The sequence below is a fragment of the Pseudomonas sp. DNDY-54 genome (genome assembly GCF_019880365.1).
Taxonomy (GTDB): Bacteria; Pseudomonadota; Gammaproteobacteria; order Pseudomonadales; family Pseudomonadaceae; genus Stutzerimonas; species Stutzerimonas stutzeri_P.
The window spans coordinates 2,393,985-2,451,655 of record NZ_CP082271.1; the positions used below are offsets into that span (position 1 = coordinate 2,393,985).

The 57,671-nt window shown below is 57.8% G+C and carries 50 protein-coding genes and 3 tRNA genes (1 of these 53 only partly in view); 17 read left to right on the forward strand and 36 right to left on the reverse strand.

Annotation, left to right across the window (positions count from 1 at the left end; all coding sequences use genetic code 11):
- From K4O48_RS11075 to K4O48_RS11125, 11 genes are all read right to left on the reverse strand, one after another.
- Positions 1 to 255, reverse strand: coding sequence for a hypothetical protein (locus tag K4O48_RS11075; RefSeq protein ID WP_260523613.1), 255 nt, complete (start codon positions 253 to 255; stop codon positions 1 to 3).
- A 718-nt stretch (positions 256 to 973) separates the two neighbouring features.
- Entirely contained in the window at positions 974 to 1,588 is a 615-nt protein-coding gene (locus K4O48_RS11080) for a hypothetical protein (protein WP_222908279.1), read from the reverse strand.
- 79 nt (positions 1,589 to 1,667) lie between these two features.
- Positions 1,668 to 2,009 (reverse strand): hypothetical protein, encoded by a 342-nt coding sequence (locus K4O48_RS11085; protein ID WP_222908280.1) that lies wholly within the window; start codon positions 2,007 to 2,009, stop codon positions 1,668 to 1,670.
- A 318-nt stretch (positions 2,010 to 2,327) separates the two neighbouring features.
- Positions 2,328 to 2,630: a hypothetical protein gene (locus K4O48_RS11090; RefSeq protein ID WP_222908281.1), complete on the reverse strand. Its 303-nt coding sequence runs from the start codon at positions 2,628 to 2,630 to the stop codon at positions 2,328 to 2,330.
- Positions 2,627 to 3,367, reverse strand: a complete 741-nt coding sequence (locus tag K4O48_RS11095) for an AzlC family ABC transporter permease (protein ID WP_222908282.1) — start codon at positions 3,365 to 3,367, stop codon at positions 2,627 to 2,629. The genes K4O48_RS11090 and K4O48_RS11095 overlap by 4 nt, the downstream gene beginning before the upstream one ends.
- Complete coding sequence (locus tag K4O48_RS11100; protein WP_222908283.1) at positions 3,364 to 4,104, reverse strand: 2OG-Fe dioxygenase family protein; 741 nt, start codon at positions 4,102 to 4,104, stop codon at positions 3,364 to 3,366. Before K4O48_RS11100 ends, K4O48_RS11095 begins: the two co-directional genes overlap by 4 nt.
- A 14-nt stretch (positions 4,105 to 4,118) precedes the next feature.
- Positions 4,119 to 5,615 carry a radical SAM/SPASM domain-containing protein gene (locus tag K4O48_RS11105; RefSeq protein WP_222908284.1) on the reverse strand — a complete coding sequence of 499 codons (1,497 nt, stop codon included), beginning with the start codon at positions 5,613 to 5,615 and terminating at the stop codon, positions 4,119 to 4,121.
- A 474-nt stretch (positions 5,616 to 6,089) separates the two neighbouring features.
- Positions 6,090 to 6,887 (reverse strand): AraC family transcriptional regulator, encoded by a 798-nt coding sequence (locus tag K4O48_RS11110; protein WP_222912073.1) that lies wholly within the window; start codon positions 6,885 to 6,887, stop codon positions 6,090 to 6,092.
- A gap of 480 nt (positions 6,888 to 7,367) precedes the next feature.
- A tRNA-Leu gene (locus K4O48_RS11115) sits at positions 7,368 to 7,452 on the reverse strand.
- A gap of 46 nt (positions 7,453 to 7,498) precedes the next feature.
- Positions 7,499 to 7,574: transfer RNA gene (locus K4O48_RS11120), tRNA-His, on the reverse strand.
- 31 nt (positions 7,575 to 7,605) lie between these two features.
- Positions 7,606 to 7,682 (reverse strand) — tRNA-Arg (locus K4O48_RS11125).
- A gap of 269 nt (positions 7,683 to 7,951) precedes the next feature.
- On the opposite strand from K4O48_RS11125, the gene folD reads away from it, so the two are divergent.
- Positions 7,952 to 8,806, forward strand: coding sequence for a bifunctional methylenetetrahydrofolate dehydrogenase/methenyltetrahydrofolate cyclohydrolase FolD (gene folD / locus K4O48_RS11130; protein WP_222908285.1), 855 nt, complete (start codon positions 7,952 to 7,954; stop codon positions 8,804 to 8,806).
- Between the two features lie 76 nt (positions 8,807 to 8,882).
- Here folD and K4O48_RS11135 read toward each other — a convergent pair whose 3' ends face one another.
- Genes K4O48_RS11135 through K4O48_RS11160 form a run of 6 tightly spaced genes read right to left on the reverse strand, consistent with a single transcriptional unit; the run spans position 8,883 to position 14,812 of the window.
- A complete protein-coding gene (locus K4O48_RS11135) occupies positions 8,883 to 10,622 on the reverse strand; it encodes an ABC transporter substrate-binding protein (RefSeq protein WP_222908286.1) in 1,740 nt (579 codons plus the stop codon).
- Between the two features lie 42 nt (positions 10,623 to 10,664).
- On the reverse strand, positions 10,665 to 10,937 hold the full coding sequence (locus K4O48_RS11140; protein ID WP_222908287.1) for a DUF2160 domain-containing protein: 273 nt from the start codon (positions 10,935 to 10,937) through the stop codon (positions 10,665 to 10,667).
- Positions 10,938 to 10,947: 10 nt separating this feature from the next.
- On the reverse strand, positions 10,948 to 11,748 hold the full coding sequence (locus K4O48_RS11145; protein ID WP_222912074.1) for a carbohydrate ABC transporter permease: 801 nt from the start codon (positions 11,746 to 11,748) through the stop codon (positions 10,948 to 10,950).
- 13 nt (positions 11,749 to 11,761) lie between these two features.
- Entirely contained in the window at positions 11,762 to 12,625 is an 864-nt protein-coding gene (locus K4O48_RS11150) for a carbohydrate ABC transporter permease (protein ID WP_222908288.1), read from the reverse strand.
- Complete coding sequence (locus K4O48_RS11155) at positions 12,622 to 13,719, reverse strand: ABC transporter ATP-binding protein (RefSeq protein WP_222908289.1); 1,098 nt, start codon at positions 13,717 to 13,719, stop codon at positions 12,622 to 12,624. Before K4O48_RS11155 ends, K4O48_RS11150 begins: the two co-directional genes overlap by 4 nt.
- Before the next feature lie 10 nt (positions 13,720 to 13,729).
- Positions 13,730 to 14,812, reverse strand: coding sequence for an ABC transporter ATP-binding protein (locus tag K4O48_RS11160; protein WP_222908290.1), 1,083 nt, complete (start codon positions 14,810 to 14,812; stop codon positions 13,730 to 13,732).
- 216 nt (positions 14,813 to 15,028) lie between these two features.
- Here K4O48_RS11160 and K4O48_RS11165 point away from each other — a divergent pair, with 216 nt between their 5' ends.
- Both K4O48_RS11165 and K4O48_RS11170 read left to right on the forward strand, forming a co-directional pair.
- Positions 15,029 to 16,888, forward strand: a complete 1,860-nt coding sequence (locus K4O48_RS11165) for a sigma-54-dependent Fis family transcriptional regulator (protein WP_222908291.1) — start codon at positions 15,029 to 15,031, stop codon at positions 16,886 to 16,888.
- A 121-nt stretch (positions 16,889 to 17,009) separates the two neighbouring features.
- Positions 17,010 to 18,302: a GGDEF domain-containing protein gene (locus K4O48_RS11170; protein ID WP_222908292.1), complete on the forward strand. Its 1,293-nt coding sequence runs from the start codon at positions 17,010 to 17,012 to the stop codon at positions 18,300 to 18,302.
- A gap of 56 nt (positions 18,303 to 18,358) precedes the next feature.
- Here K4O48_RS11170 and cysS read toward each other — a convergent pair whose 3' ends face one another.
- Together cysS and K4O48_RS11180 are read right to left on the reverse strand one after the other, a co-directional pair.
- Positions 18,359 to 19,744, reverse strand: coding sequence for a cysteine--tRNA ligase (gene cysS / locus K4O48_RS11175; protein ID WP_222908293.1), 1,386 nt, complete (start codon positions 19,742 to 19,744; stop codon positions 18,359 to 18,361).
- Positions 19,744 to 21,414, reverse strand: a complete 1,671-nt coding sequence (locus K4O48_RS11180) for a glutamine--tRNA ligase/YqeY domain fusion protein (protein ID WP_222908294.1) — start codon at positions 21,412 to 21,414, stop codon at positions 19,744 to 19,746. The genes cysS and K4O48_RS11180 overlap by 1 nt, the downstream gene beginning before the upstream one ends.
- A 187-nt stretch (positions 21,415 to 21,601) precedes the next feature.
- Here K4O48_RS11180 and K4O48_RS11185 point away from each other — a divergent pair, with 187 nt between their 5' ends.
- Complete coding sequence (locus tag K4O48_RS11185; RefSeq protein WP_222908295.1) at positions 21,602 to 22,096, forward strand: peptidylprolyl isomerase; 495 nt, start codon at positions 21,602 to 21,604, stop codon at positions 22,094 to 22,096.
- Between the two features lie 5 nt (positions 22,097 to 22,101).
- Complete coding sequence (locus K4O48_RS11190) at positions 22,102 to 22,824, forward strand: UDP-2,3-diacylglucosamine diphosphatase (protein ID WP_222908296.1); 723 nt, start codon at positions 22,102 to 22,104, stop codon at positions 22,822 to 22,824.
- Between the two features lie 5 nt (positions 22,825 to 22,829).
- Here K4O48_RS11190 and K4O48_RS11195 read toward each other — a convergent pair whose 3' ends face one another.
- Positions 22,830 to 23,435, reverse strand: a complete 606-nt coding sequence (locus tag K4O48_RS11195) for a tRNA-(ms[2]io[6]A)-hydroxylase (protein ID WP_222908297.1) — start codon at positions 23,433 to 23,435, stop codon at positions 22,830 to 22,832.
- A gap of 174 nt (positions 23,436 to 23,609) precedes the next feature.
- Between K4O48_RS11195 and K4O48_RS11200 the strand changes: the two genes are divergently transcribed.
- Positions 23,610 to 24,473, forward strand: a complete 864-nt coding sequence (locus tag K4O48_RS11200) for a universal stress protein (protein WP_222908298.1) — start codon at positions 23,610 to 23,612, stop codon at positions 24,471 to 24,473.
- 46 nt (positions 24,474 to 24,519) lie between these two features.
- Here the strand turns inward: K4O48_RS11200 and K4O48_RS11205 are convergent, their stop codons facing one another.
- Entirely contained in the window at positions 24,520 to 24,987 is a 468-nt protein-coding gene (locus K4O48_RS11205) for a DUF1289 domain-containing protein (RefSeq protein WP_222908299.1), read from the reverse strand.
- Between the two features lie 401 nt (positions 24,988 to 25,388).
- Between K4O48_RS11205 and acnB the strand changes: the two genes are divergently transcribed.
- Complete coding sequence (gene acnB / locus K4O48_RS11210; RefSeq protein ID WP_222908300.1) at positions 25,389 to 27,998, forward strand: bifunctional aconitate hydratase 2/2-methylisocitrate dehydratase; 2,610 nt, start codon at positions 25,389 to 25,391, stop codon at positions 27,996 to 27,998.
- Between the two features lie 188 nt (positions 27,999 to 28,186).
- Here acnB and K4O48_RS11215 read toward each other — a convergent pair whose 3' ends face one another.
- The 7 genes from K4O48_RS11215 to ppsA all read right to left on the reverse strand — a co-directional run bounded on the left by K4O48_RS11215 (position 28,187) and on the right by ppsA (position 35,194).
- Entirely contained in the window at positions 28,187 to 29,179 is a 993-nt protein-coding gene (locus tag K4O48_RS11215; RefSeq protein ID WP_222908301.1) for an OmpA family protein, read from the reverse strand.
- Positions 29,180 to 29,278: 99 nt separating this feature from the next.
- Complete coding sequence (sigX, locus tag K4O48_RS11220; RefSeq protein WP_222912075.1) at positions 29,279 to 29,845, reverse strand: RNA polymerase sigma factor SigX; 567 nt, start codon at positions 29,843 to 29,845, stop codon at positions 29,279 to 29,281.
- A gap of 107 nt (positions 29,846 to 29,952) precedes the next feature.
- The gene (locus tag K4O48_RS11225) at positions 29,953 to 30,783 is read right to left on the reverse strand and encodes a mechanosensitive ion channel family protein (RefSeq protein ID WP_222908302.1); all 831 of its coding nucleotides are present in this window, start codon (positions 30,781 to 30,783) and stop codon (positions 29,953 to 29,955) included.
- 2 nt (positions 30,784 to 30,785) lie between these two features.
- The gene (locus tag K4O48_RS11230; protein ID WP_222908303.1) at positions 30,786 to 31,031 is read right to left on the reverse strand and encodes a CrfX protein; all 246 of its coding nucleotides are present in this window, start codon (positions 31,029 to 31,031) and stop codon (positions 30,786 to 30,788) included.
- 55 nt (positions 31,032 to 31,086) lie between these two features.
- A complete protein-coding gene (locus tag K4O48_RS11235; RefSeq protein ID WP_222908304.1) occupies positions 31,087 to 32,082 on the reverse strand; it encodes a zinc transporter ZntB in 996 nt (331 codons plus the stop codon).
- Between the two features lie 62 nt (positions 32,083 to 32,144).
- Positions 32,145 to 32,633, reverse strand: coding sequence for a ribonuclease E activity regulator RraA (gene rraA, locus K4O48_RS11240; protein WP_222908305.1), 489 nt, complete (start codon positions 32,631 to 32,633; stop codon positions 32,145 to 32,147).
- 188 nt (positions 32,634 to 32,821) lie between these two features.
- The gene (gene ppsA / locus K4O48_RS11245; RefSeq protein WP_222908306.1) at positions 32,822 to 35,194 is read right to left on the reverse strand and encodes a phosphoenolpyruvate synthase; all 2,373 of its coding nucleotides are present in this window, start codon (positions 35,192 to 35,194) and stop codon (positions 32,822 to 32,824) included.
- A gap of 156 nt (positions 35,195 to 35,350) precedes the next feature.
- Between ppsA and K4O48_RS11250 the strand changes: the two genes are divergently transcribed.
- Positions 35,351 to 36,169 carry a pyruvate, water dikinase regulatory protein gene (locus K4O48_RS11250; protein WP_222908307.1) on the forward strand — a complete coding sequence of 273 codons (819 nt, stop codon included), beginning with the start codon at positions 35,351 to 35,353 and terminating at the stop codon, positions 36,167 to 36,169.
- A 112-nt stretch (positions 36,170 to 36,281) separates the two neighbouring features.
- Here K4O48_RS11250 and prpF read toward each other — a convergent pair whose 3' ends face one another.
- The 5 genes from prpF to K4O48_RS11275 all read right to left on the reverse strand — a co-directional run bounded on the left by prpF (position 36,282) and on the right by K4O48_RS11275 (position 43,076).
- A complete protein-coding gene (prpF, locus tag K4O48_RS11255; RefSeq protein WP_222908308.1) occupies positions 36,282 to 37,469 on the reverse strand; it encodes a 2-methylaconitate cis-trans isomerase PrpF in 1,188 nt (395 codons plus the stop codon).
- A 115-nt stretch (positions 37,470 to 37,584) separates the two neighbouring features.
- Entirely contained in the window at positions 37,585 to 40,188 is a 2,604-nt protein-coding gene (gene acnD, locus K4O48_RS11260) for a Fe/S-dependent 2-methylisocitrate dehydratase AcnD (protein WP_222908309.1), read from the reverse strand.
- 72 nt (positions 40,189 to 40,260) lie between these two features.
- Complete coding sequence (prpC, locus tag K4O48_RS11265) at positions 40,261 to 41,388, reverse strand: 2-methylcitrate synthase (RefSeq protein WP_222908310.1); 1,128 nt, start codon at positions 41,386 to 41,388, stop codon at positions 40,261 to 40,263.
- An 81-nt stretch (positions 41,389 to 41,469) separates the two neighbouring features.
- Positions 41,470 to 42,357, reverse strand: a complete 888-nt coding sequence (gene prpB / locus K4O48_RS11270; protein ID WP_222908311.1) for a methylisocitrate lyase — start codon at positions 42,355 to 42,357, stop codon at positions 41,470 to 41,472.
- Entirely contained in the window at positions 42,354 to 43,076 is a 723-nt protein-coding gene (locus K4O48_RS11275) for a GntR family transcriptional regulator (RefSeq protein ID WP_222908312.1), read from the reverse strand. Before K4O48_RS11275 ends, prpB begins: the two co-directional genes overlap by 4 nt.
- 276 nt (positions 43,077 to 43,352) lie before the next feature.
- Between K4O48_RS11275 and K4O48_RS11280 the strand changes: the two genes are divergently transcribed.
- From K4O48_RS11280 to K4O48_RS11315, 8 genes are all read left to right on the forward strand, one after another.
- The gene (locus K4O48_RS11280; RefSeq protein ID WP_222908313.1) at positions 43,353 to 43,889 is read left to right on the forward strand and encodes an ATP-dependent zinc protease; all 537 of its coding nucleotides are present in this window, start codon (positions 43,353 to 43,355) and stop codon (positions 43,887 to 43,889) included.
- 4 nt (positions 43,890 to 43,893) lie between these two features.
- Positions 43,894 to 45,420 (forward strand): inactive transglutaminase family protein, encoded by a 1,527-nt coding sequence (locus tag K4O48_RS11285; RefSeq protein ID WP_222908314.1) that lies wholly within the window; start codon positions 43,894 to 43,896, stop codon positions 45,418 to 45,420.
- 3 nt (positions 45,421 to 45,423) lie between these two features.
- Entirely contained in the window at positions 45,424 to 46,407 is a 984-nt protein-coding gene (locus tag K4O48_RS11290; protein WP_222908315.1) for an alpha-L-glutamate ligase-like protein, read from the forward strand.
- A 59-nt stretch (positions 46,408 to 46,466) separates the two neighbouring features.
- Entirely contained in the window at positions 46,467 to 47,825 is a 1,359-nt protein-coding gene (pabB, locus tag K4O48_RS11295) for an aminodeoxychorismate synthase component I (protein ID WP_222908316.1), read from the forward strand.
- Between the two features lie 66 nt (positions 47,826 to 47,891).
- Complete coding sequence (locus K4O48_RS11300) at positions 47,892 to 51,566, forward strand: ATP-binding protein (RefSeq protein ID WP_222908317.1); 3,675 nt, start codon at positions 47,892 to 47,894, stop codon at positions 51,564 to 51,566.
- A complete protein-coding gene (locus K4O48_RS11305) occupies positions 51,566 to 52,207 on the forward strand; it encodes a hypothetical protein (RefSeq protein ID WP_222908318.1) in 642 nt (213 codons plus the stop codon). The genes K4O48_RS11300 and K4O48_RS11305 overlap by 1 nt, the downstream gene beginning before the upstream one ends.
- Positions 52,204 to 53,424 carry a phosphoenolpyruvate carboxylase gene (locus tag K4O48_RS11310; protein WP_222908319.1) on the forward strand — a complete coding sequence of 407 codons (1,221 nt, stop codon included), beginning with the start codon at positions 52,204 to 52,206 and terminating at the stop codon, positions 53,422 to 53,424. The genes K4O48_RS11305 and K4O48_RS11310 overlap by 4 nt, the downstream gene beginning before the upstream one ends.
- Positions 53,412 to 54,233 carry a hypothetical protein gene (locus K4O48_RS11315; RefSeq protein WP_222908320.1) on the forward strand — a complete coding sequence of 274 codons (822 nt, stop codon included), beginning with the start codon at positions 53,412 to 53,414 and terminating at the stop codon, positions 54,231 to 54,233. Before K4O48_RS11310 ends, K4O48_RS11315 begins: the two co-directional genes overlap by 13 nt.
- A 45-nt stretch (positions 54,234 to 54,278) precedes the next feature.
- Here the strand turns inward: K4O48_RS11315 and thrH are convergent, their stop codons facing one another.
- A complete protein-coding gene (thrH, locus tag K4O48_RS11320; protein WP_222908321.1) occupies positions 54,279 to 54,896 on the reverse strand; it encodes a bifunctional phosphoserine phosphatase/homoserine phosphotransferase ThrH in 618 nt (205 codons plus the stop codon).
- Between the two features lie 186 nt (positions 54,897 to 55,082).
- Here thrH and K4O48_RS11325 point away from each other — a divergent pair, with 186 nt between their 5' ends.
- On the forward strand, positions 55,083 to 55,817 hold the full coding sequence (locus K4O48_RS11325; RefSeq protein WP_222908322.1) for a phosphoadenylyl-sulfate reductase: 735 nt from the start codon (positions 55,083 to 55,085) through the stop codon (positions 55,815 to 55,817).
- Positions 55,818 to 56,060: 243 nt separating this feature from the next.
- On the opposite strand, the gene cysB is transcribed toward K4O48_RS11325, so the two are convergent.
- Together cysB and K4O48_RS11335 are read right to left on the reverse strand one after the other, a co-directional pair.
- On the reverse strand, positions 56,061 to 57,035 hold the full coding sequence (gene cysB, locus K4O48_RS11330) for an HTH-type transcriptional regulator CysB (protein ID WP_222908323.1): 975 nt from the start codon (positions 57,033 to 57,035) through the stop codon (positions 56,061 to 56,063).
- A gap of 307 nt (positions 57,036 to 57,342) precedes the next feature.
- Positions 57,343 to 57,671, reverse strand: the end of a protein-coding gene (locus K4O48_RS11335; protein ID WP_222908324.1) for a putative 2-dehydropantoate 2-reductase. It continues 622 nt past the right edge of the window; 329 of the gene's 951 nt are visible here — the last part of the coding sequence; the start codon falls outside the window, past its right edge; its stop codon occupies positions 57,343 to 57,345.

The following is a 57,671-nucleotide window of genomic DNA, read 5'->3' on the forward strand; positions in this document are numbered from 1 at the left end:
TCAACCGCGGACGCAACAGAGCCGGTCGATGCTTCGGGCCGTCGAAACCTCCTCCCCGTCCTGCTCGACATCGTCGTGGTGGTAGCTCAGCCCGACACTCAGTTGCTGCCAGTGGTAGGCGCTCTGCAACAGCACACCCTGCGTCTGCAGCGTCCGCCCGTTCACATCGAGATTGGGACGGCCGCTCGGATCGTAGATCGCATCCCGAACGCGGTTGTCATTTCCCCGCCGGCGAGCGGCTTCCTCGCGCGACAAAATGTTCGGGGCTCACGCTTTCCTCGAAGGTCAACTTCGTCCCAATAGCAAGGGCAGCAAAACTGCCCGCGGACTATCGCACCTTGGCATCTGGCGGCTACGAGATTGGCGCAGCCTGAGGAAAACTCAGCCAGTCAGACCGCTCCTACCTGTCGGTCAGCATCGATGACCTGTCCTACCGGCAACTGTCTACGCCACGGCTGCCACTCGCCGATCTGGAGCCGAAAACCGAGTAATGGGGAACAGCGACCTGCCCCCGGAGGGTGCTTCGATACTGAAAGCCGCATGGCACCAATCAAGACGGATCGGGCCGAGGCTTACCAAAACGTTTGACGACGAGGCTACGATCCGGGTCAAGGTCTGCATGAGTACGGCGGAGCGGCGCAGCCCAACTGGACATAGGCAATCCCTTCGGCAATATCACGTCTTGCTTGGTCAATTCGATCGCGTTGCGCATCAGAGAAAACAACTCGATTCATTCAATCGAATGGCCGATACCGCCCCGAACGCGGTTCAATACGGCGCGACACCGTTTGGGGAAACACGAGGATGCGCTCGAACGCGCAGACAACATGAACACAGCGCTGGGGTTAGCGAGCCTGTCAGCAGAGGTTCCGGCTGCTCATTCAGCTCCAAATTAGTCCTGAGTTCACGGGTTGGAATGCGCTGCGAGCAGCCTCAAGCGCACCCCAACGGTTTCCGCAATTTGCGGAGTGGTTTAGTTCTGGAAAACGCTGGCTACGTTTCCATTACCGTTCTGAACGATGCTGGCAGTATTCCCCTCAAGCGATTGAGATTGTCTGAGCAAGACCTGATTGGCGTTACCGATTTGGCTGATCGCTGCCTGATGGGCATAAAGGTCTTGGTAGGCATCGATCTGGTTGTCTGAACCAACCTGAGCGATATCCAGGCTGTTATTGTTACCAGCCTGCGAGGTAACGACAGAGTTGTAGTTGCCTTGGGAATAGCCCGTTAGGCTGCTGTTCTGCCCGGTAATACCAGCGTCGAGCTGGTTTCCTATACCCTGCTGTTTGTACTCAAGGGTGCTGTAGCTGCTACCGGACCTGATCGCTGCGCTGTTGGCATCACCCACTTGAGTAAGAAACACGTCGCCGGCCGGGTATCGCCCCGAGTACTGGTAGATATCAGCCTGGTTGGCAATACCGGTCTGATCTACAACGGCGAATCCACCGCCGATTCCAGTGCTGATCTGCTCGAGCCGAACCAGGTTGGTCGTGCCAGTCTGCCGGACCTGTGCGGTGCTAAATCCGGACTGATCCACCTCAACGGTGTTGCCTTGACCAATCGAAACGACGTTGATCTCATTCCCCACCCATGTCTGCTTGGCATCAAGCCGGTTACCCGCTCCCTCCTGTCGGATGGTCGCTGTTACCGATAGCTCGTCTCGATACTCATGCTGCTTGAGCGTGACAACGTTGGATGCTCCGGTCTGGTATATCTCTGGCCATCCCAGGACGGTTCCCGTTCACCTGGTAGACCTCGGCGGAATTGAACGTCCCGACTTGTTCGATGCTCGCCTGCCCAGCCTCGCGGCTCGTGCCTGATTGATCAGTGATCGCATCGTTCGCTGTGCCGTTCTGCAAAATGAATGAGCTTTGCATGACGCCACTTTGCGTCTGTTCCGCGCGGTTCTCTGTCCCGATCTGCTCGACCTCGGCCATATGTTCATTGGCCAGTAAACTGCCGCTTACCGCGAGCAAAAGCGCTGCAGATAAAAGAGTGGTCTTGGACATTGCAATCTCCTATTCGCATTGGGTTGGGCTCCGAACAACCAGGCGAAGCTAACCAATGAGTGTTGTCGCTCAGTTCAGGTCGCGAAATAGGTAGGAAGAACTAAACGGCAGCCGATAGGGATTAGCTCTGCGACCCTTAGGGGCTGGCTCAGTGGATCGAGGAGGCCACTGGGATTGTGGAAAGATGTCTGCGGTTCGGGGCTCTACTACTAATCCGGAGCGTTCAATCTGACGACAATGCCGCCGCCGAAGCTCTCGGTCCCAAGCAGTACCTGTGTAATCTTCTGATGGAGTCTAGTGCGGGCGGCCCGGTTTATTTCAAGTCACAAGCACAAAATAAAGAGCGGTTCCAATCCCCGCGGCCGTGATCAATCCAAAGAGATTTAGCAAGGCTATGGCTGCGACCACGCCAAGCGAGACCAGAGCGGCAATTGGCTCTTGCAACGCTTCGGTATATACGATGTAGACGGCGAAATTGATAAACACCGCAACAGGAAGGACACGCTCTAGATAGCGCTGGCTTTCATAGCCCAATCTCACTGTGATGAATACAGGAAGAATACGTACTAGGCAGCTCGTAACAAACAAAGCAGCGATGGCAACTTCGGTCTGCTGACTCATAGTTTTGCCCAACCTAGGATGGCGGTAGCAACCAATATGCTAGGTATCCAGAAATAGTGAGCACCGATCAGATTGATCAATAGCAGGGCGACGCCTACGCACAATCCGGACGCTGCAAGTAAACCGGAACGATCGCGCGGATCGCTCTGCGAAAGCAACAACCTGGACCGGAGCTGACACACGGATAGATACATAAGAACAACACTTGCTGGGAAACCTAGATTTACACCCTCACCAAACCACTCTCCCGGAATGAACTGGCCGAGCAGCGCGCCAAGCAAGCCTGACGCCACCCACGCCCCGAAAATCACTGCTCGTATCAGAAAAGCTGATCGCCGACTGTCGGACTCCTCCTCTGTCGCATACGCTTCATCGCCTAGCATATGAGCAACAAATGCCCGTTTTGTAACGGATCGCGGCAGGCGGCTTGCTGAGGCATAAGCGATCGGAAGATACCGGCTGTTGATTGAGGCGGTGACGAGCAACATCGTTAAAAAGCCGGCGTTGGCGTCGACTAGCGGCAGCAGCGCAAACTGGCCGCTTCCGGAAAACCCCAGCGCACTTACCGCGAGAATTTCCAGCAAGGTCCAGTCAGCTCGTGCAGCAAGCACACCAAACAGCATGCTCACCGGAACGATTGCCAGAGCCGTTGGAGTAACTCGGTGAAGGGCAGTCACGCGCTCACCATCACGTTGCAAGCTTGCGGCCCTGCTGAAAAGACTCAGGACGTTTCTCATTTGACCTCTGACGCCATTGCCAGTTTTTCATGAACTCGACCGTATGCACGATTCTCCCAATGGTTGACTTCAATCACCCAGATGTCTCGAAAACCGGCTTCTCCCTCGACGGGCTCAATATTAGTCGCGTAATGGATGTATCGCTCATCATCAATGATGATGGCCTGATTCTCCTTTAATGTCTGTCGATGGACTACCTCATTCGATGTTGGATCAATGACTTGCGTCTCCCCCCCTTTGACGTTTGTTCGGCGAGCCACGGCAATTACGCTGTACTCATGTCCATCGCGATGTGGTCCTTCAGGTACGGTCACGCCGCGAAAGAGTTCGTTCGCCACCACCCGGATCTGATTGACGTTTATTTGAAACAGGTCCTTTTTACTTACCGGCAGAGTGTCAAGCACCCGACCAATAAGCGGTGAGGGATCTACCTCAAGCAACTCCCGATGTCTCGGTACTCCGCCAGCCTCAGCTAGCTTGATATAGCGCGCGGACTGGACATATTTTCTTTGAGGCAGCAAAGCGAATAGCCATTCACTCTCATCCCAGAACCCCATGTACTGAGAAAGGCGAATTTGTCGGAGCCGACTCGGGCTATGGCTGTCACGTGGGAGGTTCGCGAACGAGGCCTGGAAAATCTCAGACATGACCGGCATATCAATTATGCAAAAGCCGTTCGTTAAAAACTCGTTATCAGCTGGCGTATCTTGTTGTAGTTGAACCGTGGCGGTGATCATTTGCTTTCTCTCAATCAAGCTGGCTGAAGATCGAAGGTGGCAATTTCATAGGGGCGAAGCGACTCAATGTGCTTTCGAGTGATTCCCCGATAAAAGTCGCAGGCGGAAGGTTCGACCGAGTCAACTGATGCGAACTTTTTCTCCAGAGGGCCCAGGCATAGCCCGCCACAAAATCCCTCGATCTCACATCCGCGGCAAAACTCCGGGTTATCTCTACGGAGGCCGGCATGCTTGAGATAAGGCTGTGAGTTCAGGATTTCGGCGCCATCCCGGATATCACCCAGGAGCGTTGATCCTGCCTTACACGCGAACACAGAACCATTTGGCTCAATGCTGAATTGCGCCCCTTTAGCAGAGCAATTCTTAAAGCCACGATAGGACACGCTGTCGAAGCCCAACATAACTTGAAAGATTTGGTGCCAGTAACCAGTGAGCACCACGCCGCGTGTCCTCCCATACTCGACGACCTTCCAGAGGCGATCGACGATGTTCTGGGTCCCGAAATCTGAATAGAACGTAGGGTCAAAATCCACTACAACGCCAATCTCTCGTGCCCCTACGTCGACAGCAACATCCACGATCGAGTTATTGAAATCGCCCCAAGTTGAGGAAGTTAGCGCTGCATTGATAGCCACCCGGTTTCCAAACTTCTGGAGCGTTCGAAGCCCCTGCATCACGACGGGCGTGCTGTCATCACCGTTTTTAAGCGGTCTACTAGGGCTAGTCGGCGAGTCAAAGCTGACGCAAACAGCCACTTGGTACCTGGCGAATGCTTGAGCTACTTCGTCAGTGATTAGCGACCCGTTTGTAACGGTCGAGTAATTGATCTTGACGCCATCACTTTCCCCATTGCCAAACCGTTCAAGCACAGTATGAATAGTCCGCCAGTTGAGCAGGGGTTCACCTCCGAAAAACTGGAGCATTACCTCATGCACGCCCTCTGAACGAGCCACAGCGAGGGCGGACTCGACATAGGCGATACCATCTGCCGGCTTCATCGATCTGTTCTTCGGGTCGTACTGATGATCAAAGCGCTCCTTCGAGGCATATATCGAGTCTTCGATGTTTACCTTTATTCCTTCACGGGCGATGAGCCTGGAGCTGTCAACTTTGTTGTATTCATCTTCTGCAGACATTTCCTTGCCCTGGACGCCTTCGAAGCAATACGTACAGCCGAAGTTGCAGGCATTGGCCAAAATCAACTGGATGATGTTGACCTTTTTTTCCAGCGGCGCAGGCTCACTCGGCATCCGAAGAGAACTGGCCGGTACGAGGATATGCCGAGCGATGAGCTGCTGGGTCAGTTCCTCTTCTCTTGTCTGAGCCTCGTCGGTCAAAATCGTCGCCTGTATCGGCCGCTGCTTACGGTACGTTTCAAGCAGCTCTTGGCCGGCATCGTCGAGAAAGAACAGTCCACCCAGGAGGCGGTGATAGGTTGCGTATCGATCACCTACGCGGTTTTGAATGACGTCGTCGGAGACAACGTAGAACTCCGTATCGAGCTGGTTCACCTGGCTCCCTCCGTAATTGCGTTAACGATAGGTTCGAGATGGCGGCGCATAACACGGCGCCGCCAAGGCTCTTACTTCGTCAGGCGGCTGCTCAACTGCATTCCACCGACGGCAAATGTGCCGCCGACAGTTCCGCCAACTGTGCCACCAACAGTACCGCCCACGGTTCCGCCGACTGTTCCGCCCACCGTTCCACCAACGGTGCCACCGACAGTGCCGCCAACGGTTCCGCCGATTGTTGAGCTGATGTGATTTGTGTTCATTAGAAATCCTCTCATAGCCTTCAGGACCGATAGATTCGGGAGCCCTGGTCATTAGTCGGTATTAGCCCAGGTCGATAGAAGGAGCCGACCTGGGACGCAACGGAGCGCCGCGAAGCGATGCTTCGCGAGCAGAACACGCTGCGGGACCGAGTCTAGAGAGAGGCTATGTGGCGGTATTGAACGATCGTGCAACTTTTAGGAGGGGCAACAATTAGTAGCGTCGGAGCATCTCAAGCCACCGCGCCGGAGAGATTCCGTACGCTTTCTTGAAGTGTCGTGTCATATGGCTTTGGTCAGCGAACCCGACATTTAAAGCCACATCGATCAATGGTTGCCCAAGCAACAATTGCCGTTTCACTTGATCTAATCGCCGCATCGTCAGATATCGATAGGGACTCGTTCCATATAGCGCCCTGAAGTCACGCGACAGGCTCCAACGATCCCGGCCGCTGGCAGCTTCGAGTTCATCAAGCGAAATAGTGCTGTCCAGTGCGCTATGAATATATTCGCGGGCCAGTTCAGCTGCGCTGTAGTTAAGCGTCCGTCGACGTTTTCTTATGCCTGAAACTTGGGCAAGAGCGTCCGCTAAATCGTAGATCGCATCCTCCTCCTCAAGCGGCTCGATCTGGCAGTCCATGCCCTGCATCAGCGTCTGGGTGGCTGCGTACAGACGTGGATCCCGTGATATCCCGTCGGGTACAAACGGCAACGTGGTTCCGCCTAGGGCTTCCTGCAGCAGTGCGGGCTCGATATACAAGATCCGGTAGTGAAACCCATCCGTGCTACCTGCTTCACCGTCGTGCAATTCATCGGGATGGATGACGATTGTGCCGCCCGGCAGGCTGTGTTTCATGCCGTCTCGATAACGGAAACTATGAACCCCCGCAAGGGTGCGACCGACTGCGTAAGTGTCGTGTCGGTGGGGCTCGAAACCAAAGCCGCCGAAGTACGCTTCCATACGCTCAAGCTTTGTTTGCGGGGCTCGTACCGCCCAATCCTCACCGGCCATCATCGTTGCTCCTAGGTGCAGTGGTCGACGGAGACCCAGCGTCGCGTCAACCGCTAACGGGTCGCTAGCCCGACCCAACCAATAGAACCGCCAACTGTGTGGAAAAAAAGCGCGCAGCTTGAACTACGCGCCTCTTGTTACAGGCTGGCAAACCTTAGCACGGGCGATAAGGAGCCCCGTTGTAACAGAGCTCGCCTAGACACATCAGGAGGCTTCTGGCCTCGTATATGTCAATCCTAAGCATAACGACCAGAGATGGACAGCCGCGCAGTACACGAACGCGTGAAAGCTTTTTCCTACGGCCGGTGATATCTGTGGCCGTGCGCCGTGGGCCTTAGCCATGATTCATAGCTGGCTTGGTATAGGCGCTTGCGCTTGCGTTCGTGCGGCCGGCTGATAATCCTGAAGGCACAAAAAAGCCCCTATTACGGGGCTTTCAGGGATTTCCGAGTCCTCGTGAGAGGCCTTGAAATCATGTGATGGTGCGGACGGAGAGACTCGAACTCTCACACCTTGCGGCGCCAGAACCTAAATCTGGTGTGTCTACCAATTTCACCACGTCCGCAAACTTCTAAACGAAAACGCCAGGCTGTGCCTGGCGTTTCGGAATATGGGGTGGACGATGGGGTTCGAACCCACGACCGCAGGAGCCACAATCCTGTGCTCTACCAACTGAGCTACGCCCACCATATTGCCTTTGCTTGTGCCAGAACCGGAATGGCGCACCCGGCAGGACTCGAACCTGCGACCATCCGCTTAGAAGGCGGATGCTCTATCCAACTGAGCTACGGGCGCTTTTATCTGCATTCAATCTGAGCGCAGACTTCAAGCTCCGGCCAGTGAAGGCTGACCTTCAAAAGCCGTCTTACCCAGCAGCAAGCTGTGCTCGACAAGCGGGGCGAATCTTAATGGTCTGCCTACACCCCGTCAACAGCCAGGCCAAAAAAATTTCAGCCTGGTAAAGGGGTTACGGGAATCCGGCGTCTCATCGCCTTTGCCGAACGGTATCGTCGTGCGAGAATGCGCGTCCTTTTTCACTCCTTCTTGATGGTTAATCACGCGTCATGACCGCACAACTTATCGACGGTAAAAAGATCGCTGCCACTATTCGCCAGCAGATTGCCGGCAGAGTTGCCGAGCGCTCTCAGCAAGGCCTCCGGGTACCCGGCCTGGCAGTGATTCTTGTGGGCACTGACCCGGCCTCGCAGGTCTATGTCGCTCACAAGCGCAAGGACTGTGAAGAAGTGGGCTTCAAGTCCACCGCTCATGACCTGTCCGCGTCGACCACCCAGGAAGAGTTGCTGAAACTCATCGATCAGCTCAATGACGACCCGCTCGTTGATGGCATTCTCGTGCAGCTCCCGCTGCCCAAGCACCTCGACGCATCGCAACTGCTTGAACGCATCCGCCCCGACAAGGACGTTGATGGATTCCATCCTTATAACATTGGCCGCCTCGCTCAGCGCATGCCCCTGCTCCGCCCTTGCACGCCAAAAGGGATCATGGCGCTGCTCGAGAGCACAGGCGTCGACCTTCATGGCCTGAACGCCGTCGTCGTCGGCGCTTCCAATATCGTCGGTCGGCCGATGGCGCTGGAATTATTGCTGGCGGGCTGCACCACTACCGTCACCCACCGCTTTACCAATGATCTGGCCGACCATGTCAAACGCGCCGATCTGATCGTGGTAGCGACCGGCATTACTGGGCTGGTAAAAGGCGAGTGGATCAAGGAGGGGGCTATCGTTATTGATGTGGGCATCAATCGGCAGGCAGACGGCAAGTTGGTTGGGGATGTCGAGTTCGATGCTGCCGTGCAGCGCGCCGGCTGGATCACGCCAGTGCCAGGCGGCGTCGGGCCCATGACCCGCGCATGCCTGTTGGAGAACACGCTACATGCCGCGGAGCACTTGCACAGTTAATGCGGAAATCGGCTCCGGGCTAATAAAAACGGCACCCTAGGGTGCCGTTTCCTTTTACCGGATGCAGGCGAAAAACTTACCGCTCCTGCTCCCAGGACTTGATCAGTTCGTCATAACTGACCGTCTCGCCCTGAGGCTTTTCGTTTTCCAGCTTGGGCTTGGGCGAGCCAGGCTGGCTCAGCCAGTATTCCGGGTCACGTGGCTCATTCAGCTTCGGCCCGCACTTGGGTTGCACCTTGGCGCGCTCCAGACGCGCCATCATGGTGTCTTGCGCTTCGGCAAGGCCGTCCAGCGCTTCCTGAGGCGTCTTGTCACCGCTCGCTGCTTCGGCGATGTATTGCCACCAGAGTTGCGCGAGGCGCGGGTAATCCGGAACGTTGGTTCCGGTTGGTGTCCATTGCACTCGCGCAGGGCTGCGATAGAACTCCACCAGACCGCCCAGCTTTGGTGCTGCCTCGGTCATCGCATCCGAGTTGATATCCGACTCTCGGATAGGTGTCAGCCCCACCAGAGTCTTCTTCAGCGAAACAGTCTTGGAGACAGTGAACTGAGCGTATAGCCAGGCGGCCAAGCGGCGCTCGTCTGGGGTTGAATCGAGAAACGTCCAAGAGCCCGCGTCCTGATAGCCGAGCTTCATGCCCTCTTCCCAGTACGGCCCCTTAGGGGACGGTGCCATCCGCCACTTCGGCGTGCCGTCCTCATTGACGACCGGCAGGCCCGGCTTGGTCATGTCGGCAGTAAAGGCGGTGTACCAGAAGATCTGCTGTGCAATGTTGCCCTGAGCGGGAACCGGGCCTGACTCGGAGAACGTCATGCCCTGCGCCTCACGGGGTGCATATTCGCGCATCCAATCGACGTACTTCTGAGTGGCGTAAACCGCGGCAGGACCATTGGTGGCGCCACCGCGGGCGACGCTTGAACCCACCGGATGGCAGTCCTCGACACGGATGCCCCACTCGTCAACCGGCAAACCGTTTGGCAGCCCCTTGTCTCCCGCGCCGGCCATGGAAAACCAGGCATCGGTGAAACGCCAGCCGAGCGAAGGGTCCTTCTTGCCATAGTCCATGTGGCCGTAGACGCGTTGGCCATCTATTTCTTTCACGTGCTTGCTGAAGAACTCGGCGATGTCTTCATAAGCGGACCAGTTCACCGGCACGCCAAGCTCGTAGCCGTAACGCTCTTTGAATTGCTGTTTCAGCTCTGGGCGTTCAAACCAGTCGGCGCGAAACCAGTAGAGGTTGGCGAACTGCTGTACGGGCAGCTGATAGATCTTGCCGTCAGGCCCCGTGGTGAAGGAGATCCCGATGAAGTCATCCAGATCGAGTGTCGGCAGCGTGTAATCCTTGGCTTCGCCTTCGATCATGTCGCTGATCGCAACCGCTTTTCCATAACGAAAATGCGTGCCGATCAGATCCGAGTCATTGATGTAGCCGTCATAGATGTTCTTGCCGGATTGCATCTGCGTTTGCAGCTTCTCGACGACATCGCCTTCCTGCATCAGGTCATGCCGCAGCTTGATGCCGGTGATCTCACTGAACGCCCGAGCAAGCGTCTTCGATTCATACTCGTGGGTGGTGATGGTTTCGGATGCGACATTGATCTCCATCCCGCGGAACGGCTCAGCAGCCTTGATAAACCAGCGCAACTCCTCCATCTGCTGCTCCGGGGACAGCGTTGAGGGACTGAATTCCGACTCGATCCATTTCTTTGCGGCGTCTTCGTAGGCATCAGCCCATGCCGTTCCTGCCAAGCCGGACAACGTCAGCAAGGCTGTGAGCGCCATGCCATGTCGGGTGTTGTTTTTATTCTCGAACATACACACCTCCTTTGGGTTTTTCGTAAGGATCAGCCCTCAGGCTCAACCCCAGCGCATCACTGCAAACAACCAGACGAGAGATAGCGCGGTCGCTATCCAGATGCTCCAGTCGGTCAGGCCTATCAGCAGGAGATGCCAATAGGCGCTGCCCAGAAGTCCAATGAACAATCGATCGCCCCGAGTGGTGACGATGGGTAAAAGGCCTTTTCGAGGCGCGCAGGGACGTCTTAGCTCCCATGCGCTCATAAGTGCCAGCATCACGCCAATCACCGCAAAAAAAGCCGCCGTAGGGGTCGTCCAGGCCATCCAGTTCATGAGCGTTCCTCTATACCCGGCCCAGGGCGAAGCCCTTGGCGACGTGATTGCGGACGAACCAGATCACCAGCATGCCCGGAAGAATAGTCAGCACGCCGGCAGCCGCCAGGACGCCCCAGTCAATGCCGGAAGCGGACACGGTGCGCGTCATTACTGAAACGATGGGTTTTGCATCCACCGACGTCAGCGTGCGTGCCAGCAGGAGCTCGACCCAGGAAAACATGAAGCAGAAGAAGGCTGTCACGCCGATGCCCGAACCAATCAGCGGGATGAAAATCTTCACGAAGAACTTGGGAAAACTGTAGCCGTCGATGTACGCCGTCTCGTCGATTTCCTTGGGTACGCCGGACATGAAGCCTTCCAGAATCCATACCGCGAGCGGCACGTTGAACAGGCAATGCGCCAATGCCACCGCAATGTGCGTGTCGAAAAGTCCGATCGACGAATACAGCTGAAAAAACGGCAGCAGAAAAACGGCAGGCGGGGCCATCCGGTTGGTTAGCAGCCAGAAAAACAGGTGTTTGTCGCCGAGAAAACGGAAGCGGGAAAAGGCGTATGCGGCAGGCAATGCCACGGTCAGCGAGATGATGGTGTTCAAGCACACGTAGTACAGCGAGTTGATATAGCCGCTATACCAGCTGCGGTCGGTAAAGATCACCTTGTAATTGTCAAACGTGAGGTCCCGAGGCCATAGCGTCAGCCCTCCAAGAATTTCAGTATTGCTCTTGAACGACATATTGATGAGCCAGTAGATCGGCACCATCAGGAACGCGATGTAGAGGATCAGTACGACTCGCTTGCGCAGGTTCATTAGCAGGCCCTCTTCATTTCTGGTCGCCATGGGTCATGGCCGTGTAGAACAGCCATGACACCAGCAAAATGATCAGGAAGTAGATCAACGAGAACGCCGCCGCCGGGCCCAGATCGAACTGGCCTACCGCCATTTTCGTCAGCGTCTGGCTAAGGAAGGTGGTGGCATTGCCCGGCCCGCCGCCGGTGAGTACGAACGGCTCGGTGTAGATCATGAAGCTGTCCATGAAGCGCAACATCACGGCGATCAGAAGGACGCTCTTGAGCTTGGGCAGCTGGATGTAGCGGAACACCGCCCAGCTCGAAGCCCTGTCGATGCGGGCGGCCTGGTAATAGGCATCGGGAATGGCGCGCAGGCCCGAGTAACAGAGCAATGCGACCAGGGACGTCCAATGCCAGACGTCCATCACCAGCACCGTTACCCAGGCGTCCCGAGTGTTGGAGGCGTAGTTGTAGTCAACGCCAAGCTCTCGCAAGCTCCAGCCCAGCAGGCCGATGTCGGCGCGCCCGAAAATCTGCCAGATCGTCCCGACCACATTCCACGGGATCAATAAGGGAATCGCCATCACGATCAGGCACAACGAGGCCCAGCGCCCTCGAGTCGGCATCGTTAGCGCGACCGCGATCCCGAGCGGGATCTCGATCAGCAACACACTCCCCGAAAAGATGAACTGACGCAGAAGAGAGTCGTGCAGGCGGGGATCGTGAAGGATTTGCCGATACCAGTCAGCGCCCACGAAGAAGCGTGTCGAGGAATCGAAAATATCCTGCACCGAGTAGTTCACCACGGTCATCATCGGCAGGATGGCGCTGAAGGCGACCAGCAGGAACACGGGCAGTACGAGCCACCAGGCACGATTGTTCTGAACTTTAGTCATGGCCGGTCCTCCACCAGCCGATCATCGGCGTACAGCATCAGCCACTGAGCCGGGAACGTGACCCACGCCAGCTCCCTTGGCACCGCCTGATCCTCCGGCAGGCGCGCCTTCAGCAGGTGGCCTTGCAAGCGTAGCGTCAGGATCTTGAACGTCCCGAGGTCCTCCACCCGCACCACCTCGGCCTGCATTCCGCCGGCCGTGGCTTCGTTGGTTACCTGGACGAACTCTGGACGGATACCGACTTGCAAGCGGCTCGCTGTCAGGTCGGGCAACCGAGCCGCCTGCGCGCCTGAGAGCTGAAGGTGCAGATCGCCAAAGCCTACGCCGCCCTCCTCGGCCCGCACGTCGATGAGGTTCATTCCCGGGCTACCGACGAAAAAACCGACAAAGGTGTGCTGTGGTCGCTCGAACAGCTCGCGAGGCGTACCGAACTGGACGATCTGCCCACCATGCATCACGGCGATCTTATCGGCGAAGGTCGAGGCCTCCAGCTGATCGTGGGTGACGTAGATCATCGTGATGTTGAATTGTTCGTGGATCTGCTTGAGCTTGCGCCGCAACTTCCACTTCAGGTGTGGATCGATGACCGTGAGCGGCTCGTCGAAAAGGATGGCCGAGACGTCATCCCTTACCAGCCCGCGCCCCATGGAGACCTTCTGCTTCTCATCCGCGGTCAGATTACGGGCTTTGCGCTTGAGCAGCGGGTGCAGGTCGAGCACCTCGGCAATCTCGTGCACCTTGCTGGTGACTCGCGCTTCCGGCACGCCCTGGTTGCGCAAGGGAAAGGCCAAATTGTCGAAGACGGTCATGGTGTCGTACACGACCGGGAACTGGAAAACCTGCGCAATGTTGCGCTGCTCGGGCGTCAGCCGATTCACTTCGCGCGTATCGAACAGCACCTGACCTTCGGATGGGCTCAGCAAGCCTGAGATGATGTTGAGCAAGGTCGACTTACCGCAGCCGGACGGACCAAGCAGCGCATAAGCACCGCCCTGCTCCCACACATGATCCATCTCACGGATGGCATAGTCTGCCGCCCCACGTGGTTGCTCGCTGTAACTATGGGCCAGGTTCTGCAAGCGAATCTCTGCCATGACGCTCTCCTCAGACGCGTCGAGCCGGTGCCTGGGCCAACTGCCCGGTGGCATCGAACACAAACAGTTTGTGAGTCGGTACGTACACCCGTATCGGCGAATCCACGGCGTAGTCGTGCAGGCCCTGCAGGTGCAGCACCAGACTGAAGTGGTCGTTGCGCACGTGGAGGAAGGTTTCGGAGCCACTGATTTCCGCGAGTTCAACGATCCCAGACACCTCAAGATCGTCGTCATTGGATGGCACAAGGCCGATGTGGCTCGGACGAATGCCGAATTGATAGTCGCCTTCGCTCAGAGTCCGCAGATCCGCATTCAGCGGGAAATGCAGACTGTCCTGAAAGCTGACCTCGTTAGGGCCAATCCTGCCCGGTAGCAGATTGATCGGCGGCTCAGAGAACAGCTCGGCACTGAGCATTTGGCTAGGCTGGTGGTACACCTCCGACGTCGGCCCGCTTTGTATCACTCGACCTTCATGCAGCACCGTGGCGGTTCCGCCCAATGCAAGCGCCTCGTTGGGCTCAGTGGTCGCGTAGACGGCGATGCTGCGACGCGTCTTGAACAGCTCGCGCATTTCCTGCCGGAGCTCTTCACGCAGTTTGTAGTCGAGGTTGACCAGCGGCTCGTCGAACAGAACAAGATCTGCGTCTTTGACCAGCGCCCGCGCCATCGCAGTGCGCTGCTGCTGGCCGCCCGATAGCTCCAATGGATGCCGCTGAAGGAACCCTTCGATGTGCAGCATCTCGGCGGTTTCTCGGACCTTGCGCTCAATATCCGTCTTGCCCACGCCAGCCTGCCGCAGCGGCGAGGCAATATTTTCAAAGACCGTCAGCGTTGGGTAGTTGATGAACTGCTGATAGACCATTGACACGTTGCGCTTGCGCACCGGTACGCCGGTGACATCCGCGCCATTCATGAGAATTCGCCCCTTGGTCGGCCTGTCGAGGCCGGCCATGAGCCGCATCAGCGACGTCTTGCCGGACAGGGTCCGGCCGATCAGCACGTTGAATGAGCCTGGTTCGAAACTCAGGCTCGCATCAGCGATATGCAGTTGGCCGTCTACGGTCTTGGTGACGTGCTCTAGCGTGAGGGACATGCTGCACCCTTCTGATTGTTGTGAAGGGAGCAGAGCGAGATCCATGCCAGCAGATGGTCAGCGCTCTAGCACGCGGCCCACCGACGGACGAACTGTTGCCAACTGTTCAAAATGAACAATTATGAACATTGACAGTGAACAGAAATGAACAAGACTGTTCATGGCTCCGAACAGGCAAAACCACAAAAACAAGAAGCGCAGCGAGAGAGAGGCAACATGGCCGATCCAGCCCAGTCCATGTCACATCAGACGCTGGTCGAAGACTCCTGGAACCGTTGTGAACGCTACGGGCTAAATCCGCTGAGCATTCCCAGCTTCGGCCAGCCGACAGAACAAGACGTCATTAGCCTGCTAGAGCGTCAACACAGCCTGGTGCAGACCACACAGCGCGAGGTACTGCCCTACTACGAGAACATCCTTTCGAATTCCAGCTGCCTGATACTGCTGGCGGACAGTCGCGGTCAGCTACTCGAGTCCTGGGGTGATCGTCGCTTCGTCGAGCCCGGACAGCAGCGTGGTTTCAAACCAGGCGCCAGCTGGATGGAACGCGACACTGGTACCAATGCAATTGGCACCGCGCTGGCCAGTGGGCAGGCCGTGCATATCCAGCGCGACGAACACTTTCTCAAGGCTAATCGTTATCTATCCGGCGCGGCATCGCCCATCTTTGACGCGCAACGCCAGTTGATTGCGGTACTCGACGTCTCCAGCGACAGCTACCTGCCGCCTTCGCATACGCTCGGCATGGTCAAGATGATGAGTCAGTCTGTCGAAAACCGACTGATCCTCAACCTGTTCCGGGATGACTATTTTCAGCTGAGTTTCAACACCGGCCAGGACAACCTCGACAGCCAGTGGGCCGGATTGCTGATTTTCGATGAGTGCGGAATTATTGTCTCGGCCAACCGGCGAGCCGACACCCTGCTTGGCGAAACGCTTACGCGCACGCGTATCGACAGGTTGTTCGACATCCCGTTATTGCAGCTGATTAATCAGCCAGAAGAGCAGCCTCTGGCCCTGAGAGCGATGGGCCGCCATCGCTTTCAGGGCATCGTGCGGCGCCCCCACACCCCGCGCGTTCAACCACGCGACTTTCGCACGACGTTCCGATCAGAAAAACCCATCGATCTGGCCGCCATCGATCAGGGCGATCCGCAGGTTCAGAAGGCTATCCGACAGGCCCAGCTGATGCTGGAAAAAGACGTCCCGATTCTTGTGCACGGCGAAACAGGCGTTGGCAAGGAGGTGATGGTCAAGGCACTGCATGCGGCCAGTTCGCGGGCGAAGGCGCCGCTGATTGCGGTGAATTGCGCAGCAATTCCCCATGAGTTGATCGAGTCCGAACTGTTCGGCTATGAAAAAGGCGCCTTCACGGGCGCACATCAGAAAGGCAGCCTCGGTCTGATTCGCAAGTCGGACGGGGGTGTGTTGTTCCTCGATGAGATCGGCGACATGCCGCTGAGCCTACAAGCGCGTCTATTGCGCGTGCTGCAGGACCGCAGCGTTCAGCCGCTCGGGGGTGGAGAACCCTTCCCGGTCGACTTCCGGCTGGTATGCGCAACAAACCGCTCGCTGCGCCAAGAGGTAGAGACTGGGCGCTTCCGTCGAGATCTGTACTACCGAGTGAGCGCGCTTAACGTGGAGCTTCCGCCGTTGCGACTGCGCCGTGACAAAGCAATGTTGTTCAAGCGGGTATGGGAGCAATACCGCGAGCCCCATCAGTGGGCTGGGCTCAGTTGCGAGGTACAGGCGGCATTCGAGCGTCACCCATGGCCCGGCAACCTGCGGCAATTGAGCAACGTCATACAGGTTGCCCTGGCATTGGCAGACGACCAGCCGATAAGGCTGGAACATTTACCGAATGACTTCCTGGCGGAGCTGGAGCAACCGCCTTCTTTGCATCCAACAATCGCACCGCACCTGCCGGAGGGAAGACACTGCATGCAGGCCGACAACAGCCTCGAATCGCTATACCAGACATATAACGGCAACGTCTCTCTGCTTGCGCGTCAGTTGGGTATTAGTCGCAACACGCTCTATAAGCGGCTTCGAGAACAGGGCCTGTACCCCGCCTAGCGACTCAGCGACATTGCGACTGACATGCGCGATGCCCGCCAGGTAACTCAACCCTCAGTTTCATAACGTCGCTCACTGTGTTTCGTGATCGCTCAGCGCATCATCCAGTACCCCAATAGACGTGACGTGCGTCGTAGCACTTACGAAGCCCGGAGCCTATGCTCCGCCATGCAATAACAATGATGGCTTTATGCCTCCAAACGAAGACGAGCATGCATTAATGGGCGGTCGAACAACTGAAATGGAAGTCGGAACGAACGCTGGCGCACCACAACGCCGAGACGAGACACAGCAGAAGCTGCGCATGAAACGTCTAGGGATGGCCTCCGTTTCTTATATGGTCACGCTAAGCCTTGTAGCGTCGTTCTATTATCAGAGCCTGATCCCGCTGAGCCTGGTGTTCGTTTTCCTATCACTATCAATACTGTTGAACGCCAGCTTCTTCCTCGTGTTTCATCTGAACCTGAACCTCAGATACAAAGATCCAAGCCTGACGCTCGCTCAAATAGTCGCTTCGCTCGTACCGCCTCTTATCGTCATGTATTACCTCGACGCCGGCCAGGCGAGAGCCATTCTGCTGTTGATCGCTGTGGTGCCGGCGCTATACGGGATACTGGCGCTCAATACGCGGCAGTTTATTTACGCCGTGGTAATCATGGTCGGCTCCTACCTGATCGTGCTCGCCTGCCTATGGTCCAACAGACCTGAAGCCTTGGCCGGGACGCTGGAATACGTTCAGCTCTTTACGCTAATTGTCGTGCTCACGCAGGTGGCGCTGATTGGCGGCTATATCAATAGCTTGAGGAAAAGGATCCGGGACCGGAACCTCGCATTGAACACCGCGATGGAAGAATTGAACGAGGCGCTAGCCGTCATTCGGGACATGGCTAACCGTGATGACTTGACCGGACTGTTCAATCGTCGCCACTTATTCGACGTGCTCACAAAAGAGGTCAACCGTTATCAGCGCGTCCCAGGCCCCTTCAGCGTGTGCATGATGGACGTTGACCATTTCAAACTGGTCAATGACATCCATGGTCACCAGGCTGGCGACCAAGTATTGCGCGAAGTCGCGGCCAACGTTCAGAAGCAAATACGCAGCATTGACTGCATTGGTCGCTGGGGTGGCGAAGAGTTTCTGTTGGTTCTACCGCAGACGTCGATAGCCGGAGCGGTGATCAAGGCCGAGCGCATACGTAGCAGCATTGAGGCCCTGCGCTTCCCTCAGATAGGCGAAGACTTCCGCGTAACCGTCTCGCTAGGTGTTGCGGAATACTATGGCAATGCCGATATAGAACAAACGATGGCGCTCGCTGATGCGGCGCTATATCAAGCCAAGTCCGCCGGACGAAACCGTGTGGTGTCCATCGACCCGACTGAAACGGCCGGAGCGGCTAGCATGACGGCATCGTAGCGCCCCGTTATTAAAATGCTGACGTGAACCAACGTCAGCGAGCCCGTTGCTTTCCGTTACTCGGCCAAGCGCCAAGTCGTTCCGCCCTTTCCATCTTCAAGCACAACGCCCATTGCCGTGAGCTGATCGCGAATCCGGTCGGATTCCGCCCAGTTCTTCTCGGCCCGGGCTTGTAGGCGCGCAGAGATGAGCGCATCGACCTCGCCCGGATCCACACTGCCCTTCGCGCCACCTTGCAGAAACTCATTCGGCTCCAGCTGCAACACGCCAAGTGCTTCGGCCATCTTGACTAATTGCTTCGCTAACGCAGCCGCCCCTTGCAGGTCGCTCTCGCGCAGCCGATTGATCTCACGCGCCATGTCGAACAGCACGGCACAGGCTTCTGGCGAATTGAAGTCATCATCCATCGCCGCGCCGAAGCGCTCGACAAAAGCCTCGCCACCCGCCGCGGCCACCTCGGGCAAGCCCCTAAGCGCGGTATAGAATCGATCAAGCGCGCCCTTGGCTTCTTTAAGACTGTCTTCCGAATAGTTGATCGGGCTGCGGTAATGACTCGAGACGAGTAAATAGCGCACCACTTCCGGGTGATATTTCTCTAGCACTTCGCGAATGGTGAAAAAGTTGCCCAGCGACTTGGACATCTTTTCACCGTCGACGCGGACCGCGCCGGCGTGCATCCAGGCATTGGCGTACTGCTTGCCCGTCGCCGCTTCGCTCTGAGCGATCTCATTTTCGTGATGAGGAAACACCAGATCCGGCCCGCCACCGTGAATGTCAAACGTCTCGCCCAAACAGCAGGTAGACATGACCGAGCACTCGATATGCCAACCTGGACGACCGGCGCCCCAGGGCGACGCCCAGCTCGGCTCACCTGGCTTGGCCGCCTTCCAGAGCACGAAGTCCAGCGGATCTTCCTTGGCTTCGTCGACCTCAATGCGGGCGCCGATCTTAAGGTTCTCGATCTTGCGCCGCGAGAGCTTGCCGTAGCCGACGAACTTCCCGACACGGTAGTAAACGTCGCCGTTGCCCGGTGCGTAGGCAAAGCCCTTGTCGATCAAAGTCTGGATCATGGTGTGCATGCCAGCGATATGCTCAGTGGCGCGCGGTTCAAGGTCAGGACGCTGTACATTCAGACGGGTTTCGTCCTCATGCATCGCTGCAATCATTCGTCCGGTCAGCGCCTCAAAGCTCTCACCATTTTCCTGCGCGCGCCGGATGATCTTGTCGTCGATATCGGTGATGTTGCGCACATACGTTAGGTCGTAACCACGCTGACGCAGCCAGCGCGACACCACGTCGAACGCCACCATGACCCGGGCATGCCCAATGTGGCAGAAGTCATAGACCGTCATGCCGCACACGTACATGCGCACCTGATTGCCAATCAGCGGCTTGAGCGGTTCCTTGGTTTTGGTCAGCGTGTTGTAGATCGCCAGCGCCATTACTGGCCTCCCCAGGAATCACGCAGGGTCACGGTACGGTTGAACACTGGCGCGCCCGGTTGGCTGTCCTTGAGGTCTACCGCGAAATAGCCCTCGCGTTCGAACTGGAAACGCGCTTCGGCTTCGGCCGAGGCCAGCGACGGTTCTGCACGGCAGCCTTTGAGCACGACCAGCGACTCGGGATTGATGTTGTCCAGGAAGCTACCGCCGTCTTCGTCTTTTTCCGGGTTGGCAGAGCGGAACAGGCGATCGTACAGGCGCACTTCACATTCCACGCTCTCGGCAGCGGGCACCCAGTGAATGACGCCCTTGACCTTGCGGCCTTCCGGGTTCTTGCCCAGCGTGTTCTCGTCGTAGGAGCAGCGCAGTTCAACAATGTTGCCTTGCTCGTCCTTGACCGCTTCATCCGCACGGATGACGTAGCTGCCACGTAGACGCACTTCCCCACCCGGAATCAGGCGCTTGAACCCGGCCGGAGGTACTTCTTCGAAATCGGTGGCATCGATGTAAATCTCCCGCGAGAACGGCAGCTGCCGCACGCCCATGTCCTGCTTCGGATGGCGAGGCAGTTCGAGCGTCTCGGCCTTGTCTTCGGGGTAGTTGGTAATGACCACTTTCAACGGCTTTAGAACGCACATGGCACGCGGCGCGTTGGCGTCCAGGTCTTCGCGGATGGCGAATTCCAGCATGCCGATGTCGACGACGCCGCCTGCACGATTCACACCGATCATGTCGCAGAAGGTCCGAATCGACGCTGGCGTATACCCGCGACGACGGTAGCCGCTGAGGGTCGACATGCGTGGATCGTCCCAGCCGTTGACGTGCTTTTCGTCCACCAGCTGCTTGAGCTTGCGCTTGCTGGTGATGGTGTAGTTCAGGTTGAGACGCGCGAACTCGTACTGACGCGGGCGCGCCGGAACTGGCAGATTTTCCAGGAACCATTCATACAACGGACGATGGTCTTCGAACTCCAGGGTGCAGATCGAATGGGTGATGCCTTCGATTGCGTCCGACTGGCCATGGGTGAAGTCATAGCTCGGGTAGATGCACCAGTCGTTGCCCGTCTGGTGATGATGCGCATGCCGGATCCGATAGAGGATCGGGTCGCGCAGGTTCATGTTCGGCGAGGCCATGTCAATCTTGGCGCGCAGCGCCTTGGCGCCGTCCGGGAATTCGCCGGCCTTCATGCGTGCGAACAGGTCCAGGTTCTCTTCCACGGAACGGTCGCGGAACGGGCTGTTCTTGCCCGGCTCAGTCAGGCTGCCACGGTATTCCCGGGCTTGTTCGGGCGTCAGATCGCAGACGTAGGCCTTACCCGCCTTGATTAGTGCGACCGCCCAATCGTGCAGCTGGCCGAAATAGTTCGACGCGTAGCGCTCTTCACCAGCCCACTGGAAACCGAGCCACTGGACGTCGCTCTTGATCGCATCAATGTATTCCTGGTCTTCCTTCGCCGGATTGGTGTCGTCGAAACGAAGATTGCACTCGCCGCCAAATTCCTTGGCCAGGCCGAAGTTCAGGCAGATCGACTTGGCATGACCGATGTGCAGATAACCGTTGGGCTCGGGCGGGAAGCGCGTGATGATCTTGGCATGCTTACCCGAGTCCAGGTCGGCCTGGACGATCGGGCGGAGAAAATTGGTGGCTGCGGTAGTCTCAGGCTTGCTCATGGTGTCCTTAACGATCTGCGAGTGCGTGCCCCAGGGTAGGCCCGCCAAATCAAAGCGCTTATCATAGCGGACCCGTCAACCCCCTGACAGAGCAAAGCGCCCTGCCGCGCCGCACTCACGAGTCTTCGGGGCAATCACTGGTTGCGTTGTCGCGACACGTCCCCTCTCCCATCTAGGAAGACATCCAATGATCAAGTTGCATACCAATCACGGCGTCATCACCGTCAAGCTGTTCGAAGACAAAGCACCCGAAACCACCGCCAACTTCAAGGAATATGTAAAAAGCGGTCACTACGACGGCACCATCTTTCACCGCGTGATCAGCAACTTCATGATCCAGGGCGGCGGTTTTGAGTCGGGTATGAAGCAGAAAGCCACCCGTGGCCAGATCAAGAACGAAGCCAACAACGGCCTCTCCAACAAGGTCGGCACCTTGGCAATGGCACGTACGATGGAGCCACATTCGGCATCCGCGCAGTTCTTCATCAACGTAAAAGACAACGATTTCCTCGATCACACTGCACCGACCGTTCAAGGCTGGGGCTACGCCGTATTTGGCGAAGTCGTTGAGGGCATGGATGTCGTCGAGAAGATCAAAGGCGTGCCGACTACCATGAAGTCCGGTCACCAGGACGTTCCGGTAGAGGACGTAGTGATCGAAAAAGCCGAGATCATCGAGTAAACGCATTGATCCTGCTGATTTCTGATCTGCATCTCGAAGAGAAACGCCCGGACATCACCCGGGCGTTTCTTCGTTTCCTTGAATCCCGTGCCACCCATGCCGACGCCCTCTACATACTGGGTGACTTTTTCGAAGTTTGGGTGGGCGATGACGGCATGACGCCTTATCAACATGAGATAGCCGAGGCGCTGAACACGCTAAGCCAGCACGGGACTCGAATCTACCTGATGCATGGCAATCGCGACTTCATGATCGGCAAAGCGTTCTGTCGCGAGGCCGGCTGCACGCTATTGTCCGATCCGCATATCGCACAGTTTGGGGGAGAACGCGTGTTGCTGATGCACGGCGACAGCCTATGCACACGCGATGAAGGCTATATGCGACTAAGACGCTTGCTGCGCAATCCGATAAGCCTGTTCATTCTGCACCACCTCTCCCTAAGCAAACGTCAGAAGTTGGCACAGAAGCTCCGTTCGAGCAGCAAGACGGAAACGCGCATGAAAGCCAGTGACATTATTGATGTCACGCCCGCTGAAGTAGTCAGCATCATGCAACATCATGGCGTCCGGAAACTCATCCACGGCCATACACACCGGCCAGCGATTCACACCCTGGAACTAGCCGGTGACCAGGCGCAACGCATCGTGCTGGGTGATTGGGATCGCAAGGGTTGGGTGCTGCAAGTCGACCAGACCGGCTTTAACCAGACATCGTTCGACCTGAGCTGAGGTTGTCAGGCCGCGTTCGGAATGCCACTGTGAAAGCGAAACTCACTGTCAGGGCTTTCGATTAATTCGCGCTCGCGCTCACGAACGCGAATGACGGTGGCATCGATATCTGCTGCTTCCCCGTATAGGTACGCCAGTTTCAGATAATCCTGGAAATGCCTCGCTTCGGACTTGAGCAATCCGCTATAGAACTTGCCTAGCTCATCGTCCAAGTGCGGTACCAGCATGGCAAAACGCTCGCAGGAGCGCGCCTCGATAAAAGCGCCAACAACCAACGTGTCCGTGAGTCGGTACGGCTCATGGTTGCGCACCAGCTCGCGCAGACCGGCTGCATAGCGGGATGACCCGATGTTCCGCAGCCCTATCTCGCGCTTGCGGATAATCGACAGCACCTGCTCGAAATGACGAAGTTCCTCTCTGGCCAAGCGCGACATTTTGTTTTGCAGATCGGGCTTATCGACATAGCGAAACATCAGCTGAAAGGCTGCACCGGCCGCTTTTTTCTCACAATTACCGTGATCAACGAGCATCACGTCCTGATTTTGCAGCGCGGTCTCGACCCACGCGAAAGGAGTCGCGCAGCCGAGGAATTCATTCAATTCGGAAAGCATGAGGTCTTGGTATTCATCTGGAAAATGAAGCGGTGGAATGCCCCAACAGCGGACGGCCGTCGCGCATTATACGAGCCCTAGATCAGAGGGCTAGCGTTGGTTGACCTGGATCACTGGCCGTCGCGATGACCTTGTCTATAGTCACACCATGCGATCTTGGAAACGGAGCCGATCATGCAAGCCATACGCTGTATCCTCGTGGTAATCGACCCGAAACTAACCGAGAACCTTGCGCTTAAACGAGCGCGACTGATCGCCAGCGTTAGCCAATCCCAGCTGCACCTGCTGATCTGCGATGCCAAACAGGACCACGGCCGCTACCTGGACAGCCTGCGTTCAGAGCTTGAGGCTCAAGGACATGTGGTCTCGACACGCCAGGCCTGGCACGAGAATCTGCATCAAACAATCATTACCGTTCAACAGGCCGAGGGCTGCGGCCTGGTGATCAAGCAGCATGTTGCGGACAACCCGCTGAAACGGGCACTGCTTACCCCCGATGACTGGAAACTGTTGCGCTACTGCCCGTGCCCGGTGCTGATGGTCAAGACCGAAGCGCCCTGGACCGGAGGCAATATCCTGGCGGCAGTTGACGTGGGGAATGCGGACATCGAGCACCGCACACTACACTCCAGCATCATTAATCATGGGTATGAAATCGCCGCACTCGCCGAAGGTACGCTGCATGTCATCAGTGCCCATCCTTCTGCGATGCTATCCGCTGCGGATCCCGCGTTTCAGTTGAAGGAGACGATCGAAAAACGCTACCGAGATGCTTGCCGCCAATTCCAGTCCGAGTACGACATCCCGGACGGGCAGCTGCATATCGAAGAAGGTCCAGCAGACGCCCTGATCCCCCGCGTATGTCACCAGTTACAGGCTGTCGTTACGGTCATCGGCACGGTCGCTCGCACCGGCTTCTCTGGCGCACTGATGGGTAATACCGCAGAAGTCGTGCTCGATACACTTGAAAGCGACGTCCTGGTCCTCAAACCAATAGACATCATCGACCACTTGGAGGAGCTGGTTGCGCGTCGCTAAATTGCAATACATGCAAGGGCGGCCTTCCGCCCTTTTTCGTACCGTGCTATCCGCCGATCTCGTCGAAAGACCCTGGAGCGATGTACCGCTGATAATGAGCTTCGGATAGCAGAAAGAATTCTCGATCGATCGCATCCCGCAGCTCAGGCAAGGCCCAGTCACGGAACTCCGGCAGAAGGACCACGCCGTACGCGTCCAGCTGCTGAATTACGCGCGCGCCCCTCGCGATCAACTGATAAGCCCAGCAGTAAGGCGATTGCTCCACGACAAACCGAATCTGCCGGCTCTCCAGCTGACGACGCAACAGACTCGCGTCGAACACCTCCAGCTTCGCCGCCATTACCTGAGCGAGCAACACCTCCAACCGGTGCCAGACGGCACGCTTGCTCTCCTCGTTATATCCATTCCAGCGCACGACTTCATGGTGAAACCGTTTGCAGCCACGGCAGACGAGATCACCGTAAACGGTGGAACAGAGCCCCACACAAGGGGTTTTGATTCGCTGAATGGACATAACGGTTGGCGGGTCGAGGGACAGCGCGCATCTTAGACTTTTGTCCAAGCCAGGTCACGGTTGATCCCGCCTATGCGCCAACCCTGTATCTCTACAGCCCAGGCTGCGCGCGGTTGCGGCGAGCTTTCGGGGCAGTTGGCAGCATGCCGGTCAATTACTCCACCCGGGCGTTTCACTTAACTTTACGGGTCCGTTCCAGTAGAATCAGCGCGCCGTTTTAGGCGACACAATCCGTAAGAAGCTGTTTTCAAAGCGTCACGAGCACAGTTAACCGGTCAAGGTCGATGCGCAGATCCCTCTCTCCTGCGCATCCGACACATCCGCCGGCGTAAAACTTTGAAAACAGCTTCCGGATGCGCGTCCCGAGACACCCAAGGGACCAATGATGAGGGTATATAACTGTGCTTGAAGCCTATCGCAAACACGTAGAAGAGCGTGCCGCCCAGGGCGTCGTGCCCCAACCGCTCAACGCCGAACAGACCGCTGGCCTGGTCGACCTCTTGAAGAACCCGCCAGCCGGCGAAGAACAATTTCTCCTTGATCTGATCACCAACCGCGTTCCCGCGGGCGTGGACGAGGCCGCTTATGTCAAGGCTGGCTTCCTCGCCGCTATCGCCAAAGGCGAAGCCACCTCGCCGTTGATCAGCAAGCAGCATGCTGTCGAGCTGCTGGGTACCATGCAAGGCGGTTACAACATCGTCACGCTGGTCGATCTTCTTGATGATGCCGAACTCTCCGACACCACCGCAAAGCAGCTGAAGCACACCCTGCTGATGTTCGATGCGTTCCATGACGTCGCCGAGAAAGCCAAGGCTGGTAACGAGAACGCCAAGGCCGTCCTCCAGTCCTGGGCGGAAGGCGAGTGGTTCAAGAACCGCGCCCCGGTTGCCGAGAAAGTAACGCTGACCGTCTTTAAGGTCACTGGCGAAACCAACACCGACGACCTGTCTCCAGCGCCTGACGCCTGGTCGCGTCCGGACATCCCACTGCACGCCCTGGCCATGCTGAAAATGGCGCGCGACGGCATCAACCCAGACGTTCCAGGCTCGGTTGGCCCGCTCAAGCAGATGGAAGCGCTGACGACCAAAGGTTTCCCGATCGCCTATGTGGGCGATGTGGTCGGCACCGGCTCCTCGCGTAAATCCGCCACCAACTCGGTGCTGTGGTTCTTCGGTGACGATATCCCCAATGTGCCGAACAAGCGGGCCGGTGGTTTCTGCTTCGGCACCAAGATCGCACCGATTTTCTACAACACCATGGAAGACGCCGGCGCCCTGCCGATCGAGTTCGATTGCTCCGATCTGGCCATGGGCAACGTCATCGACGTCTATCCTTACAAGGGTGAAGTCCGTCGCCACGGCAGCGATGAATTGGTCACCACTTTCCAGCTGAAGACCGATGTCCTGCTCGACGAAGTTCGCGCTGGCGGTCGTATCCCGCTGATCATTGGTCGCGGCCTGACCGAAAAAGCGCGTGCCGAGCTGGGCATGGGCCCAACTGACCTGTTCAAGAAGCCCGAAGCCCCTGCCGAGAGCAACAAAGGCTTCACGCTCGCTCAGAAGATGGTCGGTCGCGCCTGCGGTCTGCCGGAAGGCAAAGGCGTCCGTCCGGGCACCTACTGCGAACCGAAGATGACCACCGTCGGCTCCCAGGACACCACTGGCCCAATGACGCGTGACGAGCTGAAGGACCTGGCTTGCCTGGGCTTCTCGGCCGATCTGGTCATGCAGTCCTTCTGCCATACCGCGGCTTATCCGAAGCCGATCGACGTCACTACGCATCACACCCTGCCGGACTTCATCATGACTCGCGGCGGTGTTTCCCTGCGTCCGGGTGACGGCATCATCCACAGCTGGCTGAACCGCATGCTGCTGCCGGATACCGTCGGTACCGGCGGTGACTCGCACACCCGCTTCCCGATGGGCATCTCCTTCCCGGCCGGTTCCGGCCTGGTCGCCTTCGCTGCAGCCACAGGTGTTATGCCGCTGGACATGCCGGAGTCGGTACTGGTTCGCTTCAAAGGTAAGATGCAGCCTGGCATCACCCTGCGCGACCTGGTTCATGCGATCCCCTATTACGCCATTCAGAAAGGCCTGCTGACCGTCGAGAAGAAGGGCAAGAAGAACATCTTCTCTGGCCGTATTCTCGAGATCGAAGGCCTGAACGATCTGACGGTCGAGCAAGCGTTCGAACTGTCCGACGCCTCTGCTGAGCGTTCAGCTGCAGGTTGCACCATCAAGCTCCCGGAAACAGCTATCGCTGAATACCTGCAGTCGAACATCACTCTGCTGCGCTGGATGATCAGCGAAGGCTACGGCGATGCCCGTACCCTTGAGCGTCGCGCTCAGGCCATGGAAGCCTGGTTGGCCAAGCCGGAACTGCTGACTGCCGATGCTGACGCCGAATACGCTGAAGTTATCGAAATCGATCTATCCGAAGTCACTGAGCCGGTTCTGTGCGCACCGAATGACCCGGACGATGCTCGTCTTCTCTCCAGCGTCCAGGGCGAAAAAATCGACGAAGTGTTCATCGGTTCATGCATGACTAACATCGGTCACTTCCGTGCGGCCGGTAAGCTGCTGGATAAAGTCGAAGGTTCGCTGCCGACACGCCTGTGGCTGTCACCGCCGACCAAGATGGACCAGCATCAGCTGACCGAGGAAGGCTACTACGGTATCTACGGTCGAGCTGGCGCGCGGCTGGAAATGCCAGGCTGCTCGCTGTGCATGGGCAACCAGGCTCGGGTAGAGACCGGCTCGACAGTGGTCTCCACCTCGACTCGTAACTTCCCGAACCGCCTGGGCGACGCCACTAACGTGTACCTGGCCTCTGCCGAGCTGGCCGCGGTCGCCTCGATTCTGGGTCGCCTGCCGACCGTTGAGGAGTACATGGTCTACGCGGCTCAGATCGACACAATGGCGGCTGATGTCTATCGCTACCTGAGCTTCGACCAGATTGCTGAGTTCCGCGAGTCTGCGGCCAAGGCCAAGATCGATGTCGTTGCTGTTTGATGCATTGATGTAGTGACGAAAAGGCCCGCTTCGGCGGGCTTTTTCATGCCCGGCTGTTAAAGCGATACTTAAAAGCGAAGCCGCCTCTGGTAACAGAAGCAAGCAGGAAGTGAGAGTCTAAGCCCCCCAGAAACACCAGACGTAAAAAAGCCCGGCATTGCCGGGCTTTTATTGAAGCAAGGGACGAGTTACTGAACCTGTGCTTCGACCTCTGCCTCTACACGGCGGTTGATCTGACGACCTTCCTCGGTGCTGTTGTCAGCCACAGGACGGGTTTCGCCATAACCGACCGAATCGACGCGCTGGCTTTCGACGCCGTACTGGTTCACCAGCACTTCGCGAACAGCCTGAGCGCGACGCTCGGAAAGACGCTGGTTGTATTGGTCAGTGCCGACGGAGTCAGTGTGACCTTCTACGGTTGTGCTGGTCTGCGGATACTGCTGCATGAAGTCAGCGAGGTTTTTGATGTCGCTGTAGCTCTCTTCGCGGACACGTGCCTTGTCGAAATCGAATTTCACATCGAGCTCAACGCGGACCAACTCAGGCTCAGGCTCAGGCTCGTTGTCGACGATTGGAGCCGGTGCTGGCTCAGGAGTCGGCTCGACTTGGGCAACCTGTTGCTGGGCGCCACCGCCGAAGTTCAGACCCACACCCACGCCCGCCATCCACTCGCTGTCGCCCGCATCGATGTTATGCATGCCGTCGACGCTGGCTTTGGCAAAGAAGTTCTCGGTGAAGTAATACTTCAGACCCGCACCGATGTTTGCAAAGGTGCTGTGGTCGCGACCGCTACGTGCAGCTTGGCCGATGCTCTGGTGAGCCATACCAGCCGATACGTAAGGACGCAGGCCTACACCCGGCTGGCCGAAATGGTAAGCCGCATCCAGGGAAGTCAGGTTGCCTTTGATGTTCTTGTGGCCGCCGCCCTCTACAGGCTCGTCCGAAGTGACGTCATGGTACTCACCATAGGACAGGCCCAGGGAAACGTCGTCGGTGAGGAAATAGCTGACGCCAGCGCCATAAAGCTCGCCTTCGTCTTCGAAGCCACGGGAGCTATCCGAAAAGTAATGCTTGCCAAATGCCTCTACTTCAACAGCGCCTTGGCCCTGGGCGAGCGCGCTCATAGAAGTAGCTGCAACCAAAGAGCTTATTACAACGCCCAAAGTGTTTTTAAGTTTCATCCGTAAATCCCCATCTGGTGGTGAGTATCAGAACAATCTAAGGAAACCGGCTGTCTGTAGGCCCAAGCTGTTCGCTATCACTAGGACAACTTGTTGCCGTTAAGTTTCAGCGATTCCCGAAAATTTTTCGCGTAATTTATCCAGTGCGCGCTTGTAACGCATTTTCGTTGCGCTTAAACCCATGTGCATGATATCTGCGATCTCTTGAAACTCTAATTCCGCAACGAAACGCAGAACGAGAATCTCTCGGTCAATCTGGTTCACATGGACAAGCCACTTGTCTAGCCCGGGCTTCTCTTCAATAACCGGCGTTTTTTCGTCCGACGCCTCATCAACCGGATCGAGACTCAGCGCATCGAGCAGGCGGCGTTTGCGACGCTCTTTCCGATACTGCGTAATACACTCGTTATAAGTAATGCTATAAAGCCATGTCTTGAACTTCGACTTGCCCTCGAAGTTTTTCAATCCGTACAGAACCTTCAGCATTACCTCTTGGCAAACGTCATCAGCGTCTCGGTCGTTTCCCAAATAGCGGGCGCATACATTAAAAAGAGTCCGCTGATATCGCCGCATCAGCTCTTCGTAGGCACGCGTTATATGAAACAGTTCGGAATGGGCACGATGCACCAGCTCTTCATCAGAAAGCTGGCGGGGGTCGTAGCTCATGGCGGGTGGATGGGTTTTAGTCAAGACGCTTCGAACCGGCAAAAATCGTGGCCGCCATTCACATTTCCCGTGGAAATGGGGCGGCGCACTTTAACAGATTCCCGGGCCTAACGGCTGCCCACGCGCTGTTCCAGCAGAACTCGATTGGCAATCGAGACCAATTCACCCTCGTCGGTTAGCAGCAACGTTTTAGCGGTGCCAATCTCTTCTATCTCACCTTCCAGCTGTAGCCCTTCGACACGTACTCGCTGGCCTACTTCGTAGAGCTCACGCACGTAAATGCCCGCCAGAATCTGACTCACCAGCTCGCGGCTACCGAGCCCCAACGCCAACGCAACCGCCAGCCCGACGGATATAAGCGCTATCGCAATTACGTAATTGAGCAGCTCGGTCTTGACCTCCAGCTGACCGATCGCAACCGAAATAACGATGATGATCACTAGACCTTGAGCGATACGCCCAAGTCCGCTCGCATACTCAAGACCCACGCCTTCAGCGGCACCCCGGATAAGACCGTTGACCAGCTGGGCCAACAGCACGCCGATTAACAAAATCAGCGCTGCCCCAAACACCTTCGGCACATACAACGCGAGCATATCTAGCGTTGCGGAAACGCGAGCAAGGCCCAATGACTCGGCAGCCGACACCAGAAAGATCAGCAGCACGAACCAATAGACGATCTTGCCGATCAGGACGGATACCGGTACGCGAATGCTGGCACGTCCGAGCAGCTTGGTAACGCCTGTACCGGCTACCAGCCGATCCAGACCCACCTTGGCCAATAGCTTGGATAGAAGCGTGTCCAGCAGCTTAGCGACCATGAAGCCTATCACGACAACCAGCAGTGCGCCGAACAGCCGCGGTATGAAGGCTGCTATAGGCGCCCACAGTGCACTCATCGCACCGAACAAACTCTGGCTCCAGGGATCGAGTTCCATGATCAATCAGCCTTATCAAATGAAGCGTTGAGAGAGGAGCGGCGTCGCGTGACAACTGACGTATGCGGTGCGCCACTACTGACAGCAATCTGCAAGGCGTGCAGCCAATGCCCCATCAGACCAAACAAATCGCCTGCGCCTACCTGCCGGTTTGCGGTCTTCAGTACGCGGTCAAGACACGCATCGTCATCATGCGACGACTGCGCGTTGAGCATGTCCCGCAGGGACTCTTCAAAGGGATCGCCCATGTGTACCTCGCTAAACAATGTGATCTAGACGGCGTATGGGTGCGCCCAGTCACATTCACACCCATTTCAGTCGACGGAAGATCCACCACTGAAAACACGCCACTGCAGCAATGAGACCACAGGCGATAGCAAAACCGTACGGGTGTTCGGACCCGGGGATACCGCCCACATTGATGCCAAGCAGCCCTGTCAGAAAGCTCATCGGCAAAAAGAAACCCGTGATGATGCCCAGCAGGTACATGGTTCTGTTCATCCGCTCGCGCATCCGCCGCTCTTCCGCTTCGAGCACCAGGTTGACCCGCTCACGTACCAACTCCAACTCCTCGAGATAGCGGATCAGCCGGTTATTTAGCTCATTCCAGTAATCGGTGTCGTCATCGACGAACCACGGCAAGCGATTTCGCGTCAGCTGTGCATAGATGTCACGCTGCGGCAGCAAAAAACGGCGCAGACTCGCAGCTTGACGACGAAGCGATAGCAGTTTGTCCTGGGGCGGCGTATATCGCTCGTCGGTTTCGAGGCGATCCTCTTCCTCATCCAGTTTCTCGGTCAGGACGGCAACCAGATCGTCCACACGGTTGGTTAACGCATCCGCCAGACTGAGTAATACCTCGGATGAGGTCTTCGGACCGACACCCGCCTCCAGTTGCTGCAGCACCACTTCGGTTGATCGCAACGGGCGCAGGCGAAGCGAGATGACCCGCCGGGCATCGGCGAAAACCCTCAGCGAAACCATATCCTCAGGCTCGGCGTTGGGGTTCAAATTTACGCCACGCAGGAACAGCAAAAGCTCGTCGGCCGGAAGCGCCAGCAAGCGTGGCCGGGTATTTTCTTCCAGTAGCACGTCACAGACGAATTCACTCAGGCCGCTTCTCTTGCGCAACCAAGCTTGGGCTTGCGTTTGGCTGCGGTCCCAGTGAAGCCACACGCTTTCCGCCTCGGCAAGTTCCAACGCCGGGATATCCGCAAAATTAACCTTGCGAGCGCCACCCTTACCGTCCAGAACCAGCGCATGCAACAGCCCCGAAGAGCCGATATCGTCAGAGGCCATTATCTTCTCGTAGATCGTAAAAAAGCCCGGTAGAACCGGGCTTGATAACCGAACGTCGCCGGTCAGCCCGGCATCTTAAGCGCTTCAGGTGAGACGACAATGCCGTTGTTATCGGCATAGACGTATTCACCGGGACGAAATGTAACCCCACAGAACGTTACGGGCACATTGAGATCACCAATACCGCGTTTGTCAGTTTTCATGGGATGAGTCGCCAGCGCTTGCACGCCCAACTCAGTCTGGGCGATGACGTCTACGTCGCGAATGCATCCATAGATGACCAAGCCTTCCCAGCCATTGCGCGCCGCCTTCTCGGCGAGCATGTCCCCAAGCAACGCACGGCGCAGCGAGCCTCCCCCATCGACTACCAGCACCTTGCCGGTGCCGTCAGTATCGACCTGCTCCTTCACCAGTGAATTGTCTTCAAAGCACTTAATGGTCACGATCTCACCCCCAAAGGAGTCGCGGCCACCGAAGTTACTGAAGATTGGCTCAACCACCTGCACCAACTCAGGGTAGGCGTCGCATAGATCTGGGGTGACGTATTGCATGATAAATCTCCTAATCGGACTCAGCCTTTAGCGGGTCGTAGTCCATCCCGACAGCTGGCCGGATGCGCGATATTCCGAGCGGGTCATAAAAACGATACGCTTTAAGATCAGCCCAAACCGGCAAATGCCGCCTACTCGCTTCGTTGCAGGCAAAAAAGGGCGGAGGCCGCCCTTGTTTCGCTCATCAATCACTTGATTTCCGCGTCAGCCAGGAAGAACCAAGTGTCCAACACGGAGTCGGGATTGAGCGATACGCTTTCGATGCCCTGCTCCATTAGCCACTTGGCCAAGTCAGGATGATCCGACGGTCCCTGACCACAGATCCCGATGTACTTACCGGCCTTGTTGCACGCCTGAATTGCGCTGGCGAGCAATTTCTTGACTGCCGGGTTACGCTCGTCGAACAGGTGAGCAATGATTCCCGAGTCCCGGTCCAGACCGAGCGCAAGCTGCGTCATGTCGTTGGAGCCGATGGAAAAGCCATCGAAGAATTCGAGGAATTCGTCAGCCAATAGCGCGTTGGACGGCAGCTCGCACATCATGATGATGCGCAGACCGTTTTCGCCACGCTTGAGGCCGAACTGACCGAGAATATCGATTACCTGCGACGCTTCGCCCAAGGTACGCACGAACGGCACCATCAGCTCGACATTGGTAAGTCCCATCTCGTCGCGAACCTTGCGCATCGCGCGGCACTCGAGCTCGAAGCAGTCGCGGAAGGACTCACTGATATACCGGGAGGCGCCACGGAAGCCGAGCATCGGGTTCTCTTCTTCCGGCTCGTAGAGCTTGCCGCCGATCAGGTTGGCGTATTCGTTGGACTTGAAGTCCGACAGCCGCACAATCACCTTCTTCGGCCAGAAGGCTGCAGCCAGCGTGCTGACGCCCTCGACCAATTTTTCGACGTAGAAATTGACCGGATCACCGTAGCCAGCAATTCGTTTCTCGACGCTGGCTTTGATATCCGCCGGCAAACCATCGAAATTCAGCAGCGCTTTCGGATGCACACCAATCATGCGATTGATGATGAATTCGAGGCGGGCCAGCCCAACACCTGCGTTCGGTAGCTGGGCGAAATCGAACGCGCGATCTGGGTTGCCGACGTTCATCATGATCTTGAACGGCAGCTCGGGCATGGCATCGATGGAGTTCTGGCGTATGTCAAAACCCAGCTCACCCTCGAAGATCAGCCCAGTATCGCCCTCGGCGCAAGTCACGGTAACGCGCTGACCGTCCTTGAGCAGTTCGGTGGCATTTCCACAGCCTACAACGGCAGGGATGCCCAGCTCACGAGCAATAATCGCAGCGTGGCAGGTACGGCCGCCGCGATTGGTGACGATAGCGCTGGCGCGCTTCATGACCGGCTCCCAATCAGGATCAGTCATGTCGGACACCAGCACGTCGCCCGGTTGCACTTTGTCCATTTCGGATACGTCGTGAATGATCTTGACCGGACCGGCGCCAATGCGCTGACCGATAGCGCGGCCTTCGACCAGTACGGTGCCTTTTTCCTTGAGCAGATAGCGTTCCATGACGTTGGCGCTGCTGCGGCTCTTAACCGTTTCCGGGCGAGCCTGGACAATATATAGCTGGCCGTCATCGCCATCTTTGGCCCACTCGATGTCCATTGGACGACCGTAGTGCTTTTCAATGGTCATGGCCTGCCTGGCCAGATTGCTGACTTCGGCATCCGACAGACAGAAGCGCATGCGCTCAGCCTGATCAACATCCACAGTCTTCACTGATTTACCAGCGCTGGCTTCCTCGCCATACACCATCTTGATCGCTTTGCTGCCCAGGTTCCGACGCAGAATCGCAGGGCGCCCGGCCTCAAGGGTGTGCTTATGCACGTAGAATTCATCAGGGTTTACCGCACCCTGCACAACGGTCTCACCCAGGCCATAAGCGCCAGTGATGAAGACAACGTCGCGGAAGCCCGACTCGGTGTCCAGCGTGAACATAACGCCAGCGGTACCGGTCTCGGAGCGCACCATCCGCTGTACGCCTGCTGATAGGGCAACCAGTTTGTGATCGAAGCCCTGATGGACGCGGTAGGCGATCGCACGGTCGTTAAAGAGCGATGCAAACACTTCCTTCGCAGCGCGGATCACGTTATCGACGCCACGAATATTCAGGAATGTTTCCTGCTGGCCAGCGAACGAGGCATCTGGCAGGTCTTCGGCAGTAGCCGAGGAGCGTACCGCGACCGCCATGTTGTCATTGTTGCCCGCCATTTCGGCGAACGCCGTTCGAATGTCGGCATCAAGTTTGGGAGGGAATTCAGCTTCCATGACCCAGCCGCGGATCTGCGAGCCGGCTTTGGCGAGAGCATTGACGTCATCGACGTCCAGCGCATCGAGAAGCGCATGGATTTGCTCGTTGAGGCCGCTGATCTCCATGAAATCACGATAGGCCTGGGCCGTAGTGGCGAAACCGCCAGGTACCGAAACTCCCGCACCTGCGAGGTTGCTGATCATCTCGCCCAGGGAGGCGTTCTTGCCCCCTACACGCTCAACGTCATGATTGCCGAGCTTATCGAGGGAAACTACGTACTCTACCAAGGTGATCTCTCCACGTTGTGTTGGAAACTCGGTTCGTGCCCATCCGCAGCACGGTGGCCGGGCCCTGTAAAATAAGTAACAATGCCCGCCAATCGAGGCTCGGCGAAGGGGCCTACTATAGCTGAGAACCGTTCTTGACTTAAGGCCCTTAATGCAATGAAACGAACTGCATTTTTCATATCCGACGGCACCGGAATCACGGCCGAAACACTCGGCCAGAGCCTACTGGCACAGTTCGAAAACATTAGCTTCACCAAGCTGACTCGGCCATATATAGATACGGCCGAAAAAGCGCGGGCAATGGTACAGCAAATCAATAAAGCGGCAGATAGCGACGGGGCTCGGCCGATCATCTTCGATACGCTGGTAAACCAGGAGATTCGTGACATCCTGGCCGAGTCCAATGGCTTCATGATCGACATCTTTTCGTCTTTCCTTGCTCCGCTGGAACATGAACTGATGTCACGTTCCTCCTATTCTGTCGGCAAATCCCATTCGATCAGCCATAACGCCAACTACATGGAGCGAATTGACGCGGTCAACTTCGCTCTCGATAACGATGACGGCGCCCGCACGCATTACTACGACAAGGCGGACCTGATTTTGGTCGGCGTCTCCCGGTGCGGCAAAACGCCCACCTGTTTGTATATGGCCATGCAATACGGCATTCGGGCAGCGAACTATCCCTTGACCGAAGACGACATGGAGCGTCTGCAACTGCCTACTGCCCTTAAAACCCACCGGGACAAGCTATTCGGGCTGACAATCGATCCGGACCGCCTCACCGCGATACGCAACGAGCGTAAGCCCAACAGCCGTTACGCCAGCTTTGCCCAGTGCGAATTCGAAGTTCGCGAGGTAGAAAGCCTCTTCCGCCGCGAGAACATCGCCTACATCAACTCTACGCATTTCTCAGTCGAGGAAATCTCCGCCAAGATTCTGGTAGAGAAAGGCGTAGAGCGCCGACTCAAATAATCGCCGTTCTGCTAGACAACAAAAAGTCCGCTTAGTGCGGACTTTATGCTTGTTATGCCCAACCTATAGTCGTCTTTGCTAAACGCTGAGTCGTCGCCTGGTCGGCAAATGCTCAGAACGTATCACCAGGGACGCGCACCCAGCCTTCCATCAGAACCCTGGCGCTCCGACTCATGATTGCCTTGGTTACCGACCATCTCCCCTCTTCCTGCTTCGCCTCAGCGCCGACACGAAGTGTGCCGGACGGATGACCGAAGCGCACCGCGGTCAAATCACCGCCCCCAGCAGCCTGGTTAACAAGCGTACCGGGCACTGCTGCCGCCGCACCGATAGCGACCGCACAGGTACCCATCATGGCGTGGTGCAGTTTGCCCATAGACAGCGCCCGCACGAGCAGATCGACCTCACCGGCCTCGATGGTCTTACCTGATGACGCCCGATAGCTTTTCGGCTGCGAAACGAGCGCAACCTTCGGTGTGTGCTGACGGGTAAGCGCCTCCTCCGCGGTCTTGATCAAGCCCATGCGCAGTGCACCGGCCACACGAATCGACTCCAGACGAGCCAGAGCGTCCGGATTGCCGTTGATGTCTTCACGCAGTTCGGTGCCCTGGTAGCCGATGTCCTCGGCATTGACGAACACAGTGGGAATGCCGGCGCTGATCATGGTCGCCTTGAGCGTACCGATGCCCGGAACCTCCAGCTCATCGATCAGATTGCCAGTGGGAAACATCGAACCGCCCTCCTCGCCGTCATCGGACGGATCAAGGAATTCCAGCACGATTTCGGCAGCCGGAAAGGTCACGCCATCCAGCTCGAAATCGCCGGTCTCCTGCACCTGGCCATTGGTGACCGGCACGTGGGCGATGATGGTCTTGCCGATGTTGGCCTGCCAGATCCGCACCACACAGGTGCCGTTCCGCGGAATGCGCTCGGCATCCACCAGGCCGGCATGTAGCGCGAACGCACCGGCGCCGGTTGAAAGGTTGCCGCAGTTGCCGCTCCAGTCGACGAAGGGCTTGTCGATCGACACCTGACCATAAAGGTACTCGACGTCGTGATCGGGCCGATTACTCTTCGACAGGATGACGCATTTGCTAGTGCTCGACGTGGCGCCGCCCATGCCATCAATGTGCGCCGAATACGGGTCGGGGCTGCCGATCACGCGCATGAACAGCTTGTCGCGCGCAGCGCCCGGCACCTGACAGCTCTCCGGCAGGTCCTGCAGCCGGAAGAACACACCTTTGCTGGTGCCGCCGCGCATGTAGGTCGCGGGAGTCTTGATCTGAGGTTGATGAGCCATGCGTGAGTCCTGGCTGGAAGATGAGTGGGTTGTAGGGTGGATCACGCTTGACCGATCCACCGCGCGGGCTGGTGCGGTGGATGGAAAAGCGCCATCCACCCACGAGGACGGTCGGTTACGCCTGACCGAGGAAGTCCTTGGCGAAACGCTGCAGCACGCCACCGGCCTGGTAGACGCTGACTTCGGCCGCGGTGTCCAAACGACAAATGACCGGGACGCGGGTTTCTTCACCGCTCTTGTGGTGAATGACCAACGTCAGCTCGCAGCGCGGCGACAACTCGCCTTCGATATCGAAGGTTTCAGTGCCGTCGAGGCCAAGCGTCAGACGCGTGGTGCCCGGCTTGAACTCAACCGGCAGCACGCCCATGCCCACCAGGTTGGTACGGTGGATACGCTCGAAGCCTTCGGCGACGATCACTTCCACACCTGCCAGGCGCACGCCCTTGGCCGCCCAATCACGCGACGAACCCTGACCGTAGTCAGCACCAGCGACGATGATCAGGTTCTGTTTGCGGGTCATGTAGGTTTCGATAGCTTCCCACATGCGCATGACCTTGCCTTCCGGCTCGACACGGGCCAGCGAACCCTTCTGCACCTTGCCGTCGACCACCGCCATCTCGTTGACGAGCTGCGGATTGGCAAACGTCGCGCGCTGTGCGGTCAAATGGTCGCCACGGTGAGTCGCGTAGGAGTTGAAGTCCTCTTCCGGCAGGCCCATCTTCGCCAGGTACTCGCCAGCGGCCGAATTCAGCAGGATGGCGTTGGATGGCGACAAGTGATCGGTAGTGATGTTATCCGGCAGGATCGCCAGCGGACGCATGCCTTTCAGTGTTCGCTCGCCGGCCAATGCGCCTTCCCAGTACGGCGGGCGACGAATGTAGGTAGACGTCGGACGCCAGTCATACAGTGGGCTTTTGGCTTCTTCGATGGTGCCCAGATCGAACATCGGGATGTAGATCTGTTTGAACTGCTCCGGCTTCACCGAGGCGGCCACGATGGCGTCGATCTCCTCGTCGGACGGCCAGAGGTCCTTCAACGTGATCGGATTGCCGTCGGGGCCTGTGCCCAGCACATCCTGCTCAATGTCGAAGCGCACCGTGCCCGCGATCGCATACGCAACCACCAAGGGTGGCGACGCCAAAAACGCCTGCTTGGCATACGGATGGATACGACCATCGAAATTACGATTGCCGGAGAGAACGGCCGTGGCGTACAGGTCACGGTCGATGATTTCCTGCTGAATCTTCGGATCCAGCGCACCGGACATGCCATTACAGGTGGTACAGGCGTAGGCGACAATTCCGAAACCGAGCTTTTCCAGTTCAGTCAGGAGGCCGGCATCTTCCAGATACAGTTTGGCAACTTTGGAACCTGGGGCGAACGAGGTTTTCACCCACGGCTTACGCACCAATCCTAAATCGTTGGCTTTCTTCGCCAGTAGCCCGGCAGCTACCACGTTGCGCGGATTGGACGTATTGGTGCAACTGGTGATGGCGGCAATGATCACCGCCCCATCCGGCAGCAGCCCTTCAGCTTCTTCGGCACGCGCTGCGGCCAGCATGCTGTCATCCGCAATGCCACGCTCGTTCAGCGCCGAGGTCGGCAGGCGCTTGTGTGGGTTGGACGGGCCCGCCATGTTGCGCACAACGCTGGACAGGTCGAACTCGAGCACGCGCTCGTACTCGGCGTCCTCCAATGCGGTCGCCCACAGGCCGGTTTCTTTGGCGTATTGCTCGACCAGCGCAACCTGCTCCGGCTCGCGACCGGTCAGTTTGAGGTAGTCGATGGTCTGCTGATCGATGTAGAACATCGACGCCGTCGCGCCGTATTCCGGGCACATGTTGGAGATGGTCGCGCGATCGCCGATGGTCAGGCTGTCGGCGCCTTCGCCGAAGAACTCGACCCAGGCTCCGACCACACGCTCCTTGCGCAGGAACTCAGTCAGCGCCAGCACGATATCGGTGGCGGTGATGCCCGGCTGACGCTTGCCAGTCAGGCGAACCCCGACGATGTCCGGTAGGCGCATCATCGATGGCAGACCAAGCATCACGGTTTCGGCTTCCAGACCACCCACGCCGATGGCGATCACACCCAGGGCATCGACGTGCGGCGTGTGGGAATCGGTACCCACGCAGGTGTCCGGGAACGCAACGCCGCCACGCGCCTGTATCACCGGCGACATTTTCTCCAAGTTGATCTGGTGCATGATGCCGTTGCCGGCCGGGATCACGTCGACGTTCTTGAAGGCGGTCTTGGTCCACTCGATGAAGTGGAAACGGTCCTCGTTGCGACGCTCCTCGACGGCACGGTTTTTCTCAAATGCCTCCGGATCGAAACCGGCAAACTCCACGGCCAGCGAATGGTCGACGATCAACTGTGTCGGCACCACCGGGTTGACCTTTGCCGGGTCGCCGCCCTGCTCGGCAATGGCATCGCGAAGACCGGCAAGATCAACCAGCGCGGTCTGCCCGAGAATGTCGTGACAGACCACTCGGGCCGGATACCAGGGAAAATCCAGATCCTGCCGACGCTCGATGAGCTGCGTCAGCGAATCGGTCAGCATGGCAGGATCACAGCGACGCACCAGTTGCTCGGCGAGCACGCGGGAGGTGTAGGGCAGCTTCTCGTAGGCGCCCGGCTGGATGGCTTCGACCGCCGCGCGGGTATCGAAATAGTCCAGCTGGGTGCCCGGCAGGGATTTACGGTATTCGGTGTTCATGCCATGGACTCGATGTTGATGTTGCATAAAGCGGGGACGAGCGGACCGATGACCTGGCCCGCTCCTGGCGAATCAACGCTGGGCGATGGGTACCACCTTGCGCTGCTCCGGGCCGACGTATTCGGCACTTGGACGGATGATGCGGTTGTTGGCGCGCTGCTCGAACACGTGGCTGCACCAGCCGACCATCCGCGAACAGACGAAGATCGGCGTGAACAGCGGCGTCGGGATGCCCATGAAGTGATACGCCGAGGCGTGGTAGAAATCGGCGTTCGGGAACAGTTTCTTCTGCTCCCACATGGTTTCGTCGATGGCCACGGAGATCGGGTACAGCGTGGTATCGCCCACGGTGTCGGCGAGCTTCTTTGCCCACTGCTTGATCACTTCGTTGCGCGGGTCGCTTTCCTTGTAGATCGCATGGCCGAAGCCCATGATCTTTTCCTTGCGCTCGAGCATGCCCAGCAGGCCCTCACGTGCCTCTTCCGGAGTCTTGAAGCGCTGAATCAGCTCCATAGCCGCCTCATTGGCACCGCCATGCAGCGGGCCACGCAATGAGCCGACAGCGCCGGTCACGCAGGAATAAATGTCGGACAGCGTCGAGGCGCAGACTCGCGCGGTGAAGGTCGAGGCATTGAACTCGTGCTCTGCATACAGAATCAGCGAGACGTTCATGACCTTCACTTCAAGCTCGCTCGGCTTGCGGCCGTGCAGCAGTGCCAGGAAATGGCCACCGAGACTATCTTCGTCGCTGTTGCAGTTAATGCGCACGCCACCATGGCTGAACCGATACCAGTAGGCCATGACCGAGGGCCCCATGGCCAATAGTCGATCCGCCTTGTCCTGCTGCTGCGAAAAGTCGTGCTCTGGCTCGAGCATGCCCATCACTGAGCAGGCGGTGCGAATGACATCCATTGGGTGCGCGTTGGATGGCGCGCGCTCCAGCACCTCCTTGAGCACGTCCGGCAAGTCGCGCCATTGATGCAGACGCGCCTGATAGGCGGCGAGCTGCTCCGCATTCGGCAACTCACCATGAAACAGCAGATAGGCCACTTCTTCGAAGCAGCAGTGCTCGGCCAGTTCCCGCACGTCATAGCCGCGGTAGGTCAGACCTGCACCTTCTTTGCCCACAGTGCACAACGCGGTCTGCCCTGCAACCTGTCCACGCAGGCCAGCGCCGCTCAATACTTTTGCTTCAGCCATTGCTCTCTCCTTAATTGGATTTGTTCTGGATACTGCAAATTGCTCAATCAAACGGGCCGCCAGGAAGCGCCCCGTGTTGCCTCAACCTTTCTTCTGAGCGAACAGCGCATCGAGGCTTTGCTCGAAGGCGTGATAGTTGATGCGGTCGTACAGCTCCATTCGGGTCTGCATCGTGTCGATCACATTTTTCTGCGTCCCATCCCGGCGGATGGCCGTGTACACGTTCTCAGCGGCCTTGTTCATCGCGCGAAACGCTGACAGCGGGTACAGCACCAGTGAAACGTCGGCACCGGCCAGCTCTTCGGTGGTATAGAGCGGCGTGGAGCCGAACTCGGTGATGTTGGCGAGAATAGGTGCGCCAACCCGCTCGGCAAACAGCTTGTACATCGACAACTCAGTGATCGCCTCAGGGAACACCATGTCAGCGCCTGCCTCGACACACGCTTGCGCCCGCTCCAGCGCTGAGTCCAGGCCTTCAACCGCCAACGCATCGGTGCGCGCCATGATCACGAAGCTGTCATCGGTGCGCGCGTCAACGGCGGCCTTGATCCGATCCACCATCTCCTGCTGCGAAACGATCTCCTTATTAGGACGATGGCCGCAGCGCTTGGCGCCGACCTGATCCTCGATATGAATCGCCGCCGCACCAAACTTGATCATTGATTTGACGGTACGGGCGACGTTGAACGCTGAAGAACCAAAGCCGGTATCAACATCGACCAACAGCGGCAGGTCGCAGACATCGGTAATGCGACGGACGTCGGTCAGCACATCATCCAATCCACTGATACCGAGATCGGGCAAGCCCAGCGAACCGGCTGCCACGCCGCCTCCCGACAGGTAAATCGCCTTGAAACCGGCTCGTTTGGCCAGCAGAGCATGGTTGGCGTTTATCGCGCCAACCACCTGGAGGGGATGTTCGCTGGCCACCGCATCACGGAAACGCTGGCCGGGGGTAGGAAGTGTCATGCCTCACCTCTTGATTGTGGTGTCTGTTCCTGAGCCGCCTGGTAGTGGCGCTCGATATTGCGTTTGGACCCGCCAATGTGTCGGCGCATCAATAATTCAGCCAGCTCGCCGTCACGGTCGGCTATCGCGTCGAGAATTCTGTGATGCTCAGCGAACGCCTGGCGCGGACGATTCGGCGTAGCGGAAAACTGAATGCGGTACATCCTCACAAGCTGATAGAGCTCGCCACACAGCATTTGAGTCAGGGTGCGGTTACCGCTGCCCTGGATAATCCGATAGTGAAAATCGAAATCGCCTTCCTGCTGGTAATAACCGACACCTGCTCGAAACGCCTCGTCTCGTTCATGGGTTTCCAGCACGCGCCGCAGTTCGCCGATTTCGTCTTCGCTCATGCGCTCGGCAGCAAGCCGACAGGCCATGCCTTCCAATGACTCGCGAATCTCATACAGCTCGATAAGCTCCGCATGGCTGAGCGATACCACCCGAGCGCCCACATGCGGGACGCGCACCAGCAGCTTTTGACCTTCCAGACGATGTATCGCCTCTCGCAACGGGCCGCGACTGATTCCGTATGTACGCGCAAGTTCGGGCTCGGAAATCTTGCTGCCCGGCGCGATATCGCCCTTCACGATCGCCGCCTGGATCAGCCGGAAAACGTGTTCAGAAAGCGTGCCGCTGTCAACCTGATCAGGACCGGGCACTTCGAGTGCATCGAGCATTATTGTTGACACCTTGCCTGAATTCCCACCTACATTAAGCCTCACATCGCGACAGGGTCAATGCTCCGAAAGTAGATTGTCGACACTTTCCCGAGTGCGTTGGCTCCATCACACATCATTCGCAGGTTCATCCCACTCGCAGTAGCCTAGTCGCGCTTCCGAAGGGCCATGCTAGAATGCTTCGCTATATGCCGCGGCTGGCGCTCGCCTCGCCATCCCCCAGCCAATGGGTAGCCGTTTCACCCATGCTTCTCCGACTCGATTAATTCTGGATCTATGAGCGCCAAACCTTGCTTTCTGCTGCTCTGCGCCCTCGCCTCTCCACTACTCGTTCAGGCCGATGAAAAAACCATCTACGGGCTGAATGAGCACATCGCTCTGCCTGATTTCGGACTCGAAGTACCGGCAAAACTCGATACCGGCGCGCAAACCGCTTCGCTCAGTGCGCGTGATATCGAACGATTCAAGCGCGACGGAAAACCTTGGGTTCGCTTTTATTTGGCCATTGACGAGGCTCATGACCGCCCAATCGAGCTGCCGTTACAGCGCATCAGCAAGATCAAGCGTCGCGCTGGCGACTTCGACCCCGAGGAGGAAAAAACCTATACGCCGCGCCCCGTTGTGGAGCTTGAGTTGTGTATGGGCAACGCAAAACGCAGCATTGAAGTGAACCTCACGGACAGAAGTGCATTCCAATACCCACTTTTAATAGGTTCCGATGCGCTTACTCGCTTCGAAGCCCTGGTCGACCCAAGCCTTAAATACGCCGCTGGCAAGCCCGGCTGCATAATCGAATCCGACGCTGACGAGTAATTCCATGCGCGCCCTGACTTTGCATCTAAAAATCCTGATTCTTCTGCTCGTCACATTGGGCATCGCGATCACGGCATACCAAGTCTTCATTCTTGGCATTCCAATTACCGAAGATGAAACGGATGACCTATGGAACATCGATGCGAAAGTCGAATTTCAGGCCAACCCGCGCGAGCCGGTGAAGCTGCAGATGTACGTTCCACCGCTCAACCAGGAATTCGTCAGCCTCAACGAAAGCTTCATATCCAACAACTACGGCGTGAGTATCAACCGCGCTGACGGCAACCGCCGCGTCACGTGGTCGGCACGGCGCGTCAACGGCAACCAGACCCTCTACTACCGTCTGGTCCTGACCCGGCGCTACAGCGGCGAGCAAACCAAGGCGACCGGCCCCATTTTCCGGGACAGCCTGCCAGTCGAAGGGGCCGAAAAAATCGCGGCCGAGGCATTGCTATCGCCGATCCGCCAGCACTCGGCCGACGTCGAGACATTTATCAGTGAAGCCATCAAGCGCGTAAACAACGCCAACGACGATAATGTGAAGTTGCTGCTTGGTGGCGACTCCGCTACCGCGAACAAAGCGCGCGTCATCGAGTTGCTGTTGTCCATCGCCCACGTGCCGATGGAGCGGGTGCATACCGTACGGCTAACGGCTGACGTCGCACAGACGCCAGAGCTCTGGTTGCGCAGTTTCAACGGTGACAAATGGCTGTACTTCAACCCAGAGACCGGCGAACAGGGCCTGCCGAAAGATCGCTTGATCTGGTGGACCGGCGACGAGCCGCTGATGACACTCGAAGGCGGGCGCAACGCGCAGGTCACCTTCACGCTTAACAGCAGCGAGATGAACGCCATCCGCCTGGCCAAGCTGACCGACGAGAATACGGACGCGGACTTCCTCGAATATTCGTTGTACGGCCTGCCGCTGCAAACGCAGCAGACCTACCAGATCATGATCATGATCCCGATCGGCGTGCTGGTGATCCTGATCCTGCGCAACCTTGGTGGCTTGCAGACGCTGGGTACGTTCACCCCCGTACTGATCGCTCTCGCCTTCCGTGAAACCCAGATCGGCTTCGGCATCATTCTCTTTACCGTGATCACAGCGTTAGGCCTGTCGCTGCGCTCGTATCTCGAACACCTGAAGTTGCAGATGCTGCCGCGGCTATCGGTCGTACTCACGTTCGTCGTGGTGCTGATTGCAGTGATCAGCTTGTTCAGCCACAAGCTTGGGCTCGAGCGTGGATTGTCCGTGTCGCTGTTCCCGATGGTGATCCTGACCATGACCATTGAACGCCTCTCCATCACCTGGGAAGAGCGCGGGGGCGGCCATGCGTTCAAGGTGGCGGTGGGCACGCTGATAGCGGCCAGCCTGTCGTTCATGCTGATGAACATCCCAGAGCTGACCTACTTCATCTTTACCTTCCCGGCGGTCCTGCTGATCATGGTGGGCTTCATGCTGGCGATGGGTCGCTACCGCGGCTACCGCCTGACCGAGCTGTTCCGCTTCAAAGCCTTTCTGAAGGATTGAGCCATGTTCGGTCTAATCAAGACATGGAAGGCCCTGGAAGCCAAGGGCATCATGGGCATCAACCGCCGTAACGCGGACTATGTGCTCAAGTACAACAAGCGCAACCTGTACCCAATCGTCGATGACAAGATCATCACCAAGGAACGGGCACTGGAGGCGGGCATTCACGTCCCAGAGATGTACGGGGTCATCGAGACCGAAAAGGATATCGAGAAGCTCTCAGACATCGTCAAAGACCATGTCGATTTCGTCGTCAAACCGGCGCAGGGCGCCGGCGGCGATGGCATTCTCGTGATAGCCGATCGCTTCGAAGGTCGCTACCGGACGGTGTCCGGAAAAATCATCACGCATGAGGAGATCGAGCATCAGATCTCCAACATCCTGACAGGTCTCTATTCGCTGGGCGGACACCGTGATCGCGCGTTGATCGAATACCGCGTCACGCCGGACCCGATCTTCAAGAGCATCAGTTATGAGGGCGTTCCGGATATCCGCATTATTGTGCTGATGGGTTACCCGGTCATGGCGATGCTGCGCCTGCCGACGCGCCAATCCGGCGGCAAAGCCAACCTCCACCAGGGCGCAATTGGCGTTGGCGTCGATCTTGCGACCGGCATTACATTGCGCGGTACTTGGCTGAACAACAAGATCACCAAGCATCCGGATACCACGAACGCGGTGGATGGCGTGCAGCTCCCGAACTGGGACGGCTTCATGAAGCTAGCGGCAGGCTGCTACGAACTGTGCGGGCTTGGCTATATCGGCGTCGATATGGTGCTGGACCAAGACAAGGGCCCGCTGATTCTTGAGCTCAACGCACGTCCAGGTCTCAACATCCAGATCGCCAACGACTGCGGCCTGACTCACCGTGCGCATGCGGTAGAATCACGCATCGCCGAACTCAAGGAAAAAGGCATTCAGGAGACCCCGGAAGAGCGAGTGGCATTCGCCCAACAGCTGTTTGGGCATATTCCAGCGCACGTCTAGCTCAAGCCCTCGCCCGACCCTTCGATGGTCGGGCGCTCCTGTCCAGCCAACAATCGCCAATGCCTGTCTGCACCCTTTATTCCCTCGAATACAAACCCGACCCTGCAAGCTGGTTCGGGCGCATTCGTCACGCCCCTGGTGCGGTACTGCTGGATTCAGGCAGGCCAGTTGCCATGCGGGGGCGCTATGATCTGCTCAGCGCCTGGCCACTCGATACGTTTGAACCTGAGCCAGACGAATCGGGCGCTGTTTTTTTTCAGCGCCTGCGCCAAGCATTGACGCTCTTAGGCCACGCCGACCTGCCTTACGATTGCGCCCTGCCCTTTGCAGGCGGCCTGATTGGCCTGTTGGCCTATGATTTCGGCGGACGACTCGAGACGTTACCGAACCGCGCTCTGGATGATCTGGGCCTACCTGCCGCAAGATTTGGCCTCTATTCATGGGCCCTGATCAACGATCACGAGCTCAAGCGCAGCCATCTTCTGTTCCATCCCAGCCTTGAGGATGCGGAGCAGCAGCGGCTGATCCAGTTGTTCGTTGGCGACGCTGGCGACGCTGGCGAATACGATCACACTCCATTCGAGCTTCAGGCAAAGTTCACCGCTGACCTCGACGCCGACAGCTACCAGCATGCCGTCGAGAGAATCCAACGGTATATACGCGAAGGCGATTGTTACCAGGTCAATTTTGCGCAGCGCTTCCGGTCGCCGTATAAAGGCGATGAGTGGGAAGCTTACTGTCGCGTGCGTAACGCTTGCCCCACCCCTTTTTCTGGCTTTATCGCGATAGACGATGGCGCCATCGCCAGCTTCTCACCTGAGCGTTTCCTCAGGCTCACCGAAGGTCGCGTTGAGACACGACCGATCAAGGGCACTCGCCCGCGTGGCGCAAACCTGCAAACCGATGCGGAGCAAGCCCAGGCACTGCTGACAAGCGCCAAGGATCGAGCGGAAAACCTCATGATCGTCGATCTAATGCGCAACGACCTCGGTCGCAGTTGCCAGATCGGTAGCGTGCAGGTTCCCGAGTTGTTCTCGCTGGAAAGCTACCCCAACGTGCACCACCTGGTCAGTTGCGTCAGCGGAACCCTGGCTGAGCATCAGGACGCGTTCGACCTCCTCGCGGGGAGTTTCCCCGGCGGCTCGATTACCGGCGCACCAAAGATCCGCGCCATGCAGATCATCGACGAACTGGAGGCCACCAATCGCTCGATCTACTGCGGCTCGCTGCTTTACATCGACGTTCGCGGCGAAATGGACAGCTCCATCGCCATCCGCACACTTCTGCTAAAGGATCGGCAGATCAGCTGCTGGGGTGGCGGCGGGATCGTCGCAGACTCCGATTGGAATGCGGAATACGACGAGTCAATCAGCAAGGTCAAGGTGCTCATGGAAGCGCTGGAACCGGTCACGCCTTAACCACGCGCCAAACATGCCTTTCAGTGCCGTCCACGGTCGGACACCACTATCGATAGAAGAAAGCCAATGCCCAGCCTCAATCGCATCATTCTCATAAACACGCACTTAAAGGGCGTCGTCGAGCTGGTAGTGGATAACCACACCAACATCTGCGGTACTAACGCATCCGGCAAGACCACGCTTCAGCGCCTGGTGCCGGTGTTCTATGGCGAATACCCGAGCCGGGTCGTGCCGTCCACGCGCGACAGTTTCGAGCGCTGGTATCTACCCACTGATCAGAGCTTCATCGTCTATGAATACCGGCGCATGGACGACGAGCTGTGTCAGGCCGTGCTCGCCGCTGCCAGTGACGGCAAAGGTGTGGACTACCGTTTGATACACAAAGCCTTCGATCTGGACGACTACATCAAGGATCGTCAGGGCGAACGCATCAGCTGCCTGACCATGAACGAGCTTGGCCGCTCGTTCAAACAGATGGGCGTGACGACGACCAATCAGCTGAACACCCGTCAGTTTCGCGCCATCATCCAGAACGACCGGAGCCTGCTCGCGGCCGATAACCAGCGCATCGAGCTGCGCAGTTTGGCCCGGCAGTTCTCGCTGTGCTCGGGCGAGCATTCGCTGCGCCATATCGAAAAGCTGGTACGCGCAGTGCATTCGCGCGAAGGCAAGATGGAAACCATCAAATCGATGATCGCGGCCATCCTTGAAGAGGATGGCGTGACGCCGCCCACGACTCACCTGAACCCGCAGCGGGTCGAGGATTGGATTCGGGACAGCCAGTTGATTCAGGGTTTCGATGCGATCCGGCCCGAATTTGCCCGATTGGAAGGCGATCATCAGGAGCTGCAAAGCTGCGAGGCGCGCCTGAGCGGACTGCTGCTGGCCTATCGCACTGACGAGCCCGTGTTGTTTGCGCGCCAGGAACAGCTCAAGGACACGTTGGAACAGGCCGGTTTCGCGCTCAAGCAGCTTGAAGAAAGGTGGCGCGATGAACGCGACGAACTTTCCCTCTCGCTTTCCCAGGCCCAGGGCCAGATTGAAAGCGCAGAAACTCAGCTGACCCACATCGAGGAGCAATACCAGGGCTACCTCGACGCCAACATCGATCAAGCCAAGGCCGACCTCGAAAAACTCGATGGCTGGAAGCTTGAATTGAACAATCTCAAGGAACGCTTACGACTGCTTACCGAGCAGCATGCGGACGTTCAGAATGCCTACCTGGAGCGCAAACAGGAAATTCAGGAGCAACAGCAGGAAGCGCTGGAGCGCCTGCACGACCAGGAGCGTCAGCTGCACGACGAGCTGGCCGCACGCAACCAACAGAAGAACAGCGCCATTGGCCAGTTGGAAAAATCGTTCGGCAACCGTCAACAGGAGGCAGACGGCCGTTTTCGCGAGCAGAAGCACGCCGTCCAGTTGGAGCAGCGCAGCCTCGAACAGCAGATCGCCAGTTTCAGCTACAGCGAAGAAGAAGTCCTTAGCCTGAACATTTTCGATCGCCGCCTGGATGAGGCCGAACACAAGCGCGAAGAAGCCAGCCAGACACTGGATACCTTGATTCAAGAAGAGCGCACATTGCTGCGACAGCGCGAGGAAGCCAGCCAGCAGCTCAACCTGGCCGCTCGCCGCGTGGCCGAACGGCAACGAACGCGGGACGAAGCCGAACAGCTCCTCTACCCACGTCAGAACACCTTGCTCGAATTCCTGCGCCGCGAACAGCCTGGTTGGGAATTGCAGCTGGGTAAGGTGATCGAGCCGGCCCTGCTGCAGCGAACCGACCTCAAACCCGCGCTCAGCGAGCCGCAGAGCGATAGCCTGTATGGCGTACACCTCGAACTGGCTGCTCTGGAAACGCCCGAGCACGCCTCTAGCGAAGCCGAGTTACGTCATCGTCTGCAGCTCGCCGAGGACAACCTGCAAGATGCGCAGCATCAGCAGCAGCAGACGGAGCACCACCTGGCGGAGACCAGTGCAGCCCTGGACGCGCTCAACCCTCGACTTGTCGTTGCCCGTACAGAGGTCCAGAACCGCAAGAGCGATCATCAGCGACTCAAGGAAGAACGTGCGGCGCTCAAAGGGCGTCTGGAAGCCGCATTAGCCGAACGCCGCCTAGCGGCAAAAAAACAGCTCAGTGACCTGGGCAACGTGATCAAACAACTCCAATTGGAACAGGCGAGCCTGCTGGAAGAGCTGGAAGCGCAATTCCAGGAAGCCCGAATGGAGACCCTGGCCCATTGGCAGCAAGTGATCGGTGATCTTGATCACCGCCTGGCACAGCTCAAGGCCCAGATCGATAACCAGCGAAGCACCGGCAAGACGGAGCTGGCCGCCTGTGAACAGTGGTATCAGAACGAGTTGAAATCTCGCGGCGTAGATGAAACCCAGCTGATCCATCTCAAGACCGACCTGCGCGCGCTCGATCAGCGCATCAGGGATACCGAAGCCCGCCGGGCGGACGTCAACCGCTACCAGGAGTGGTATGCGTTGAGCTGGCTCAAGGTCAAACCCAAGCTGCAGGATGAGCTGACCAATCAGAAGGTACTGGCCACCGAACTCAGACAGCGGCTGGACGCTGCTTCTGTCCAGTTCAAGGCCAACCGCAGCGCGCTGGACAAGCAACGGCAGCAGGCTCAGCAAGCTCAGGTCATCGTCAGCGACCACCTGGACAACCTGAAAACACTGCTGCGTCGCTTGGGCGAGCTCAAGCTTCCGCGTGAAGGCACGTTAGCCGAAGGCGAGCTCGATGAGCGCCTGCGGCACGGGCAGGAACTGCTGCATAGCCGCGACGCCCTGCTCGCCGCCATCAAACAGCACGTCGATCGTTTCGACACGCTGATTGCGAGCAAATCCGGCTCCAGCCTGGCGGAAACCTGGGAGCGCAGCCGTGAGGAATGCACCCGCATCAACGAACGGGGCATTCCCAACCTGGATTACCGTCGCTTGGTCCCAGCGCTCGACGAGCTGCTCAACAAGCTGGTACCGCAAAGCCTCAACGGCTTGCGCGAGCAAGGGCGGATATTCGGAAATGAGCTGTTTACCTTCTTCGACATCCTGACGGATATCGATAAACGCATCGCCAACCAGAGCGCCCGGATCACCCGTGAGGTCAGTGAAGACTTGCTACTCGAAGGCGTATCCAATTCCGCGGTGACGATCCGTTCGCGCATCACTGACTTGGAGTTTTGGCCAGAGCTGCGTGCTTTTGCCCGCGCCTACCTGGAATGGGAAGAAAGCGGCTTCCACGATCTGCCGAACGACGACTACACCGGCAGCATGCGGCGCGCCCTGGAAGTCCTCGGACGCTCAGCGTTGAACAGCGGTATTGCCGGTTTGTTGGAGATCGAACTGCGCCTACGTGAGGGTCGAAGCGACCTTGTCATCCGTACCGATCGCCAACTCAACGAATCGTCCAGTCACGGGATGGCTTATCTGATTCTCTGCAAGTTTTTGCTGGCGTTCACCCGGCTGCTGCGTGGTCACGCGCCGGCAGTTATTCATTGGCCGATCGACGAGTTGGGCACCTTGCATCACGCCAATGTGAAGAAAATTTTCGATGCATGCGGCAACAACTCGATCCGCATCCTCGGCGCGTTCCCCAATCCGGACTCTGAAGTGCTGTCGCTGTTTGCCAACCGCTACATCGTCAACAAACAGACCCGCCAGCTGCAGGTAGTCAAACCGCGTCTGGACGTAATCGGCGAAAGGCTCAAGGCCCGCATGGCCGAGGAGACCATCTGATGTTATCCATCAAAGGCAACGTGATCGAATCACTGCTGCAAGGGACCTTCATTTGCCGGACCAGCAATGAAGAGGGCTGGCGATTCCTGAAGAACCCAGCCAACCGTGAGCAAGTGGACGACTACCTGAGCACCCTCAACCGCGTGGTCGCCACGGTTGGTGGCACGGCCGATGCTGACGTGTTCTTCTGCGGCTATCGCCAGTTGGGCGACACCGAACGACGCATTGTCAGCCAGCAATTTCGCGACATTTGCAATGCACTGACGCCGCTAGCGGAGTGGCTAGTGCTGGTACAGGAGGCCAGCGCACAAGACGCCCCGCTGACGGAAGGAAGTCCGATTCGTCTCAACGAACTGCAAAGCATTGTCGAAGACACACCGGCGTTTCGAGAGCAACTCAACCGTATCAGCCATTACGCCCTGTTTCGCTCCACCAGCAGCAATGTCGATGCTCAGATTAAGCAGGTATTTAAGAAGCTGTGCGAATTGGGCTACCTGTTGCGCCCAAACCCCGACAAACAGATATTTCTCGGCACCGGTAAGCTCGATTACCTCTACGAAGTGATCCGCTTCATCGATGAAGCGGAAGGGCTTGCGCTGGAGGACCGCGCCGAGGCCTCCAGCCAAGGCAATCTGATATGAACAACAACCTGCATCAGGCGGGCGTGCGTTTCCTGCGTCAGCTGGGTCGGCATGCCGAATCAATTATGGGTGCCTATCTGGCTGGCTCCGTTTCAGACGAGAGCCTGGAGCCCGGCGTACAGGAGCGACTGATCAAGGACGGCATTCTGTATCGCCCCGAGCCTGGCGCCGATCTCCATTTACGCCGAGTAGTGCGCGCACTGCTCGAGGAAGCGCTGCGCGACGACCGCAATCGGCAAATCGACGCCAACACCGGTACGACCCTGGCGGCGTTCAAGACCTTGGCTGCGCATTACAAGGAAGCGCATCACCAAGGCGACTTCCCCGCAGCAGATGCGTACCTGGCCGATTTACGTGAGCATGTCTATAGCTTCACCGAGGGGTTGAGCCACAGCATTCGCGTGCTGTGGAGCCGGATCAACAATGAGTTCGGTTACGTCGGCAGCCTTGCTGCCAAAATCCGGGAAAACGAGCTGGCTCAGTCGCAGGTAAGCGAACTCCTTAACGGGCTGGAGATGATCGATTTCCAGGAGCTGGCGGATACTGCGGGCGATTTGAGAGAGCTACGGCGCCTTCTGGTCGCCAGCCTGCAACGAAGCGTCAGTGCCTGTTCGCAAGAGCTGAGCATCGTCCAGGGTCGGTTGTTGGAGCTACTCGGACGCTTCCGGAAGATCCAAGGTCGTACCCTGTTGCTCAAGGGCTGGCTGTTACACGGCGAACAGCAGCCGGACTACCAAGTCGGTAACCATGCCGCCCGGTCACAGTTGCCGCAGCTCCTAAGCATTGCCCCCCCTACTCTGACCCCGGCTGCCGTGAACATCCATGCCAGTAGTCATGAAGCCGATCTCCTCGCCCTCCTAGCGCAAATCAAGGCCTCGCAACAGACGGAGAATAACCTCACCCCGCTACCGGAAGCCGAGGAGCTGCTGCTTCAAGAGATCGACAGTTTCGAGGTTCAAGCCAGTCCAATCCAGGAGGCGGTGCAAGACTATCTCTGCCATGTGATCGAGAACGGCCGCCCCGTCACCGCGCTAACGTGGCACTCACAACAGGCACTGCCCTGGGAAACAGAATCCTGGTTGTACCAGGTGATAGGCGGTTACGAAGCCCTGCCCGATGATCAGAAGGGCCACTTCGAACTGGACCTGCAGGGTGAATCCCATCCGGTCTACAGCGGCAACTACATCGTGCGGGACATTGCCCTGTGGCTAGCCTAGGCCAACGCCACCTCGACGCCGTTCACCGAGCGGTGCGGAACAAACCATCCACGGTGTCGCTCGGCCCGGTTTGGGAAGAGATTCGCCGTCACGTCGAAATCGGTACGCCGCGTAGCGGCAAACTGAAAATGAGCGACGGCGATTACCGAGCACTGCGGACTTATTTTCTACGAATCGAGGGCTGGGATCCGATTACGCCGCCACCAACCGGTACACGCACGGAGACAGCCCGCCAGTTCAGAGACGACAAACTTGGGGCAGAGCGCCCGGGTGATAACTTCGTATTGGTCAAGGGCAACCTGCCCGCACCGTTGCCCGCAGTACCCATGGAAACCAGCCTGCGAGTCCCGCTGAATACCTTCGCCTTGGCGCAGGTGCGTAACCTCGTGTTGGTTGAGAACCTGGACAGCTTTGACCGTTGGCAGGATTACCGCATTCCCGAAGCGCTCAACGGCGCCCTGGTGGTGTACCGCGGCCATGGCGGTCTGGCACGCGGCGCACGTAAACTGATTGCTCGCCTGCCCGAATCGGTGTGTCTGCACGTCTTTCCGGACTACGATCCGGCGGGCCTCGTGATCGCCATCAGCATGTCAGCCCGTGGTCTGCTGGTTCCCGAGCTCGGTGAAACGCTGATGGAGAAAAGCCACGGCGATCATTTTGAGCGGCAGTACCGCCAGAGCAAGCATCTCGATGAACTCGAGCTGGGCGGCTGGCGGTCTGTCTGGCACGCCATGCGTGAGCGCCGGCTGAGCATCAAACAGCAGCACATGCTGGCCTTTGATGCGCCGCTGCAGCTCGTGTTGCGCTAGTTCCGCGAGGCTGAAGCCCCCGATCGCTATCCAGCGTGCTGCCTGTTACAGCGACAGTTTGCGATTGGACGCCTTGAGAAATTCCTGCTTGAGCTCCTCGAAGGTATGCACGGCTGGGAACTGCGGGAATTCCGCGATAACGTTATCCGGTGCATGAAAGAGGATGCCAGCGTGGGCTTCGCTGAGCATGGTGGTGTCGTTGTAGGAATCGCCGGCCGCGATCACGCGGTAGTACAGGCTCTTCAGCGCGATGACAGACTGGCGCTTGGGGTCTTTCTGGCGCAGCTGGTAGTCGACCACACGATCGTTCTCGTCGACGATCAGCTTGTGGCAAAGCAGCGTCGGAAAGCCCAGCTGACGCATCAGCGGTTGCGAAAACTCATAGAACGTATCCGACAGGATCACCACCTGGAAACGCTCGCGCAGCCAGTCGACGAACTCGACGGCACCGTCCAGTGGCTTCAGGGTAGCGATGACCGCCTGAATATCCGACAGCTTCAGCCCGTGCTCATCGAGAATACGCAGGCGCTGCTTCATCAGCACATCGTAGTCAGGAATGTCCCGCGTGGTCGCCCGGAGCGATTCGATTCCGGTGGCCTCGGCAAAGGCGATCCATATTTCCGGAACCAACACACCTTCCAGGTCGAGACAGGCTATTTCCACGGGCCACTCCTCAAAGCAGAAAAATTGAAGCGGCACTCTAACGGCACGGGGGAAGCGACGCAACGCGACGCCTTATTCGTTCTCGTTAGGACTGACTACCCTAAACGTTATTTAGCGTCATAACGCCTCTTTGCTAACATCCGCTGCCAGCAGAGCGCGCCCAGCGCCAACCAAGGAAGCCGCCTGATGAGCCAAACAATTGATGTCGCCGAGCTGGCAGCCGCCTATGCCGGCAAATCTCCGCAAGACATTCTCAAGCTCGCCTTCGATCTGTTCGGTGACGACCTGTGGATCTCGTTCAGCGGCGCGGAAGATGTCGTGCTGGTTGATATGGCGTGGAAGCTGAACAAGAACGTCAAGGTGTTCAGCCTCGATACAGGTCGTCTTCACAGCGAGACTTACCGTTTTATCGAAAACGTTCGTGAGCACTACGGCCTCTCGATCGAGATCATGACGCCGGACCCTGCCCTGCTGCAGCCGCTGGTCAACGAAAAAGGGTTGTTCAGCTTCTACCGCGACGGCCATGGTGAATGCTGCGGCATCCGCAAGATTGAGCCGCTTAGACGAAAATTGGCCGGTGTCCGGGCATGGGCCACAGGCCAGCGGCGGGATCAAAGTCCAGGCACACGCAGCCAGGTATCGGTACTGGAAATCGACACTGCCTTCTCGACGCCCGAACACACCCTCTACAAATTCAATCCGCTCGCGCAGATGACCAGCGAAGAAGTCTGGGGCTATATCCGCATGCTCGAAGTGCCATACAACAGCCTGCATGAACGCGGTTTCATCAGTATCGGTTGTGAACCATGCACACGCCCGGTATTACCGAGCCAGCACGAGCGTGAGGGACGTTGGTGGTGGGAGGAGTCGACGCAAAAGGAATGCGGTCTGCACGCCGGCAACCTCATCGCGAGGGCTTGAACAACAGCTCTGCTTTTCTGGCGACATCTACAAGCTGGCTCTATCGAGTCAGCTGCAACTCATCCAAAACAGGCGGGTACTGCTGTATTCGCCCTATCGCTTCGGCCTAAACCCTCTCGCTGGGAAACGCGATGAGCAAAGCGCTCATCCCATATGCGCAACGGAAACCTTGGCATCGTTCCAATTGCGTTTGCCAAGCGAGCTCGTCCGATCCGCAGGATGAACGGTCAACCGGACAGCACGTTAGAAAGTAGGCAGTTCGACATGGGCAAACAGTTCATCCAGCTCGACCTTGTTGCGGCATTGAACCGCCTTTTCAAGCATGTCGCGATCAAGGTGAGGCGCAAAGGTTTCGATGAAGTCGCACATGAAGCCGCGTAGGAACGTGCCACGACGAAAACCGATCTTGGTCACACTGGGTTCGAACAGCTCACTGGCGTCGAGTACGACCAAGTCAGGATCGAGCGTCGCATCGACCGCCATCCGCGCGATGATCCCAACGCCCAGCCCCAGCCGAACGTAAGTCTTGATGACGTCGGCATCTGCCGCTGTGAAGACCACTTTCGGCGATAGGCCGCGATGGCTGAACGCCTCATCGAGCTTGGAGCGCCCGGTAAAGCCAAACACGTAGGTCACGATCGGATGCTCCGCCAGATCCTCGAGCGTGAGCTTGTCGAGCCGTGTCAGCGGATGCCCTTGTGGCACGACCACGCAGCGGTTCCACCGATAGCACGGCATCATCACCAGATCACCGAACAGCTCCAGCCCCTCGGTTGCTATCGCGAAATCGACGGTCCCGTCCGCCGCCATTTCCGCGATCTGCATCGGGGTGCCTTGATGCATATGCAGGGAAACGTCCGGGTATTGCTTGATAAACGCGCTGATGACCTGCGGCAGGGCATAACGCGCCTGCGTATGGGTCGTTGCGATACTCAGGGTGCCGCGCTTTTCGTTCGAGAACTCTTGGGCGATCTGTTTGATGCTTTCGCACTTGCGAAGGATTTCGCCCGCGGTGGTGATGATTCGCTCACCAGCAGGGGTGACCCTGGTCAGGTGTTTCCCGCTGCGTGCGAAAACTTCCACACCCAGTTCATCTTCAAGCAACCGAATCTGTTTGCTGATGCCCGGCTGGGAGGTAAACAGGCTCTGCGCCGTGGCTGAAACATTGAGGTCATGGTGCGCCACTTCCCAAATGTAACGCAGTTGCTGAAGCTTCATAGAGTTCCCTCAAAGGCCAATGGCGCAGCGGCGCCACCATTTTTTTTATAACTTTTAGCGCCGAATCAGCGGAATTCTAGGTCATTTCCCTATGGTCTGCCCGCATCGGTTCGCCAGCGAGAGCAAGACGGAGATAAAAGTAGTACAGCGACCTTATCCGCGATCCGGCCGCCGGTCTGCTAGTTCGATCGCATCCTGCTTACCGCCCCCGAGCACTCAGGCACTGCCGGTCGGCCTCGGTTGAGCTTAGCAGCCGGCAAGAAAACCTCTACTAGCCGAACACCAGGCGACGGGAGGAACAGGCCAATCATCTCTCCCGCGCGGAGATGAAGCGCAGCGCCTGATAAAGCGCCTCGGCCCTGGGCATCTCAAAGCCTACATCCGCGGCCGCTGCCAGCGGAGCAGCATAGATCGCGGCAAGCTCCATTGGGCGGCCCTGCTTGTAATCGTGGTACATACTCGGAAGGTAGTTGGGCATGTGATCCGTAGACATCATCATGCGGTCCACCAGCGCCTCGGGTAGCGGGTGGCCACAAGCGGCAGCCGCACCGCAGGCCTCGAGCATGATCGACCGGACCAGAGCACGGCTGTCCGGATTCGCCATCAGCGGCGCTGTACCGGCGTCCAGCAAGACGG

What these genes read in the sequence shown, in the direction of transcription:
- prpC (WP_222908310.1), bottom strand. Translation starts at nt 41,388, where the DNA reads ATGGCTGAAGCAAAAGTATTGAGCGGCGCTGGCCTGCGTGGACAGGTT.
- pabB (WP_222908316.1), top strand. Translation starts at nt 46,467, where the DNA reads ATGCCTGTCTGCACCCTTTATTCCCTCGAATACAAACCCGACCCTGCA.
- K4O48_RS11145 (WP_222912074.1), bottom strand. Translation starts at nt 11,748, where the DNA reads ATGAACCTGCGCAAGCGAGTCGTACTGATCCTCTACATCGCGTTCCTG.
- K4O48_RS11275 (WP_222908312.1), bottom strand. Translation starts at nt 43,076, where the DNA reads ATGCTCGATGCACTCGAAGTGCCCGGTCCTGATCAGGTTGACAGCGGC.
- K4O48_RS11155 (WP_222908289.1), bottom strand. Translation starts at nt 13,719, where the DNA reads ATGGCAGAGATTCGCTTGCAGAACCTGGCCCATAGTTACAGCGAGCAA.
- cysB (WP_222908323.1), bottom strand. Translation starts at nt 57,035, where the DNA reads ATGAAGCTTCAGCAACTGCGTTACATTTGGGAAGTGGCGCACCATGAC.
- K4O48_RS11305 (WP_222908318.1), top strand. Translation starts at nt 51,566, where the DNA reads ATGTTATCCATCAAAGGCAACGTGATCGAATCACTGCTGCAAGGGACC.
- K4O48_RS11095 (WP_222908282.1), bottom strand. Translation starts at nt 3,367, where the DNA reads ATGAGAAACGTCCTGAGTCTTTTCAGCAGGGCCGCAAGCTTGCAACGT.
- K4O48_RS11185 (WP_222908295.1), top strand. Translation starts at nt 21,602, where the DNA reads ATGATCAAGTTGCATACCAATCACGGCGTCATCACCGTCAAGCTGTTC.
- K4O48_RS11300 (WP_222908317.1), top strand. Translation starts at nt 47,892, where the DNA reads ATGCCCAGCCTCAATCGCATCATTCTCATAAACACGCACTTAAAGGGC.
- acnD (WP_222908309.1), bottom strand. Translation starts at nt 40,188, where the DNA reads ATGAACACCGAATACCGTAAATCCCTGCCGGGCACCCAGCTGGACTAT.
- K4O48_RS11225 (WP_222908302.1), bottom strand. Translation starts at nt 30,783, where the DNA reads ATGGAACTCGATCCCTGGAGCCAGAGTTTGTTCGGTGCGATGAGTGCA.
- prpF (WP_222908308.1), bottom strand. Translation starts at nt 37,469, where the DNA reads ATGGCTCATCAACCTCAGATCAAGACTCCCGCGACCTACATGCGCGGC.
- K4O48_RS11150 (WP_222908288.1), bottom strand. Translation starts at nt 12,625, where the DNA reads ATGACTAAAGTTCAGAACAATCGTGCCTGGTGGCTCGTACTGCCCGTG.
- rraA (WP_222908305.1), bottom strand. Translation starts at nt 32,633, where the DNA reads ATGCAATACGTCACCCCAGATCTATGCGACGCCTACCCTGAGTTGGTG.
- sigX (WP_222912075.1), bottom strand. Translation starts at nt 29,845, where the DNA reads ATGAGCTACGACCCCCGCCAGCTTTCTGATGAAGAGCTGGTGCATCGT.
- K4O48_RS11090 (WP_222908281.1), bottom strand. Translation starts at nt 2,630, where the DNA reads ATGAGTCAGCAGACCGAAGTTGCCATCGCTGCTTTGTTTGTTACGAGC.
- K4O48_RS11195 (WP_222908297.1), bottom strand. Translation starts at nt 23,435, where the DNA reads ATGCTTTCCGAATTGAATGAATTCCTCGGCTGCGCGACTCCTTTCGCG.
- K4O48_RS11215 (WP_222908301.1), bottom strand. Translation starts at nt 29,179, where the DNA reads ATGAAACTTAAAAACACTTTGGGCGTTGTAATAAGCTCTTTGGTTGCA.
- prpB (WP_222908311.1), bottom strand. Translation starts at nt 42,357, where the DNA reads ATGACACTTCCTACCCCCGGCCAGCGTTTCCGTGATGCGGTGGCCAGC.
- K4O48_RS11235 (WP_222908304.1), bottom strand. Translation starts at nt 32,082, where the DNA reads ATGGCCTCTGACGATATCGGCTCTTCGGGGCTGTTGCATGCGCTGGTT.
- K4O48_RS11285 (WP_222908314.1), top strand. Translation starts at nt 43,894, where the DNA reads ATGCGCGCCCTGACTTTGCATCTAAAAATCCTGATTCTTCTGCTCGTC.
- K4O48_RS11280 (WP_222908313.1), top strand. Translation starts at nt 43,353, where the DNA reads ATGAGCGCCAAACCTTGCTTTCTGCTGCTCTGCGCCCTCGCCTCTCCA.
- K4O48_RS11160 (WP_222908290.1), bottom strand. Translation starts at nt 14,812, where the DNA reads ATGTCCCTCACGCTAGAGCACGTCACCAAGACCGTAGACGGCCAACTG.
- cysS (WP_222908293.1), bottom strand. Translation starts at nt 19,744, where the DNA reads ATGGCGCTGGCGATCTACAACACGCTGACCAAAACCAAGGAACCGCTC.
- K4O48_RS11165 (WP_222908291.1), top strand. Translation starts at nt 15,029, where the DNA reads ATGGCCGATCCAGCCCAGTCCATGTCACATCAGACGCTGGTCGAAGAC.
- K4O48_RS11140 (WP_222908287.1), bottom strand. Translation starts at nt 10,937, where the DNA reads ATGAACTGGATGGCCTGGACGACCCCTACGGCGGCTTTTTTTGCGGTG.
- K4O48_RS11250 (WP_222908307.1), top strand. Translation starts at nt 35,351, where the DNA reads ATGAAACGAACTGCATTTTTCATATCCGACGGCACCGGAATCACGGCC.
- K4O48_RS11085 (WP_222908280.1), bottom strand. Translation starts at nt 2,009, where the DNA reads ATGTCCAAGACCACTCTTTTATCTGCAGCGCTTTTGCTCGCGGTAAGC.
- K4O48_RS11205 (WP_222908299.1), bottom strand. Translation starts at nt 24,987, where the DNA reads ATGTCCATTCAGCGAATCAAAACCCCTTGTGTGGGGCTCTGTTCCACC.
- K4O48_RS11325 (WP_222908322.1), top strand. Translation starts at nt 55,083, where the DNA reads ATGAGCCAAACAATTGATGTCGCCGAGCTGGCAGCCGCCTATGCCGGC.
- K4O48_RS11100 (WP_222908283.1), bottom strand. Translation starts at nt 4,104, where the DNA reads ATGATCACCGCCACGGTTCAACTACAACAAGATACGCCAGCTGATAAC.
- K4O48_RS11290 (WP_222908315.1), top strand. Translation starts at nt 45,424, where the DNA reads ATGTTCGGTCTAATCAAGACATGGAAGGCCCTGGAAGCCAAGGGCATC.
- folD (WP_222908285.1), top strand. Translation starts at nt 7,952, where the DNA reads ATGACCGCACAACTTATCGACGGTAAAAAGATCGCTGCCACTATTCGC.
- K4O48_RS11310 (WP_222908319.1), top strand. Translation starts at nt 52,204, where the DNA reads ATGAACAACAACCTGCATCAGGCGGGCGTGCGTTTCCTGCGTCAGCTG.
- K4O48_RS11180 (WP_222908294.1), bottom strand. Translation starts at nt 21,414, where the DNA reads ATGAGCAAGCCTGAGACTACCGCAGCCACCAATTTTCTCCGCCCGATC.
- K4O48_RS11135 (WP_222908286.1), bottom strand. Translation starts at nt 10,622, where the DNA reads ATGTTCGAGAATAAAAACAACACCCGACATGGCATGGCGCTCACAGCC.
- K4O48_RS11200 (WP_222908298.1), top strand. Translation starts at nt 23,610, where the DNA reads ATGCAAGCCATACGCTGTATCCTCGTGGTAATCGACCCGAAACTAACC.
- K4O48_RS11110 (WP_222912073.1), bottom strand. Translation starts at nt 6,887, where the DNA reads ATGGCCGGTGAGGATTGGGCGGTACGAGCCCCGCAAACAAAGCTTGAG.
- K4O48_RS11230 (WP_222908303.1), bottom strand. Translation starts at nt 31,031, where the DNA reads ATGGGCGATCCCTTTGAAGAGTCCCTGCGGGACATGCTCAACGCGCAG.